The sequence below is a fragment of the Microcoleus sp. PH2017_34_RAT_O_A genome, assembly GCF_020737885.1.
GTDB lineage: Bacteria > Cyanobacteriota > Cyanobacteriia > Cyanobacteriales > Microcoleaceae > Microcoleus.
Map to the genome: position 1 here is coordinate 1 of NZ_JAEQDD010000032.1, position 42,762 is coordinate 42,762.

Genomic DNA, 42,762 nt, shown 5'->3' on the forward strand with positions numbered 1-42,762 from the left:
AGTGGATAGGTTTTTATTTTTCACCCTCATTCTCTCCTTAACGGTGGCTCTAGTTCTTCTTGGGCCACCGTTCTCATCTTTAGTTAGTCTAAACTACAGAACATAACTTACTCTCGTTTATCCGCAAAACTCAAACAAGCCAAAATATCCTGTTGCGTGAGATAGGGAAAATCATCTAGGATTTCTTCATAACTCATCCCAGATGCAAGATATTCCAACACGTCATAAACCGTAATTCTCATGCCCCGAATACAGGGCTTACCACCACGCTTTCCCGGTTCGATCGTAATGATCTTAGCGATGTCTTGTTCTGACATGGCACTTTTCCTTTACCTTATTTTCTCAATTCTAGCTTAACAAAGGGATAAAGCGCTCCTAACGTTTGGTAGTTTCCAGCATTTTATTAGTTCCTTTAGTTTCCTAATTCACTTTAACTCAATCCCCCCACAGCCAGCACTCGCATCAAGTCCCATCAGGGCCGTACCCGGAGTCTTTTTGAGTATCTTTTCGCCGATCGCCCCCCGCCATGCAATAATGAGATAACTTGCACAAAAACTCTATCAGTAGTGTCAGCCTTGCCGCCTTACTACTACAGATAGCGTCTTCAATCTCAATTCGTGCAAATTCCCAATTAAACCGGCTGTCGCTCTACACAAATTTCTCCTAATGGCTGAAGTCCCCCAATCTCCCACAGAACTCGCCGAAGCCCTCAGAGGCTTGACAGATATCAATTTCCAATTACCAGATCCCGAAGACGAACAAATACCAGACTTCGATTTTGACAATCAGGTTGACAATGCCTGGAAAGTGTGCGATCGTTTCGACTTACAAACCGACATCTGGCGCGGACAAATTCTCCGCACAGTCAGAGATAGAGAAAAAAAAGGCGGCGACGGACGCGGTACCGGCTTCTTGAATTGGCTAAAAGAAAGAGAAATCAGCAAAAGTCAAGCCTATTCTTTAATCGAATTAGCTAAAAGTGCCGATACTCTCATCGAACAAGGAGATTTAGACCCAGAATCCATTAGAAACTTCAGCAAAAGAGCCTTTGTCGAAACTGCCAAAGCATCTCCAGAAGTACAGCAAATGGTAACAGATGCTGCCGGAAAGGGCGATCGTATTACCCGCCGCGAAGTCAAACAACTATCCGACGAATGGATGGCAATGAACTCCGATTTATTGCCAGAAGAAGTCAAAGAAAAAGCATCTAGCGGTTCTCTTCCTTCCCGCTATCTGGCTCCTTTAGTCAAGGAAATGGAGAAACTCTCCCCATCTCACCAAAGCGAAATTCAAAAAGAAGTAGCAGAAAATCCAGATGTAGATACAGTCAAACAGCTAACTTCTGACGCCAAGAATTTATCGAAATATCTCGATGCGGCCGCCCAAGTCCAAGCTCTGAACCAGTCTCACCTAGACATGGAAATGGCTTTGGAAGAATCTTTGCGAGTCGGCTGTTTGGGAACTACCGCCGATGTTGTCAAACAAGCCGCCTTGCTAGAACAAACTGTAGTCAAACTCTACACTGTTTGGAAGCGTTTAGGAAGTTTGGCAGATAGATTGTACGTGGATACAGGAGCAAGCACACCAAATTTGCGCTTACTTTTGGGATGCTTGGACAGTCTTTCCGGAGAAAAGATTGAAGTGGATTTTGGAGACGGAGAGCGCTCTATTCGCTTGCAAATTATCAGCGAATAGCTCAACCTTGACCTGGGTTCGTAGTGAGGACTTTAGTCCTCTCCAAATGCGGACTAAAGTCCTCACTACGAACCAAGTCTGCGTCAATCCCTGTTTATCTGCGGTGAAAATTTCTGATTTTGTTCCAAAGATAGCGGGGATTCAAATAACGCCGATATTTCGTAACTACTTCTTTTCCCAAAATTACCACGCTCAGCCAAAAACACACTTCGGCTAGCACAGCTAAAACAACATCTATTTGCGTTTTTTCGGCGATGCTCAGTGGTAGGAATGGTACAATAAACAAGATTGCCAGCCAGGGCAAAAAAGATGCAATAAATAAAAACCAACCCAGCTTTTGCAAATTCTGCATAGATTTCATTTATTGGATAATTATAGATCGGGCCGCGGTTAAAACCGCGCATACACAAAGGAAGTCCGAGCGAGGGTGTAAAGAAAATAACGTAATTTTAATTGCTCACTCTTCAACCCACGGAGGTGGGTTTTGTTTGTATAGACGCGGTTTCAACCGCCCGGTCTTCTTCGGCCCACCAACTCAATTCTTAATCCCCGTCGCCGCAATCCCGCGAATAAACTGCCGCTGGCCCGCCAAAAACAGCAACACCACCGGCACAGTCCCAATTACCACCGCCGCCATCAACAACGGCCAACTGCTAGTAAACTGTTCCTGAAACTGGGTTAAAACCAACTGCACAGTCCGCAACTCTGGTCGCGTTGTAAACACCAGCGGTTTAAACAAATCATTCCACTCGCCGATAAAGGTAAACAAAAACAGCGTCACCAAAGCAGGGCGCGCTAAAGGCAGCATCACCTGCCACAACACCTGCCAGCGGTTAGCCCCATCTAGCATTGCCGCCTCCTCCAACTCCACCGGAATTGTCAGAAAATACTGGCGCAGCAGAAAAATTCCGAAACCGTTAACCGCCGTCGGCAAAATCAGCGCCCCGTAAGTATTCAGCAAATGGCCCCACTTCAAAACCATGAATATTGGAATCACCAAAAGCTGAAACGGAATCACTAGCGTCGCCAAAACCACCAAAACTAGGGCCTGTCGCCCGCGAAACTTCAGCCTGGCCAAAGCATAACCCGCTAAAGCAGAAGTCACTACCTGAAAAGCAGTAACTGCGATCGCCACTAGAGTAGAATTAAGAAATGCCAACAAAAAATTCCCCCGTCGCCAAGCCTCCTGATAGTTTGCAAAAGTCAGGTCTGTCGCCTTGACACCGACACCAGATGGTGATAAAGAAACCCAAAAAACAGCAGCCAGCGGCAGCAGCACCAGCGCAGCCCCCGCCAGCAACAAAATAAAACTCAGCAGTTCCAGCGCTTGAGACCTGTCAAAGGATTTACCCATAAACTTGTGAATTAACCTAAAATAATAAGCTTGTGAGGCTCTCAAACCCGATCGCCTTCCAGATTCCCACACAACCGTAAATTTTTAGTCAAAAATAGGTAAAGTGTAGTGCACGTGACCCCAAAATTCAAAGGGGTTTCCAAACATCCTACAAGGTTATATAAGGAGACGACATATCTATGCCCCAGCTTGAGGCCAGCCCAACAATTGACTTTCAAACCGAAACTTACAAAGATGCTTACAGCCGCATCAACGCCATTGTGATTGAAGGCGAACAAGAAGCTCATGACAATTACCTGCAACTGGCAGAAATGTTGGCTGACAAAAAAAGTGAGTTAATTGGCTTGTCCAAGATGGAGAACCGCCACATGAAAGGCTTCCAAGCTTGTGGCAAGAATCTCAAAGTCACGCCTGACATGGTATTTGCCAAGGAGTTCTTTTCGGATTTGCACAGCAACTTCCAAACGGCATCCGCCGAAGGTAAGGTTGTAACTTGCTTGCTGATTCAATCACTCATTATCGAGTGTTTTGCGATCGCAGCCTACAACATCTACATTCCCGTCGCCGATGACTTTGCACGCAAAATCACCGAAGGCGTCGTCAAAGAAGAATACAGCCACCTCAACTTTGGGGAAGTCTGGCTGCAAGCTCACTTTGAAGAATCCAAAGCTGAACTCGAAGCCGCCAACCGCCAAAACCTGCCCATCATCTGGAGGCTGCTAAACGCTGTCGCAGACGATGCTAGCGTTTTGGGAATGGAAAAAGATGCTTTAATTGAAGACTTCATGATTGCCTACGGCGAAGCCCTGGGTAACATAGGGTTTAACAACCGCGACATCATGCGGATGTCAGCACAAGGCCTCGCAGCCTAATCAATTTGGAAATAAGGAATGGGATAAAAATTAAAAATTAAAACCTTTTAATTTTCCCTTCTTCCTTCTGCATTACAAGGTCTTGTACCCCAATCAAGTTGGAAATAAAGAACGGGAACTAAATTAAAAAAAATTAATTTTCCCTTCTGACTTCTGACAACTGATAACTGATAACTGACAACTAACAACTGTCAACTGTCAACTGTCAACTGACATCTTTCTTCTTCCTTCATTTGACAACTTAATGTTTGGTCTAATCGGTCACTTAACCAGCTTAGAACACGCCCAATCAGTAGCTAACGAGCTGGGCTATCCAGAATATGCCGATCAAGGGCTCGATTTTTGGTGCAGCGCACCGCCCCAGATAGTCGATCATATCACTGTCACTAGCATTACCGGGCAAAAAATAGAAGGCCGCTATGTGGAGTCGTGTTTTCTACCAGAAATGCTAGCCACTCGCCGGATCAAAGCAGCCACTCGCAAAATCATTAACGCGATGGCACACGCTCAAAAAAACGGGATTAATATCACTGCTTTAGGCGGCTTTTCTTCGATCATTTTTGAAACCTTCAACTTGCAGCAAATTAAGCAAATCCGCAATCTAAAGTTGGAGTTTGAACGCTTCACCACTGGTAACACCCACACGGCTTACATCCTCTGCCGCCAAGTAGAAGAAGCAGCCCCCAAATTGGGGATTGAACTTTCAAAAGCTACTGTGGCGGTTTGTGGTGCTACTGGAGATATTGGCAGTGCTGTCTGCCGCTGGCTGAATGTTAAAACTAATGTAGCAGAATTGTTGCTCATTGCCCGCGACAAAGAACGATTGCAAGATTTGCAATCGGAATTGGGACGAGGCAAAATCATGGATTTGGAAGAAGCTCTCCCCCAAGCGGATATTGTAGTCTGGGTAGCCAGTATGCCAAAGGGAGTAGAAATTGACCCGAAGACATTGAAGCAACCCTGTTTGTTGATTGACGGTGGTTATCCGAAAAATCTGGCAACTCAGGTTCAGCATCCCGAAATTTACGTACTCAATGGCGGGATTGTGGAGCATTCCCTCGATATTGAGTGGAAGATTATGAAGATTGTGAATATGGATGTGCCGGGCCGGCAGTTATTTGCCTGTTTTGCCGAATCCATGCTGCTGGAATTTGAAAAGTTGTACACCAATTTTTCTTGGGGACGGAATCAAATTACGGTAGAAAAGATGGAGCAAATCGGAGAAATTTCCGTCAAGCACGGTTTCCGACCTTTGATGTCATTTTGATGTGATTGATTAAGGGTTATTGGTTATTGAGGAAATTTTTTCTGATAATAACCAGTAACTTTTTTTTTGAGGGAGTTAAGAGTTGAGATTGTGTTCGATCGCACGACTCGAAGAAAAGTTTTTGGCAGTCAGGACAAAGAGTGCGGATCGGTCAAAAATATACAGCTAACGGTTATTTAACCAGACATGATATAGTGGTCTATCGCTCAACTTATTCAAGAGATTGAGCTGAGATCAAATTGTCCCCGCAGTTTTTGATGGTCATGACTTCGATGATTTTTTTGCCCATTGTCTCGGAGATGTCGAGAGCTTGGGAAAGTTCAACTAAGAAATCTTTTTCCTCGGTTGTGAAAACTCCATCTACCAAGACCAAATCTGTGGCAATTGCAAAAGCTGTTTCTCGAAGCTGAGCATTCAATGCGTTTTTAGCTGCGGCAAATACTTCGGCCGGAGTGTACAGACTGCTCAATTTCAGAACTTTCTTAAATAGTTCTTGGAAGTGTTCGCCAGAATAAGAGCCGAACAAGCGAATGTGATTGGCGGCAAGGGTTTGTCTTTCGGCTTCGGATATTTCACCGTCGGCGGCAACAGCTAAGACTGAAATAGCTGTCAAAGCTTCCGACGGACTGAGTTCGATCGCACTTGTATCGCTTTTTGCGCTTTGGAACAATTCAGCAGGGTTAGGTCTTTTGTGGCTGTGGGCAGGCATAGGGGGGGTGGTTCAGTTGACAGTTGACAGTTGACAGTTGACAGTTAACAGCTACCTGGAAGCAAGAGGATTGGATTAATGAATAGTCTGATTTTAATTTCTCCCTACAAGGGTTTCGGCTTTAAACCAATTCTTTCTGGTAAAACTCTGGGATTAAGCAAAAATAGTGTAACAAAAAACGAGGCTCAAGCCTCAGGTTTTCAACTCTGGCTACGAAGAAAAACATAATTCAAAATTCAAAACTTCCCAAGAACCCTCTTTTTCAGTGTCAACTGACAAGGTAGGATCGGGAAACAGTCGATCGACTTTCACCTTAAAAACCCTATAGAAATTATCAGCGTGGCAAACCCCGACCGCAAACCATTACTCCTAGATTTTGAAAAGCCTCTGGCCGAACTCGAAACCCGAATTCACCAGATTCGCGAACTCGCCGCAGAAAACAGCGTCGATGTCACCGACGAAATTCGCAAACTCGAAGCTCGTTCCGCCCAACTGCGACAAGAAATTTTCAGCAGCTTGTCCCCTATGCAGCGGCTGCAACTCGCCCGTCACCCGCGCCGCCCCAGCACCCTCGACTACATTCAGGCAATTAGCGACGAGTGGATCGAGCTCCACGGCGATCGGCGCGGGGGAGACGACCCCGCCCTCGTCGGCGGAATTGCCCGCATAGACGGGCGCCCTACAGTCATCATCGGCCATCAAAAAGGACGCGACACCAAAGACAATATCGCCCGCAACTTCGGGATGGCAGCTCCCGGCGGCTACCGCAAAGCCCTGCGGTTGATGGAACACGCCGATCGCTTCGGTATGCCAATTTTCACCTTTATCGATACTCCGGGGGCTTGGGCTGGCTTAGAAGCCGAACAGCTCGGACAGGGAGAGGCGATCGCCTGCAACCTCCGAGAAATGTTTCGCCTCGACGTTCCAATTATTTGCACTGTCATCGGCGAAGGCGGTTCCGGCGGCGCATTAGGTATCGGCGTCGGCGAGCGGCTGTTAATGTTAGAACATTCCGTGTATACCGTAGCCACCCCCGAAGCTTGTGCGGCCATCCTCTGGAAAGACTCCGGTAAAGCCAACTTAGCCGCCGAAGCCCTCAAAATTACTTCCTGGGATTTGAAAAACCTCGGCGTTCTCGATCAGATAGTACCCGAACCCGTTGGTGGCGCGCACTCCAATCCCCTGAAAGCTGCGGCTATGCTCAAAGGAGCTTTGTTGGAAAACTTAGCAGAACTGACACAGCTCACCGGCCAGCAGCGACGCGATCTCCGGTATCAAAAATTCCGCGACATCGGTGTGTTCACTGAAAAGGTTGCTTGAGCCGACGAATTCATAGTTATTAGTTATGAGTTAAAAATCTCTTAACTTCAAACTCATAACTCACAACTCACCATTCTGCGAATCTGTCAGCAGTGTTATAATTTTTCAGATGACATCGGCTTAACAGTTCTTAATGTTAATTTCATAATTAACTGTGTTCACCCGTGGCAAACAGCTTTCTAATTTGCCGAAGAAGGCTGTAACGCTTGAGAGAGTTGCCGAGCGAAAGTATCAGGAAATTTAATGAACGATCGAACAACAAAGCAGGCTCTGATTACCGGAGCCAGCAGCGGTATTGGCAAAGCAACTGCTCTAGGGTTCGCTGCCGTTGGCATAAATCTGGCCTTAGTTAGCCGAGAGTCAGAAAACCTAGAAGCCGTTGCCACAGCAGCCCGAGAATTCGGAGTGAAAGCAGAAGCTTATCCCTTAGACTTGGCAAAAATTGAGCAAGTGCAAAGCGGCATCAGCGAGATCGCAGCTCAATTCGGCCCCGTAGATATCCTGGTCAACAGCGCTGGCATGGGCTACACCGGCTCATTGACCGAAACGCCCCTAGCCGACTGGCAGAACGTTCTAGACCTGAATCTTACTAGCGTTTGGCAGTGTATTTTAGGAATTTTGCCGGGAATGCGCGATCGGCGATCGGGAATCATCATCAACGTTTCCTCGATCGCAGGCACCCAAACCTTCCCCAACTGGGGAGCCTACTGCGTCAGCAAATTCGGTCTCATGGCTTTATCCAAGACATTAGCCGCAGAAGAACGGGCTGGCGGAATTCGCGTCACAGCCATCTGTCCGGGTTCTGTCAACACTCCCATGTGGGACACAGAGAGCGTCCAAGCCGATTTCGATCGCAGCGCGATGTTAACTCCAGAAATCGTCGCCCAATCAATCCTGCACGCAGTTCAGTTACCGACAAGTGCAGTCATTGAAGAAATCACGCTCATGTCCAACGCCGGAGTTTTGTGAACTTGAGATTGTAGAAAGCTGGATTTTTATCGAATTCAACAATCTTTAAATCTCTCGTTCTATCCCTCAATCGAAAATCGAAAATCGATAGGTATATGCCGAATCGAAAATCGAAAATCGAAAATAGATTCATCCTCACACCAACTTTTTATGACAATTGCATCGAATAACGGTACGAACGGCTCAAACTCAATCTCAACTGACACCATGAAACAGCCCGCAACCGCCGATAACAACTTGCCCCGCATCGCCACTCGACCCGATCGCAATTCCTCCCACGGTCAAGAATCCAACGTTCCGGTAACCTCAGAAATAGGTCAGGAAGAAATGATGGAAGCCGTTCGGACGATGCTGCTGGGAATAGGAGAAGATCCCGAACGCGAAGGATTGCTCAAAACCCCGAAGCGGGTAGCAGAAGCAATGCGGTTTCTCACCAGCGGTTACAGTCAATCCCTCGAAGAACTCCTCAACGGCGCTATCTTTGACGAAGGTCACAACGAAATGGTACTGGTGCGAGATATCAGCGCCTTCAGTATGTGCGAACACCATATGCTGCCATTTATGGGTCGAGTTCACGTCGCTTACATTCCCAACCAAAAAGTAGTGGGACTGAGCAAACTAGCGAGAATTGTCGAAATGTACAGCCGACGATTGCAGGTACAAGAACGTTTGACGCGCCAAATTGCCGAAGCAGTTCAGACAATATTGGAACCACAGGGAGTGGCTGTAGTAATGGAAGCCAGCCATATGTGCATGACGATGCGGGGCGTGCAAAAACCCGGTGCTTGGACAGTGACGAGTGCGATGTTGGGCGTGTTTCAGGAGGAACAAAAAACTCGCGAAGAATTCCTGAATTTGATCCGCCACCAACCGGCATTCTTTTAGTCAGTTGACAGTTGACAGTTGACAGTTGACAGTTGACAGTTGACAGTTGACAGTTGTCGGTTGACAGTTGTCAGTTGTCGGTTGACAGTTGACAGTTGACAGTTGTCGGTTGACAGTTGTCAGTTGTCAACTGTCGGTTGTCGGTTGTCAGTTGTCGGTTGATGACTGCTTACTGCTGACTAATGATGACTTTTAAGCAGCCCCAAAACCGGTACCGTGCCAGGTACACTCGTTAAAAGGAGCTCCCCAAATTTTAGAGTCTTGTTCAAGCTGCCAGATTCAAGGCTGCAAGAAAATCTAAAATCTAAAATCTAAAATCTAAAATAGACTGACGATCGCCAAATAAGCTCATAAAATAGACGAGTGACTTATGGCTTGTGACTAAACGATGAATCCTATTAAATTCGGTACAGATGGCTGGCGCGGCATCATTGCTGACGATTTTACCTTCGATCGCGTAGCGTTGGTAGCTCCCCTAGCAGCACAAGTTCTCGCACAAACCGGCGGCAATAATGCCAGTAGCGGCACTGTAATTGTCGGTTACGATCGCCGATTTCTGGCTGAAGATTTTGCCCTCGCAGCAGCTAAGGCAGTCCAAAACGCCGGATTTGACGTGCTCCTCAGCGAATCCTACGCCCCAACTCCGGCTTTTAGTTTAGCTGCCAAACAATTAAATGCTTTAGGTGCGATCGTCCTGACAGCCAGCCACAATCCCGGTGCATATTTAGGATTAAAAGTCAAGGGCGGATTTGGCGGTTCAGTTTCGCCCGAAGTTACGCAACAGATAGAAGCAAAACTCGAAAATCCGGCGGCACTTTCAGCAACTCCCGGAAAATTGGAAAGTTTCAATCCTTGGCCGGCTTACTGCAAAACCTTGCGGGAAATGGTGGATATTGAAGCGATTAAGGGGGCGATCGCATCCGGGAAAATCACAGTATTTGTAGATGTAATGCACGGCGCAGCGGCGGGCGGATTAGCTCAAATATTAGAAGAAACAGTGCAGGAAGTCAACAGCGATCGCGATCCGCTGTTTGGTGGCGGTGCACCGGAACCTTTGCCGCGCTACCTGTCGCAGTTGTTCCGCGTCATGCGGACTCACCAGCGAAAAGCATCTGGTTTGTCGATCGGATTTGTATTTGACGGAGATAGCGATCGAATTGCTGCGGTTGACTCTAGCGGAAACTTCCTCAGTTCGCAAATCCTAGTTCCTATATTAATCGAACACTTAGCCAAACGGCGCGGCTTCACCGGAGAAGTCATCAAAACCGTCAGCGGTTCCGACATCATGCCCAAAATTGCCGAACTTTACGGCTTACCATTGTTTGAAACGCCGATCGGTTACAAGTATATTGCCGATCGAATGTTAACCACCCAAGTCCTAGTCGGCGGCGAAGAATCCGGCGGAATCGGCTACGGTACCCACATACCCGAAAGAGACGCGTTGCTATCGGCGCTGTACTTGCTAGAAGCCGTTGTCAAATCCGGGGAAGATTTGAGCGACATCTATCGCCGACTGCAAACAGAAACTAATTTTACTTCAGCTTACGATCGCATTGACTTGCATCTAGCAAGCATGGCAGAAAGAGCGCGTTTGCTGTCGCTGCTGCAAAATCAACCTCTCACAGAAATAGCGGGGAAAGCAGTTGTAGATTGCAACAAAGTTGACGGATATAAATTCCGTTTGGCTGACGGAAGTTGGCTGTTAATTCGGTTTAGCGGTACTGAACCAGTGTTGCGGTTGTATTCGGAAGCTGCGACCTTGAAAGAGGTGATGCAAAACTTGAATTGGGCGAAGAGTTGGGCACAGAATTGAGAAGAGTTTGCCACCGCAGATAAACGCAGATAAACGCGGATGAATTAATATGAAACCTCTCTTTCTCTGTGTTCTCTGCGGCCTCTGTGGTTCAAAAAAATCTTTCTTATTCATAAATCAAAAGTATTGCAGGATGTGCCGCCATTAAAAATCTCTAAATTAGACAAACAATCTTAAAGCAGCGCACCTGACAAAGCTTGATACACAATAATTGTTCGTGCTTGTTTATTCAACAATTGTGTAAGGTGCGTCGCCACTCGAACAGTTGATTTTTATGCAGAGATTTTTAAGAGATCCACACCCTACGGAAGAATGTTGTAAGAGTTTTTAATAATTGGTATAAAAGCAAATGGCATACAGCGATTTCAGCCTTGCGAGAGTCAAAAAAGATTTTGGATTAACTTTAGATGAAACGCGCAATTTATTTGCAGACACAGAACCTGTTACACCATCAGAAATATTAACAACAATTCTCATCGATTATGTGCCACTCGCAACTTTCATATCAACTCAAAAAGCTCGATCGGAATTTTTAATTGCTCCGATTTTGGCAGAAGTTAGGCGAATGTTAAACAAACGAGTTTCTCTTTTCTCAGGTAAAGATTTTATAGTCGATCCAGAAAGAGGTTTGCAAGGGTTTTGCGATTATATCATGAGCGGTTCTCCAGAACAATTATTCATCAGCGCTCCGGTTGTAACAATTTTTGAGGCAAAAAAAGAAGATATTATGGGCGGGTTGGGTCAATGTGTTGCAGCAATGGTGGCGGCTCAATCTTTTAATCAAAATCAAGACACTGAGATCGATCGCATTTACGGCGCGGTGACAACGGGTACTAACTGGAAATTCTTGATTTTGGAGGAAACTACTGTTTATATCGATCAGATCGAATATTATATTCAAGACGTTGATAAGATTTTGGGAATTTTGTTGCAGCCGTTTCACCAATCTTTTGTTAAGATAGATCCGTAATTTTTAACAGAAATAATGACAAATAATAAATTGCTAGTTGTGGCTACGGGCAATCCTGGCAAAGTTAAGGAAATGCAGGTTTATCTTCAGGATTTGGGATGGGAGTTGCAACTGAAGCCGGCAGAGTTGGAAATAGAAGAAACTGGCGAGACTTTTATCGCTAATGCTTGTTTGAAAGCTTCGGAAATTGCCAAAGCGATCGGTGAATGGTCGATCGCCGATGATTCTGGTTTAATGGTAGATGCACTCGACGGTCAACCTGGGATTTACTCGGCGCGCTACGGAAAAACCGATGCTGACAGGATATCTCGGCTTCTCAAAGAATTGGGAACCGAACAGAACCGGGGTGCACAATTTGTGTGTGCGATCGCGATCGCCCGTCCCGACGGTACAATTGCCCTGCAAGTAGAAGGAATTTGCCGCGGCGAAATCCTGCACACTCCTCGCGGTACGGGAGGTTTCGGGTACGATCCGATTTTCTACGTACCCGCACAGCAACAGAGTTTTGCCGAAATGACACCGGAAATTAAGCGATCGCACTCCCATCGCGGTCAAGCATTCCAGGCTTTATTACCACAAATGAAGTCATTAGTCAAGTAATTTCGGAGGGAAAAAGGAAGAAGGAAGAAGTCAGTTGTTATGGGTTATTAGTTATTGGTTATTTGTGATTGATTACCAATGCCCAATGCCCAATGCCCAATGCCCAATGCCCAATGCCCCATTCCCAATTCCCCATTCCCAATTCCCCAGTATCCTAGATTGCCTCCAGGTTCTTTTCTCCCGTCCGAATGCGGATAATTTGTTCTACGGTGGAGATGAAAATCTTGCCGTCGCCAATCTCGCCCGTGCGGGAAGCAGCGATAATTTTATCAACCACCATGTCAACCTGATCGTTTTCGACAACAATCTCGACCTTGAGCTTTTGCAAGAACTCAACAGTGTACTCAGAACCGCGATAGCGTTCTGTCATGCCCTTCTGACGGCCAAAACCTCTAACTTCAGAAACAGTCATCCCCACAATCCCAGCATTGACGAGTGCGATTTTCACTTCGTCAAGTTTAAACGGGCGAATAATAGCTTCAACCTTTTTCAAGTTTCTCACTCCTAACATTACTGCTTTCGTTATATTACTTAATCGGCGTGACATCTTTTAAGATCACTGCCAACAGCAACTATTTTGTCAAATATATTACCTTATGTTGTACTCCCGATGAAATAATGCAGGTCAACATTTAACAACATTCCCTGATTTTCCGGCGGTGGTGGCCGTGTGGAGCCGATCGCGGTAAAGTGAAAAAGACCCAAGCCCAGAGTCGCCGATCTGCTAAAACAGAAAAAGAACACAGGAGACAGGATTTTTCGCCCGTTTCCGCTTTGCACAAGTCAGATTTGCACGTATTGCTGAAAACTATAATTGCCAGAAGCGGTCAGTTAAACTATTCCTATGCACCCAGCTAGCCCTCCCCCTGACCGCAGCGGGCTTGATGCCCTACTGAGAAATCGCCCCTTCCTCACCTTGTGGACTGGCCAGTTGTTGGCCCAAGTGGCGGATAAAATCTTTTACGTATTGCTGATTATTCTGCTGAAAACAGGCGACTACCGACCCTGGCCCGTTTCTTGGCAGCATTCGGAAAATTCGATGCTGTCAGCGGTGATGATCGCCTACACGCTGCCGGCGATCTTCTTTGGTTCGGCGGCCGGTATCGTGGTAGACCGCTTTTCCAAAAAGCAAATGCTGATCGGCTGCAACGCGATCCGAGCGGTGTTGATTGGATCTTTGCCGTTTTTGCCCAAAACTTTTGTGGTGTTGTTGGTACTCACGTTTTTAGTGTCTACCGTAACGCAATTTTTTGCTCCCGCAGAGGCGGCGGCAATCCCGCTGGCTGTGGGGCGAGAGGGACTGATGTCGGCAAATGCTCTGTTCGCCTCGTCCACAATGGGCGGGATAATTGTCGGAATGACGATCGGCGAACCGATATTTACTTGGCTCAAACACAGCTACGGGCCAGCTTCTCAAGAGTTTTTCCTGGGCGGGTTGTACCTGATTTCAGCAGGTTTGCTCTACTTGATGCACATTAAAGAAAATCGCGGCGGTAGCAGTGGCAAAAATGTTCATCCTTGGCAAGACTTCAAAGAAGGTTTGCGGTATTTGAAGCACAATCGCCTGGTTAGCAACGCGATGTTGCAGTTGACGATTTTGTATTCGGTGTTTGCGGCGCTGCAAGTTCTGGCGATCGCACTTTCGGGCAAAATAGGTCTCAAAGAAACTCAATTTGGGTTTTTGCTGGCTGCTGCGGGCATCGGAATGGTCTTCGGCGCGGCGTTTTTGGGTCACTGGGGCGATCGAATGCACAACAAACCTTTGCCATTAATTGGTTTCGTAATGATGGGTTTTGTGTTGGGAATGTTTGCCTTTGTCAGACAGCTTTGGCTGGGATTCGGATTGAGTGCTCTGTTCGGTTTTGGCGCTTCCTTAATTAACGGCCCGATGCAAGCTTTGATTCAAGAAAAAACTCCCGAATCCATGCGGGGAAAAGTCTTTGGCTTGGAGAACAATGCGATTAATATTGCTCTCAGCTTGCCTTTAGCACTGACCGGCCCGCTGACGGATGCTGTCAGCAAAGCCGTGGGATCGGATGACCTCGGCTTGCGGATCGTGCTGCTGAGTTTGGGCTTTTTAGTTCCAGTGATGGGCATGGCAGCTTGGTACCATACCCGCAAAGCCTTAAAGGCGTGACATACCCGACACTCATTTTGTAAACAAATAGAGTGCGGGCTTCCTCTTTCAACGGGAGAGCCTCGACGCGAGCCATCTCTAAGCTGGTCTTATCCTCCCTCCGTAGGTTTCACTCACCCGAAGGTGGTCCTAACTAGCAAGATAATCACTTATCTTTTCCGGCAGACTCCCTGTGTCCCAAGGAGTAGAATTGTTGATTTTTTCACCCATCCATCAGCTCTTTTACGGCAAGAAAGGGATTTTGGGGCTACCAGTCTGAAACTGATAGGTGGTGTCTAGCCTTTATACAACGGAAAGTTCGCCCACCACGGCTACTCTTATCATCCCCGCTTATTTCGATCCTATCATGGATTCGCTATCGCTCAATTTGTTTGCTGCTCGTTTTCATCCCGTCACTCATCCTGTAAGCGGATAGAGTGCCGGACTTCCCACTCGTATTAGTTAAAAGTTTGACTGATCCCTCTGCCTAAAGGCGAGGGGATTTTAAACGGATACTACGTTGAGGGGCTGAAGCCACACTTCGCACTAGCAATATTTCCCGACGATCGCACATCGCTCGCGAAACTTTTTGTAAAATATTAGCAGTTAAATTTTCAGAGTTTGATTATTGAGATTAAAGTGTTATAAAAGCTTTCATTAAAAAACATAATTAGTTTGAGGAAAGAAATTCTGTGCAACTAAAAACTAAAGTCGCCGTTAAACGTGCAACTGGTGGATTTGCTCTGATTGACAGCTTGATCCGCCACGGTGTCAAGCATATTTTTGGTTATCCCGGCGGCGCAATTCTGCCGCTTTACGACGAACTCTACCGCGCTGAAGAAAGTGGCGGGATCAAACACATTCTGGTGCGGCACGAACAAGGAGCAGCCCACGCAGCCGATGGGTATGCCCGCGCTACCGGACAAGTTGGGGTTTGTTTCGCGACTTCCGGGCCGGGTGCAACTAATTTGGTGACGGGGATTGCGACGGCGCACATGGATTCTATCCCAATGGTAATTATTACCGGTCAAGTGCCCCGTCCGGCGATCGGCACTGATGCGTTTCAGGAAACTGATATTTACGGCATTACTTTGCCAATTGTCAAGCATTCCTATGTAGTGCGCGATCCGAGAGATATGGCGCGAATTGTCGCTGAAGCTTTCCACATCGCGAGTACGGGACGCCCGGGCCCGGTGTTGATTGATGTTCCCAAGGATGTTGGTTTAGAAGAGTTTGACTATCTCCCCGTGACACCCGGATCGGTGAGAATTCCTGGCTATCGCCCGACAGTCAAGGGAAATCCTCGGCAGATTAATCAAGCGATTGAGTTGCTGAAGGAAGCGAAGCGTCCTTTGCTGTATGTGGGCGGCGGGGCGATCGCAGCCGGGGCCCACGAGGAAATTAAGGAACTCGCCGAGATGTTCCAATTACCTGTCACGACAACGCTGATGGGCAAAGGTGCATTTGATGAAAACCATCCTCTGTCTGTGAAAATGCTGGGGATGCACGGCACTGCTTATGCTAATTTTGCCGTTACCGAGTGCGATTTGTTGATTGCTGTCGGAGCTCGGTTTGACGATCGAGTAACGGGAAAACTAGACGAGTTTGCCGCGCGGGCGAAGGTGATTCACATCGATATCGATCCGGCGGAAGTCGGCAAAAATCGCGGCCCAGACGTGCCGATTGTCGGAGATGTCCGGCAAGTTTTGATGGATATGCTGCGCCGCTGTCGGGAAACTGGTGTTTCGGGAACTGCCGGACAAACTGGGGAATGGCTGCACAGGATCGATCGCTGGAAACAGGATTATCCGTTAGTTGTGCCTCACTACCCCGATATTTTGTCTCCCCAGCAGGTGATTTCGGAGTTGGCGACTCAAGCGCCGGATGCTTACTACACAACGGATGTCGGTCAACATCAAATGTGGTCGGCTCAATTCTTAAACAACGGGCCGCGCCGCTGGATTTCCAGCGCTGGTTTGGGAACAATGGGTTTCGGGCTGCCGGCGGCGATGGGCGCGAAAATGGCGCTACCCAACGAGCAAGTGATTTGTATTGCTGGCGACGCTAGCATCCAAATGAATATTCAAGAGCTGGGAACACTAGCACAATACGGCATTAATGTCAAGGTTGTAATTGTAAATAACGGCTGGCAGGGGATGGTGCGGCAGTGGCAACAGGCGTTCTACGGCGAGCGTTATTCATCGTCGAACATGACTGTAGGGATGCCGGATTTTGTGATGCTGGCTGAGGCTTACGGCGTGAAGGGGATGCTGGTTTCAGGGCCGGATGAGTTGGAGGGTGCGATCGGGCAAATGCTCGCTCACAACGGCCCTGTGTTGATGAACGTGAAGGTGACGAGGGACGAAAACTGCTATCCGATGGTAGTTCCAGGTAAGAGTAATGCTCAAATGGTTGGTTTACCGGAACGGAGTAAATTGGAATCTGCGGAGTTGATTTATTGTCCGAGTTGCGGCGCGAAGAATGTTTCGAGTAATAAGTTTTGTCCTGAGTGCGGGACAAAAGTTTAAGGAGTTTTGAGTGGGGGCTTAGGCTGTGCCTATTAGTCTCAACTTAAGGTCAAACGTAGTCATAGACTGCTGTTTATCGTCGAGGCCAGATCCCCCCTTAGCTTGCCCCCTACTCCCCCTTAAGAAGGGGGGAACCGGAGCGATCTCAAAGTCCCCCTTCTTAAGGGGGATTTAGGGGGATCGGGCCTCGGATAAAAGCGAGAGATACAAAGGTTTTGGGGTTAAGTTGACACATATCGGCAATGCTGTGTCCTTACCCGGCTCTGCTATTTGACATTTAACACCATGTCCGCTGGCATCGCATCGAGAGCTTTAATCTGTAATCTCTAAGCATATTTTATGAGCCAGTGTCTAAACCCTGATTGCCTATTCCAAAACCCGTCTGGCTATACAAATTAAAATACATACAGCTTAGATATGCCCTATAAAATAGAGTTTACAACCGAATCTTTGCAAGACCTAAAACGTCTCAGATAAACCGATCGCAGTAAAGTAATCGATGCAATTGAAACCCATCTCCTACACAATCCCAGCCAAGAAAGCAAAAGCAGAATTAAACGCTTGCGGGAGATGGATAAACCGCAATATCGCCTGAGAGTTGATGAAATTCGTATTTTCTATGACGTTCGGTACAATATTGTATAAATTATCGTAATTGTTCCTAGATCACAAGCGGCCCAATGGCTGTTGCGTGAAGGAAAAACTACTGAACCAACGGAGGAATAGATAATCAAAACAGTCACTTTGACCGACTTACAAACAGATGTCTCAAAATACCTGAAACTTGCCGAAGCAGAAGACATTATCATCTTGAAAGAAGGAAAGGCGATCGGTGTATTGCGGGGGTTTTTCTGATGAAGATGATGCCTTTGATTACGATTTAGAAAATCATCCCCTATTTAAAGAAAGAGTTAGGAAGTCTCGCCAGCAATTTCGAGAAGGAAAAGGCATTAGCCTAGAGGATGTCAAAGCTCAACTTCTCAAAGATAATCTACTCTAAAGTCGAGGCTGAATAATGCGTTATGCCATTCTGATCGAAAAAACACCGAATAACTATTCAGCTTACGCGCCCGATTTACCCGGATGTGCAGCCACAGGCGCAACCCTTGCAGAAGTACAGCAGCAAATTAAAGAAGCGATCGAATTTCACTTAGAAGGATTGCGAGAGGAAGGTTTACCCATTCCCGAACCAACTACGCTATGTGAATATGTCGAAGCACGATAATCTGGTGAAACCAGGTTTCTTGCTATATTTATCGTCACTCAACACAAAAGTCGTAGAAACCGGGTTTCTCGCCCCCATACCTAAGCCTTGAAATGATAATAAACCTATGCTATAATTAAGTTGACATTTTTAACCTCAGATTCAAATATATGCCAACTTTAACTGATATTGGCACTCTGATAATTTCCACACCAGAAACCTGTGGAAATCGCCCCCGCATCGCAGGAACTAGAATCACCGTTCAGCGAATCGCCGTTTGGTACAAGATGGGGATGAGTCCAGAAGAAATTATTGCTGAAATTTCTCACTTAAATTTAGCCCAAGTTCATGGATCACTCGCTTACTACTACGCAAATCAAGAGCAGATAAATGTTGATATTGCGGCGGAAGAAGCTGAGTACGATCGCTTAGCTAATGGATGCAAAGGGGAGAGTTAATCTTGAGCCAAATTCGTTTATATTTAGATGATTTAGAAAAAGTTTGGCTACAAAAGAATTGTTTGGTTTGCTTAGTTTACGTCTAGGCACAGGTGCGTCGCTCGCTCGATTGTCGATTTGTGTTGGGGGATTTTCAAGGGCGACGCACCCTACAACTACTTTACGTCTATGCACAGGTGCGTCGCTCGCTCGATTGTCGATTTGTGTTGAGGGATTTTCAATGGCGACACACCCTACAACAACTGTCAACTGTCAACTGTCAACTGTCAACTGCTATAAATGAATCTTTATTTGGGAATAGATTTCGGTACTACGGGCGCTCGATCGACAATCATCGACTCCCAGGGTACAATCCATTGTGAAACAGAATACACTTTTGCCGACGCACAACAGCCGGAATTGCCCTCGGTGTGGCAAAATGCACTCTCGGCTGTAATTGAGCAAATCCCCGCAACCATCCGCAATCAGGTAAGCGCGATCGCCCTTGATGGCACATCCTCCACAGTCATGCTGTGCGATACGCAAGGTATACCCGTATGTGAGCCGATTTTATACAACGATGGGCGCGGTGCAGCGGTGACAGAGAGGTTACGGGCGATCGCACCAGCCAACCACACAGTCTTAAGCGCCACATCCAGCCTCGCCAAACTCCTCTGGTGGCAGGAGGGCGGGCTAGAAGCCCACCCCACAACACAATTCAGTCTTTGTGGAACAGGCATCTTGCCTGTTATTGAGAAGCTTTATTTCCTGCATCAAGCCGATTGGTTGGCGTTTTTGCTGCACGGAAAATTGGGAATTAGCGACTATCACAATGCTTTAAAACTCGGTTTCGATGTTGATACTTTGTGCTATCCCGATTGGCTGATCGAGGGAATTGCGGGCGCTGCAACTCCTGAATTGCCGGAAGTTGTCGCACCGGGTACGCCTGTAGGGGAAATTAAAGTCGAATTGGGCGATCGCTTCGGATTTCCCCGTCATTGTACAGTTTATGCTGGGACAACCGATAGCATTGCAGCATTTTTAGCAAGCGGTGTCAATTCACCGGGGGAAGCAGTAACTTCTCTCGGTTCAACTTTAGCTGTGAAACTGTTAAGTCATACCCGCGTAGATGATTCTAGATACGGGATTTACAGTCACAGATTCTCTAATATATTCTCCCCCCCTTTTGAAGGGGGGGCGGGGGGGGATCTGTGGTTAGTTGGAGGCGCTTCTAATACGGGTGGTGCGGTGCTGCGACACTTTTTTACAGATGCTGAATTGGATAATTATAGCACACAAATCGATCCAGAGCAAGAGAGTTTGCTGGATTATTACCCGTTGTTGAAAAATGGCGATCGCTTTCCAATTAATGACCCGAATTTGCCGCCGAAACTCGAACCGCGTCCGACTGATTCAGTGGAATTCCTGCACGGTTTGCTAGAAAGTATCGCGCGGATTGAAGCGCGGGGATATCAATTATTGCAGGAGTTGGGTGCGACTCCTTTGACAAAAGTTTATACTGCTGGCGGCGGCGCCAAAAATGCAGTTTGGAGTGCAATTCGTCATCGTTATTTGAAAGTGCCTGTGGAAACGCCCGTTCATACTGCTGCTGCCTATGGAAGTGCATTATTGGCGAAGCAGGGAAGTGAATCAATTTTAGATATTAGATTTTAGGATTGAAGAAAGCGACCTCACGGATCGATGCTATAGATTGTAACCTGGATGCTTTTAGTTAGGTTAAAAGGTGGTAAATTAGGAGTGCGATCGCTCTTGATTAAAAATGAAATGGGAGCAAGCAAAGATTCTGATATATTGTGTTAAGTTGTTATCCCTAAAAATCAAGGACAATGGCAAAGCTACCTGATGACATCCTGAACACAATTTTCAGTTTACAGCGACGGCTAGTGGAACTCCTCAACGAGACAACTGCCACAGAATATATTTTAATGCAGCAGTTTGGCGAGACAGAAGCGACACTCCCCGAACTTGAATCCCTGGATAATGTTAAAGAAAGGTTGAGAAACCCTTACAATCGTTTGTACAGGCTTTTGCAGCAAGTGGCAGAATCTCAACCCGCTGCGACTGCGGATACGTTAAACTTTCTGTATAGAACGATAGAACAAACAGAGGCGACTGTCGATGCCTCAGAAGCAACTATCCGAGAAATTAAAATCGATTGGAATTTGCCATGAATCAACAACCTAGAATCCCCGATGCTGAAACCAGAAAGCGACACGTTGACAAGATGCGTGAAGTCTGCCAACAGTTGGACGCTTTGACTCTAAACCTGGATGAATTAATCGCTATATTTGAAGCTGACAACCGCCGCCAGCGTCGAGAACGTTTGGCGGGTAAATACAGGCGTGTGGAATCTCAGGTAGTCGAATAAGATATGAGATGTTGCATCATTGATTCTTAATAAGTTTTTTATGAACAGTCAAGATGCCTGTTCCACAAAGAGTAAATTTTATTGTGGAACAGGCATCTTGACTGTTAAGCCAGAAGGTTTCCTACGCGATAGCTTTGAATTATTTCTTTTGAGTCCCCTTCTGTTCGGACTTTGGTTGTTTAGTAATGGTTGAAATTGCCGACTCCGATCGCAGATTTTCAACACAGATTTGATATGATGCTAATTTTGGCGTACCATCCACACTAAAAATCCCAATATTCGATCGACGGGAGGTAGCGGATAGTCGGTAAGATCGATCGTCACTATTTGCCCTTCCAGCTTGAGAAATCGCCAAGCTGTGCCGCTGGAAACGCTGCCGTAGATGGCTAAAATCGATCGCCCTTTCGCTTCATTAAACCTCTGGGCCGCCACCATTTCCGCAATACACTGCCCCAAACCTACTTTCAAATCTCCTTTTTTAGCTTCTACCATCACAATGGCTGGGGCTTCAATGTCTAATTGTTCGGGGGAACGACTGATCAGAAAATCGCAGACTCCTGTAAGTCCAACAGCAGCATCGACATTGAATTCCTCACCCGAAAACACGCTGATTTGTTGGTTGAGAATCCTGCGAACTTCCAGCAAGACAGGGTTGATAATGGCTTCAGAACGGGCTTTTTCGGTGCTGGTGGCGATCGCCCAAGGCAAATTTGTCTCCAGCATGGTCTGCAAGGCTGTTGCAGGTGCGATCGGCTCAATTTCCGGCAAAAATCTGATTCCTTCCACTACTGTGAGATTGAAGGCTTCTTTAACTTTGCCGATCGTTGTAAATTGACTGTAAGACATAAGAGTTTATGTTTTGATTTCTGCTTTTTACTTAGAAAATCCGGCGGTTGAAACCGCGTCTACACAAACGATGTCCGCCTCCGCGGACTGAAGACAAAAACGTAATTTTTATCGCATTTTTACCGTCCATTCTTCAACCCGCGGAGGCGGGTTTTGCCTGTATAGACGCGGTTTCAACCGCCGGGTCTTCTTCAACCCGCCGACACGAATTTTCTATCACACTCGCTGCAACTTCGCCGTCCTCGGATCGATGATTTTACGGCCCAAACCTGTAAACTTAATTGCCAGATTAGTTTTATCGCCTACTCCCAAAACGTGAGTAATTTCTCCAACTCCAAAAGCATGATGAAAAACTCGTTCCCCAGCTTTCCACTCTGATGGAGAACTCCCAGAATGGGCTGCTGAATTATTAGTTTTTCCCTGGGATGCAGCCGTTTTAGCTGTCTTAGTTTTCTTCGTACTTCCAGCCAACAAATGTGTTGGCAATTCTCCCAAAAATAGCGAAGGCGTGCAGTGTTCGCGGTATCCTCCCCAGAGGCGGCGTTCGCGAGTGTGAGTGAGAAATAGCAATTCCTGGGCGCGAGTGATGCCGACGTAGCACAAACGGCGTTCTTCTTCGATCGCCTTTGGGTCATCTAAACTGCGGAAATTGGGAAATAAACCCTGTTCCATTCCGACGAGAAAGACTACGGGAAATTCTAACCCTTTGGCTGAGTGCAGCGTCATCAGCGATACGCGGGAATCGTCTTCTTTCAAGTCATCTAAATCGGATGCTAAAGATGCTTTTGCTAAAAATGATGTGAGGGTCGGTTCTTCGTTTTGTTCTTCAAATTGGATCACCGCATTGTACAATTCTCGAACGTTTTCGATCCGATTTTCGGCTTCTTCGGTTCCTTGGTTTTTCAAATCGTCAATGTAACCGGAATCTTCGATAATTCCTTGGACAATTTGTGACGCGGACGTAGTTTCAAGTTTTTGTTGCCAATTACCGATCATTTGGGCAAACTTAACGATCGCTTTTGCCGATCGCCCTGCGAGAGTATTTACAGAAGACTCATCGCTGAGAATTTCCCACAACGGAATCCCCAACTGAGTTGCAGCCTCTTCGATTTTACCAAATGTGGTGTCGCCAATGCCGCGGCGGGGAGTGTTGATGATGCGTTTGAGGCTGACGCTATCGTCGGGATTGGCGATCGTTCGCAGGTATGCTAAGATATCTTTGATTTCTTTGCGATCGTAAAACTTCAGCCCGCCGACAATATTGTAGGGAATATCTAAGTACATTAACGCTTCTTCAAAGGAGCGAGATTGAGCGTTTGTGCGGTAGAGAATTGCAAAGTTGCTACCGTGTTCGTATTCGGAGTTTTGGCGCTTCAGCGTTTGAATTTGACCAGCTACAAATTGCGCTTCATCTATTTCGTTGTCAGCGCGCCACACCACAACCGGAGCTCCGGGTTCGCGAGTCGGGCGCAGAACCTTATCAATGCGTTCGGTATTGTGTTCTATCAAGTGGTTGGCGAGTTCGAGGATGTTTTCGCGCGATCGATAATTCTCCTCTAATTTTACCATTGTCTGAGTCTTCTCGTCCGACAAACCATCGCCGAAATCCTCTTGAAATTCCAGCAAGATAGTATAATCTGCCATCCGAAAACTGTAAATTGATTGATCGACATCGCCCACGACAAAAATCGAGCGATTTTGCCATTTATCAAACTGTTTCGGGTCAACGTTATTCGTGACTAACATCCGAATCAAATCGTATTGAGTGCGGTTAGTATCTTGATATTCGTCTACTAAAATATGGCAAAACTTTCTATGCCAATAATTTAAAACTTGCTCATTTTGGGATAATAGTTTAACTGGAACGAGAATTAAATCGTCAAAATCTAAGCCGTTGTTAGCTGCTAAAGCATCTTGGTAGCGACTGTAAACATCGGCAATTACGCGCCCTCTATAATCCGGTTCGGCGGCGAGGAATTCTTGAGGCGACCAACCTTTATTTTTAGCGTTGCTGATGACATATCTGACTTTGCGCGGGTCAAATTTCTTATCATCGAGGTTGAGGACTTTGGTAACGATTTGTTTGACGAGAGTTTGAGCATCTGACTCGTCAAAAATCGAAAAATTCTTCTTCCACTGGCGGCCTTTTTCGTCTTGATATTTCTCAATGTCGTAGCGGAGAATCCGGCCGCACAGAGAGTGGAAAGTTCCCATCCAAATCTGTTTGGTAATTCTGTGGTAAATTTGCGATCGCAATTTCGTCTGTATTTCCGGCGCTAAATCTGCCAAAGGTTTGCCATATTCCGCTTCAGCTTGCTGAGTCGCCAGCAATTTCTCAATTCTTTCTTTCATCTCCCTAGCGGCTTTGTTGGTAAATGTCACCGCCAGAATATTTTCAGGATCGACTCGGTTGGTGCGAACTAAGTTAGCTACGCGGTAAGTTAGAGCTCGGGTTTTCCCGGAACCGGCGCCTGCTACTACTAACAGCGGCCCGTTGTAATGGACGACTGCTTGGCGCTGGGATGGGTTGAGGTGGCTGAGGTGATCGGTAGTTTGAGTCATAGTTGGATAGTTAGTTGTTGGATTTTTTTAAGGGATAAATAATAGTTGGTATGCGATACTGCGAGTTTTTTTGGCGAGTTTTTTTTAAGGTCAGGCGCGATCGCCCTACAATATAATATCATGAATATCGGACGCACGGTTGAAACCGATCCTATACAAACGATGTCCGCCATAAGACGGCGGTTGAAACCGCGTCTACACAAACCATGTCCGCCTCCGCGGACTAATAAAATAAGATAATTTTCACTGCTTATTCTTCAACCCCTCTGAGCTCGGGTTTTGTCTGTATAGCCGCGGTTTCAACCGCCGGGTATTCTAACGTTTCAATATTTGTTTCAGCAAAATTGCAGCTAATATTCCCAAGCTAATCCAGATGGCAATAATTACAGCAGTGGCTGTCCGATTTATCGGTTTTCCTCGCTCTATTTCCGCGGCTGCTTTTTCCCGACACTCAGCTAAAACCTGTGGCGGAATCATCTTCAGTACCAACCAAATTCCTAATGGTACAATTATTAAATCGTCCAAGTAGCCGAGAATTGGGATGAAGTCGGGAATTAAGTCGATCGGGCTAAAAGCATACGCAACTGTAACACCTGCTAAAACTCTGGCGTACCAAGGTACTCTTTGGTCTGTACTGGCTAAATAAACAGCGTAAGTCTCTTTTTTGAGTTGGCGGGCAGCTTGTTTTAAGGATTGCATATAAAAAATAATGACTGATGACTAATAACCAATGATTAATGACTAATGACCAAGGGTGCATCTGGGTTTTGAAGAGGGCGAAGCATGACCGCATATAAGTTATTAGTTATAATTTCATATTCACTGCGGTCATGCTTCGCCCCTACAGATATATTTGCCAAACCCAGATGCACCAATGACTAATGACTAATGACTAATGACTAAAATTTTTAGTTGCTAAAAACGTAACAGGCTGAATCTTTAGCAATTCCAGTGCGAAGGTCAAGTATATCATCTGTTGTATGTGAGGAGCATCGAGTTTATGAATTCAAATTTGCAACGCAATACTAGAATCAATTTCCGCAGTCTGCTAACAGCGTTATGTTTAACCTTAACTCTCGTTAGTTTTGTGAGATTAGATCCGGTACAGGCTCAAGAACAGCGGATCAGAACGCTAACGGTTACTGGGCGAGGTGTGGAAGCGATTCCGACAACTCAAACTTTCGTGTATTTGGGGGTTGAGGTGCAAGGGAAAACGGCGGCCGAGGTGCAGCAGGAAGCGGCAAAGCGATCGTCCGCTGTGGTAGAATTGCTGCGATCGCGCCAAGTGGAAAAACTCGAAACCGCCGGTATCACCCTCAACCCGAATTACAGCTACGAAAACAACCAACAGCGCTTATTAATAGGGTATACTGCTACAAATACCGTCAGTTTTCGTATCAATACTCAATCTGCTGGCACTTTGCTAGACGATGCAGTGAGCGCCGGAGCAACCCGAATTCAAGGTGTGAGTTTTGTAGCTACTGAAAGTGCGATCGCCCAAGCTCAAAAACAAGCACTCAAAAAAGCAACTCAAGACGCTCAATCGCAAGCAGATGCAGTCTTAAACGCGCTCAACTTCAAGCGGGGAGAAATTCTCAGCATTCAAGTCAACGGTGCTTCCGCACCGCCTCCTGTGTACCAGAATTTTGGTGGTGTTCGTGCTGCTGGTGATATTGCTCTTCCAACACCGGTGATAGGAGGGGAACAGCAGGTAAATGCTTCTGTGACTTTGCAAATTAGCTATTGATGTTGTGCAGTGCGAGCGTCCCCGCTCGCGTTCAGAATAACCCCCCGCTCGCGTTCAGAATAACCCCCCGCTCGCGTTCAGAATAATCCCTCGTAAGGGTTCAGAATAATTGCTCGCACTCTCGCGATCGATCGCGATTGGGAACGCTCGCACTCGGCTATAATTCCGATATCATCGGCTTTGATTTCAAGCCGACACAGTTAGGAAGTTATTAATAGCTGAAACCATTGCTTTCCTTCTTCCTTCTTCCTTCTTCCTTCTTCCTTCTTCTATAAAATTAAATAGGAAGTTCGATCGCAAATTCAGTACCTTTCCCGGCGATAGACTTGCAGAACAATTGACCGCCGTGCTTATCACTCACAATCTGCTTAGCGATCGACAATCCCAGCCCCGTGCCCTTACCAACCGCTTTCGTGGTAAACAAAGGTTCAAACAAATGTTGTTGAATCTCCTCCGTCATTCCCAACCCGTTATCCGCAATTCTGACGATCGCACTTTCGCGCAAAACTTCCGTGCTAATGGTAATATTCAGAGGACGCTGGTCTTTTTCCCAAGCCTCTTCCACAGCATCAATCGCATTTGCTAGCAAATTCATAAACACTTGGTTCATCGGGCCGGGATAGCATTTAATTAGGGGCAATTCACCGTAGTTTTGGATAACTTCAATAGCCGGGCGACATCCTTGATCCTTGAGTCGGTGTTTTAACAGCAACAGCGTACTATCTAGAGTTTGGTGCAGCTCAATCGCGCTCACAGTATCTCCATCCGAACGAGCAAAGTTTCGCAGCGACAGCGAAATATCTTTAATGCGCTCAGTGCCTACTTCCATGGAATCTAACAAGTGAGAAAAATCCTCGATCACAAACTCCAAATCTATGTCTTCAATCTTGCTAGCGATATCTGATGGAGGTTCAGGATAATATTTTTGATAAAGGCTAAGAAGTTCTGTAATCTCAGTAAGATATTCCTTTGCAGGCGCAATGTTGCTGACCATAAAACTCAGCGGGTTGTTAATTTCATGGGCGACTCCCGCCACGAGTTGTCCCAGGGCGGACAGTTTTTCTTGCTGCACTACCTTGACTTGGGCTTTTTGTAAAGCGCAAGTGCGTTCTGTAACTTGCTGTTCCAGATTGTCGGTCAACTCTTTGAGCCGCCAGTGAATGTTAACTCTCGCAATTACTTCGTCTTGTTCAAAAGGTTTTGTGATGTAATCCACCGCACCTAATGACAATCCTTTCATCTTACTTTCGGCATCTGCTAAAGCAGTCATAAAAATGACTGGAATTGCCTTTGTTAGCTGGTTCTCTTTAATTCGGCGACAGGTTTCAAAGCCGTCGATTCCCGGCATTTGCACATCTAGCAAAATTAGTTCTGGAAAAAAGTTTTTTGCCGGATTGACCGGACATTTTTCTAGCATAACGAGCGCCGATTCTCCGTCCACGGCTACCCGCACTTTGTAGCCTGCTGTTTTTAAGGCTTGCGACAGCACAGACAAATTGGTGGCACTGTCATCTACTATCAAAATAAATTTTTTATCAGACTCAAGCATGATTTTTCCCCTTAAACTTTTGATAAATGTTCTTGAATCAATGCCCGCAGCTCTTTGACTTGAAAACCTTCTGCCAAAACGAGTATTTTTTGGGCAAAAAGCGCGTGTTCTGGATTCGCTGTTTGGATTTCCTCCGCAATCTCGATTACCGCATCTAAATCGCCAGATTGAGCTTGTTCATCTAATAACTGTAAAATCTCGATCGCCGGAATCTGCATTTCATTTGGCATCGCATTTTGCGCTTTTTTACGCGCAGTTACTGTGTCGTCATATACCCAGTCCAATTGCAAATATTTTTGAAGTAAGCCTAGCAATACATCTGCTTGTACTGGTTTTGGCAAAAAATCATTTCCGCCTGCATCCAGGCTCTTTTGGCGATCGATCTCAAACACGCTTGCAGACGACACTAGCACGATCGCATCTCGCAGTTGAGGATGAGTGCGGATTTGGTGCAAAAACTCGAATCCGTCCATCACCGGCATCGCTAAATCGGTGAGGATTAAATCGGGTTTGGTGGCTAAAGCGATATCGAGTCCTTCCTTACCATCAGCCGCTTCAATCATCTTAAAGCCGATCGGTTCTAGCAAGTTCACCAGCACAGCCCGATTTTCCCACCTGTCATCCACCACCAGAATTTTGCGTTTTTCACCCAAGTAACCCAAAACAGCGCCCTGTTCGACGATTCTCGAACTATCAGCCCAATTTTGCGCCTCTGGGAGTGACACTTCAAAGGAAAAAATACTGCCAACTCCTGCACGACTGTCGATCGCAATTTCACTCTGCATTAAGCCTACAATCTTTTGACTGATCCCAAGTCCCAATCCAGTACCTTCCGATTGTTTTTTCACATCACCTACTTGCTCAAAAGGTAAAAATATTTTCTTAACTTGTACTGCGGTCATTCCCGGGCCTGTATCTTCAACTGTAAAGCGAATTTTATATATTTTTTGATTTAAATTTAACTGAGAACTTGAATCGGAAAACTCAGCATCTTTAATCACATCAACCTGAAAAACCACTCCGCCTTTTTCCGTAAACTTAGTTGCATTTCCCAGCAAATTTAGCAGCACTTGGCGCAAACGTTTTTCATCACCGCAAACCCCAGTCGGGAGTTGCGAATCAATCTGCAAATCAAAGGTAATTGCCTTTTCCTGGGCGCGAATCATGCAGATTTCCGCAACACCTTGGATGAATGAAGGTAGGTGAAAAGCTGTGGGATGCAATTCGAGTTTCCGGGCTTCAATTTTCGACAAATCCAAGACATCATTAATCAGCGTTAGCAGGTGCGAACCGCACTGATAAATGATATCAACACCGCTGCGTCCTTTTTGCGTCATCGGTTCGCTGCGCTGGAGAATTTGTGCGTAGCCTAAAATGCCGTTGAGGGGAGTTCGCAATTCGTGGCTCATGTTAGCCAAAAATTCGCTTTTGGCGCGGTTGGCGCCGTCTGCCATTTCTTTGGCAATTTTGAGTTCTACGGTGCGTTCTTCGACGCGCTGTTCGAGTTCGAGGTTGGTATTTTCTAGGGCTGTAAAAGAGTCGCGCAGTTGCTGCGCCATGTCGTTGAAGGATTCCGAAAGCACGCCCAGTTCATTCTTACCGGAGACTTCCACAGTGCGATCGAACTTCCCAGAGGCGAAATCCTGTGATGCTTGGCTCAAAAGTGCGATCGGCCCAGCAATCAGGCGGGAAGTGTAAAAACCCACAACCGTAGCCACAATTAAGGCGCCGATACAAAATAGAATCGTAGTGCGAGTATTAGCATTAATTTGCCCCATGAAATCCGATTCAGGAACCGCCACAACTACCAACCAATCCAATCCCCACTCATCTTTCCAGGGTAAAATTTGGACAAACTGGTGTTCTTTATTCAGCAAGAAATCAAGCTGTTGATTATCTTTAATCTTGTTGAGATCGCCAAAATGCTTAACTAAATATTGAGATGTCGATCGGATCAGCACATCGCTACTTTCTGATGCGTTTAACCGTTTAGGCTTGCCATCAATCAATTTAAAAGGTTGCTCGGTGCTGGAACTCGCAACAATTAGCCCGCTGCGTTCCAAAATAAACGTTTTGCCCGATTTACTGACTTTCAATTTACGCAAAAAATCGCTAATTTCCGAAAGACGCTGGTCGATGACTATGACACCAATTAGTTGATTGTTCTTGTCATAAATCGGTCTGTTTGCAGAAACAGACAGAGGATAAGGCGTGGTTGTCCACTGATATAAAACCCATGTCTGTTTTCCAGCTTTAACCGTGTTTGAGTACCACGGTTCTTTCTCGAACTCAAAATTTTTAAATATCTCAGCAAGCTTAGTGGGATTGCCCTGACTATCTGTATTGTAAAAGTAATGATCTCGATTGCCACGTTGCTTTGGATTGCTGATGCCAGAAATAATATTTTGATCTGTTTGATATCCAGCACCCGCATACTCGCCTCCTGGAGCGCCAAAGCTGATGTAGCCGACATTAAACAATTGCATCTGTTTCCAGAAAAAACGAGCCATATTATCTAAATCTTTGGGATCGAGCAATCCCACATCGAAGGCATCACCATTAACTTGAGCAAGGTGGCGTGCTGTGTCGAGTTGGCTGTCCAGATGCTGGTCAATGCGGCTGCTGACTTCAGTCCGCAGTTGAGATGCCAAATCGTTGACTGCTTTCTGTCCGTTGCGAAAAGATAAGTAGCCAACAATGCCGACCGCCCCCATGATTTGTAACACGAAGGGGACAATCAAAACAGCTCGCAGCGGGGCGCTACCTATGAGTTTGTTAAAGATTGAAGCCTGGGATGATGGCATATGACAATTCGCTATTGCAGCGATGCGGATATTCTTTTTGCTCGACTACACTTAGGCAAGCTGTTTTTTTATAGACATCGATCGGGCGATCGCCTTTATTTGAGTATCACCTAATTTGTGGTTATGTATCGATATTAACCCAAAAATGGTTTAAGCTAATATTTTTCACAATGAATTTAATACCTCGCCCGCACAGCAGCACTTCTAGAAGTTTCTCTAAGTTCCTCGGAGAAACGAGGTTAATGAGGTAAGGGCGTTGTTGAGGTGTTGTTCGCACTGTCCTGGTAAATAAATATCAGGGAATTCTCGTAGGAGTTGTGCCGAATTCATACTTGAAGTTTGGTGGCAAATACTTAAGTACATAGAATCGGATAAGTGCGATCGAGAGTTGTTTGGGCGATCGCATATTTAAAGTAAAATAAAAGAGAAAGTCCGTGCAGAGTGCCTCCTCTTTTTGAGCGCCACACCTAGGGATTAGGACATCTGAGTTTCAAAAAGTCTGCTTTGATCCAACCTTTGTACTCACTTGCTCTCAATCTTGTCGTCAAATACCAGACATTTCCTTCACTATCTTTGCGACTGAGTGGAGATACGACAGCACTTTTATTTTGGTCATCATTAGCGACAATGACTAGATTTCCTACCGATACAGTGCCTACAACGCTAAAAATGCTTCCAGCACCCGATCTGATATTAACTTGTGAGCCAATATCTTCACCTACAATATCGGCGACGCAGCTTTTGTCTGTGATGGATTGAGCGATCGCACTCTTAGTGAGTTGTGGAGCGAAGATAGCTATAGTGGCGATTTCTAGAAGCATGAAAACGCAAATTTTTAATCTAATTTTCGTCATAATGCGCCTTTTTTCCGATTTTGAGCAGTTATCAATTGTTGGTACAGAAGTGGACTTTTTTGTCTCAAAGACTGTTGCAATTCCTTAAATTCTGCTTCACCTTCTTCTAAGTACGCATCAACGATTTCTCGGTTGGCAAGATAAAAGGCGATCGCACCATAAACCTGTTCTAGCGAAAGAAGTGGAAAATTTTGGGCAATGCTTTCGGGTGCTTCTCCATTCAAGAAGGAATAAACGACTGAATCGAAGGAAATGCGAGTTCCTTGAATCCAATACCCTCCGTTGCGTTGTTCGATATACTGCTTGGTTGGAGTGATGGCTAGTGTCATAGGGATCGTGGCTGCTTTTTATCTAAATTTTAAACGAATTAGATGAGATAGTTAGAAGGGCGATCGCCTTTCTTAAGCGATCGCAAACTCTGTATATTGCCGTAAATGCGGTGGATGAAACGCCAAAACAATCTCTTCCCGCGAAACCCCAGCCTGCAAAAAATCTGTCACCACCCCATCTTCTGTCCAATCCTCCTCAATCCAAATTTTGCCATCCCGCAATCGCACGTGAATAGTATTGACCTTAATCCGTTCTTCCCCCTGCCAACCCATTACCATCAATAAATAATTGTCGTGTTCCTCGTCAAAAACCAGCACATTTTCTAGCTTTGAATTGGTCGATTTTGACCCCAATTCGTAATATTCAGTTAAAACTTTCCGAATCAAATGACGATAATACTCTAATTTATCCATCGCTCAATTACCTCCTCTTCAGTGTCAAAAGTTAGCAATTTCACCCGATTAGTTTCAACAATTAATTGGGCGAGTTTCTTTTGAAAACCATCCTTATAAACCCTAGTTGCGACCGCTAAATACAATTCGTACTCAGATTTTTGGGCTTGTAAAACATTACGATAAATGATATATTGACCAACTGCATTTTCTAGATCGTTGATGAAAGAGCGGCCTAAAAAACTCTTCACCTCAACAATAATTTTTCGTCCTTGCTGTTCTGCTGCTATCGACTTTTCGGCGGCAATATCAGGATAAAGTTTATCACCACCATATTCCAGCATATAGTTTTCGGCTACAATCAACCAGCCATCTTTAATCAGCGCTTGCTTGACGGCATCATGGTAGATATCTTTAGCTGGCATCGCGAATTCAGTAATTTGATATTTCAAATCTTAACTCAACCGATCGCACATCCCATCCCCACAGCCCGCCAACATCCAAACCGCTGACAGCAAAATTTACTAACTGGCATCCCCCCAGCAAACCCAGCAAATGCAATTACTGCCGGATCGGATCTCGAAGTACCCGAGATCGACTACAGTAAACACAAAATATTATTGGCGGTGATTTGAGTGATTGAGACTTTAGCAACAGGAATCGCAGCAGCCGGTTCGCTGCTGGCATTGGGCGGATTGGGCCTAGAGTTGAACTATCGCCGGACTGGGAGTGCAAATAAACTAGAACTTACAGCCGGAGAATGGCACTTAGCCATAAACGAACCCAACCGCTATCTGTTGGTTGGCGAAATGGAATTCCGCAATCTGACACAGCGGTTCGAGATTATGTTGCCAGATGTGCGGGCACAGGTGAAACTGCTGTCAGACGGAAGTTTAGACGGCGTGACTTCCCAGACAAAAGTCATTCCTGGTCACGAAGACGCAGAAGCAAGAGCAGACGATTACTGGTTCGGCTATATTGTTAAAGCCCAAAAAAACACGAAAATTAAAGTTTCCGTAGACATTCAAGGGCAAGATTTAAACAAATTGCAGTCAGCTTGGGTGCAAATACATTTCATCACCTACGGCCCAAGCGGGCGCATCCCCAGAGTCCGCAACGTAGTAGTCCCGCTGCAATTTCCCAACTCGGACACCGTACCCACAGCCCGCAATGTCGGCGTTGCAGAAGTCTTCCCAATTCGCACCCACATCCTCGCCGAACTCGACAATCCCGTCGAAATTGTCAAGCGTTACGTGTTACCGCGCGCCAACAAAGGTGATATTGTCGCCCTCGCCGAAACTCCCTTAGCCTTGATGCAGGGACGCTACCGCCATCCCAGTGAAGTCAAACCCGGATGGGTAGCCAAGCGAGTCTGCTTGTTTTTCTTGCCGATGTCGAGTTTGGCCACCGCTTGCGGAATGCAGACATTGGTTGATGTAGTTGGGCCTTGGCGTGTAGTGGCCGCATTTGCGATCGGCTCTATAGCTAAAATATTCGGTAAACCGGGAGTCTTTTACCAACTTGCAGGGGAACAAGCCAGGCTAATCGACGATGTTACGGGAACTTTGCCTCCCTTCGACCAATTTATCGTGCTTGGCCCGGACAATCCCCAGCAAGTTGTAGAGGAAATTCAACGAGAAACTGGACTTGCGGCGGCGATCGTAGACGCTAATGACTTAAAAGCAGTTAAGATATTAGCAGCGACCTCCGATTTATCGGTAACATTTTTAGAGCAAGCGTTACGCAGCAACCCCGCCGGGAATGCTGACGAGCGAACACCGGTTGTGTTAATTCGACCTCTACCACAGAAATCTTGAGTTGAAGACTGAAAATTAAAAAATCAAACTAATGATTTGAAATTTTTAATTTTAGATCGATCGAGAAAGGTGAAGAATTAAAAGTTATAAGTTGAGAACTCAAAACTTCCGTAACTCTTCCCCTTTCTTAAAGACATTTGATTTTTTAATTTTCTTGTCCAGTTTCGTGCTATTAGGGTTCTCAACTTTCGTGAGGCACTAGAAAAAAATACCAATAACCAATAACCAATGACAATAACCAATAATTAATAACCAATGACAATAATTAATAACCACTAACCAATGACAAATAACAAATAACAAATAACAAATAACAACTAACCACTTGAGAATTTCTATATGACTTCATTTCCCTCCCAAAACCAAAACCAGGTTGTGATTCGCCCGTTTCAGTACCGCGACATCGAGGCGATGGAACAATTGTGCGCGGAAACAGCCGAACAACCAGAAAAACGCAAGGGCGCAAGCTGCGACTTGGTACTAGGTAAAAAGTTTCAGCAGATTCGTCGCTGGTACGGGCTGCTAAAGCTGTTTAGCTTGTTTCCCAACCCTGGTCAGTCGCTGTTTCGAGCCCATGTTGCCGAAGAAGAGGGGACAGTTAAGGGCATAATTCAGATTTCTCCTTTCAACCGCACCCGCAGCACTTGGCGGATCGATCGCGTCGGGGTAGATCCAGAAGCCCGCAGCAAAGGCATTGGTTCGATGCTGATGCGGTACTGCTTCGAGGCAGTCTGGGAGGCGCGGACGTGGCTGCTGGAGGTGAATGTTGGCGATAAAAGTTCCCTGGCTTTGTACCGCCAGAACGGATTTCAGCCGTTGGCCCAGATGACTTATTGGTCGATCGCCCCGGAACGCCTCCAAGAAATGGCCTCCGCGACGCCAGATTTGCCCAACCTGCTGCCCGTAAGCAACGCCGACGCTCAATTCCTATATCAACTCGATACCGCGTCTATGCCGCCATTAGTACGTCAAGTATTCGATCGGCACATTCAAGACTTCAAAACCAGTTTCTTCGGCGCCTTATTTGAAGGTGTCAAACAGTGGCTGAGCAAAACAGAGGTAGTCAGCGCCTACGTATTTGAACCGCAGCGCAAAGCTGCGATCGGCTATTTTCAGATACAGCTATCCCGCAACGGCCAACAGCCGCACGTCGCCCAGTTGACAGTGCACCCGGCCTACACTTGGCTGTACCCCGAACTGCTATCCCAAATGGCGCGCCTCGTTCAAGATTTCCCAGTCCAAAGCCTGCAACTGGCTTCCGCCGACTATCAGCCGGAACGGGAAGCTTATTTAGAGCAATTTGGAGCCGTGCGTTTGGAACACAGCTTGCTGATGTCGCGATCGGTGTGGCACAAATTGCGCGAGTCCAAGTTAGTCTCCCTCGAAGGACTCCAGCTATCAGAAATGCTGCAAAGCTTCCAGCCAACTCGCAAACCCGTACCGGGTAGGATGTCCTGGCTCGGCCCGATGGCTGGAGAAGCCACAACAGGGCCCGCGTCGTCTGAGATTAAGCCCTTTTTGTTGGACTCCGGAAAAAATCAAGCTAATCAAGTTAACCCTTTGAACTGCCAGAATCCTGAATCTGGAGCAACAGATGCTAGCAGCATTTTGCCTCTGAATTTGCCGGAATTGCCTCAAGAGGGCGACGCCCAAGAATAGAACTTAATTTCTGATATAATGTCGGCTAAATTAAGGGTTTGTAGTGAGGACTTTAGTCCTCTTATTTATGCGGACTAAAGTCCTCACTACAAACCGAAAAAACCCAACTTCTTCCCTTCTTCCTTCGCGTTATTCGCGTCTTCGCGGTTCGTAAAAAAATATCCGGCTCAGAAACAAATAAATCTAAAATCTAAAATCTAAAATCTAAAATTGATTGATGTTCAACGAAAAATTATGGATTTCAGCCCTCGGATTAGATATCGGCAGCAAACGAGTCGGCATCGCCGGATGTGACGGCACTGGTTTAATCGCTACGGGGATTACTACTCTGGTACGATCGTCCTTCGATCGAGATGTAGCTTGTCTCAGAGAACTCGTGGAAGAGCGAAGAGTGCAAATTTTGGTGGCTGGCCTGCCCTACTCCCTCAACGGAGAAGTGGGCACTCAAGCCCGAAAAGTCCAGAAATACGCCACTCGCATCGCCACCGCCTTAGAACTCCCCCTAGAATACGCCGACGAGCGCCTGACTTCTGTGGGCGCCGAGGAACTGATCCAAGCCCAAGGGATGTCCCCGTCGCGCCATAAGGGTTTGATCGATCGCAAAGCAGCGGCCTTGATTTTGCAGCAGTGGCTAGACGAGCGCAGACAAAAGCAAAAGCGCAATTCCCAATCCTCATAGGTAGTAACAGAGGCGTGATATCCTAGTTGTGCAAGTTTGCTACGCACACCTGTAAGCGTTGACACATGGGAGAAAAATCCCCAGAACCTCGGTACTGAAGCAGCACATAACTGTGATTTGTCCTCAGTGTCGCTCTGGACTCGGCTGAGATTTAAACGCTGCACTCCTCGCCTGTGGAAAATGCCGCGAGTCTCGCGGTTTAAGTTTGTGGACTGGCGATCGCCCGAAGAGGCCCAATATCGCCACGAAAATCCCCAATTGTCAAGCAAAGATTACTGAATTATTGACGGAAAATTAAGATACACGCGATGTCCTCATCCCCATACCGCAAAGAGAATGGTAATTCCCACGAAACGTCCGTCACCCTGACGGATGAATTTGGGCGATCGCTAACTTGCAACATAGAATATTCGATGAACCTAGAAGGTCAAGAATACGCCTTGCTGTTGCCGATCGACTCTCCTGTAGAAATTTTTACTTGGCACGGAGACGATACCGACGAAGCAGCAATTCCTGTAGAAGACGAGACCGAAATAGACACAATTTTTGATACTGCTAAAGTTGTCCTGCAAGAGCAGAACTTGACACTCCGGCGCACGGCGGTGACACTGACTGTAGTTGGTGAATTGCCGGAATTTCCTGACGAGGATTTGGAGCCTAATGCCGATCCCGATGAGGAGTCAGAGTTCGAGGAACTAATGTGGTTGACCAGCTTCTATCACGAAGAGCAGGAATATGCCATTTATACACCTCTAGACCCGTTTTTTATCTTGGCTCGAATGAATGATGACGGCAAGCCTGAATTGCTCTCGGAAGAAGAGTTCCAAAGGCTGGAACCGATGTTGCCGATGCTAGAAGATCAGTTCTTTGATGAGCTTGATTAGATATTGAGTTCAGTTTTGCTGGGCTTGTGAAGTGCAAAGAAACTGGTTTAGAGTAGGGGCGGTGTCAAGAGTGGCCGCCCGCTTCGGGTTGATGATGTATACTCGATCGACCTGCAATCTCTAATTGCAGAAGGCATGAGGGCAAAAAGCAGAATATTTGACTATTTTAGACAAAAGTCAACTGCTAGGTCGATCGAACTTTTTCCCTGATTCCGCCTTCCTGTCAGCTCGGGCTATAGAATTGGGCAGCGTGAAGGGCATATTTTCAAGGGCTGGTATCCGTAACTTTTCGGTCATCAATCGCAGGTCATCACTCATTAGTCGCTACTTAATCGCCGCTTATCGAGGACAACGGATTATGAGTAAAGAACAACTGACCAAAGGCAGCGCGCGCGAGGGCCAAAAAAAATCCCCGAAAGTCTCTAAATGGTTGTTTTATCTGGCGTTGCTGCCTGCAATTTGGGGAGTTGGCGCTTGGCAGGGCTGGGCTTGGTGGAGCTGGGCTTCTGCCCCTCCTAAAACAGCCGCCGAGTCAACTCCCCCGTCCAAGGATGCTGCTGTTTCGATTCAAATCCCCCCCGGTACTTCCAGTCAAAAAATCGGGCAGGATTTGGAAGCGGCGGGCTTAATTCGATCGGCAGGAGCATGGAATATGTGGGCCCGCTGGCTGACTATGCAAAACCGCGACGGAGGTTTTAAAGCCGGAACTTACCAACTCTCACCGACTCAGCCTCTGAGTGCGGTTGCTGAAAAAATTTGGAAAGGTGAAGTCGTACAGCAGAGTTTCACGATTCCCGAAGGGTGGTCATTGCAACAAATGAGCACTTATTTTGAAGCCCAAGGTTTTTTTCCGGCTAAGGATTTTATGGCGGCGGCGAGTCAAGTTCCCTACGCTGATTACCCTTGGCTACCCAGTGGCTTGCCTCATTTGGAAGGGTTTTTGTACCCGGATACCTATCAGTTAGACGGCGATGCAGTCAGCCCGGAAGCTGTGATCAAACAAATGCTCGGCCGTTTCGAGCGGATAGCTTTACCGGTCTTTCAAAAAAATCAGAACAATACTAAGCTTTCTTTGAAAGAATGGGTGACGCTGGCGAGTATTGTAGAAAAAGAAGCTGTGGTTGCTTCCGAACGCCATCGCATTTCTGGGGTATTTACCAGTCGCTTGAATAAGGGCATGAAATTGGGTTCCGATCCGACGGTGGAATACGCCCTCGGCATCAGACAAACCAAGGAGAAACCTCTGACTTTTAAGCAGGTGGAAACGCCTTCTCCCTACAATACCTATATGAATGTAGGGCTGCCGCCAACTCCTATCGCAGCTCCGGGAATCGCAAGTCTGGAAGCGACTCTGGCTCCTGAAAATACAGAATACCTGTATTTTATGGCTCGATACGACGGCACTCACATTTTCAGCCGCACTCAGGCGGAACACGATGCTGCTGTGGCTCAAGTTGACCAGAAAGTGCGATCGGGTCAATAGATGGCCAAGGACTAATACATATAGCCTTTCGAGCTTTCATATGAGGTACTCATGGGCATAGGGCATAGGGCATAGGGCATAGGGCATAGGGCAGCCTCCGTGGGCATACCTCACCACGCTTGAGAACCGCTAAAAGTAAAAAGTCAAAAGTTATATTGGATTCGGCTACATCGGAATTATACCGAGCGTTTGAGGCTTCTCATGAGCAAGCGGGACAGCACTACACTCCGAAAATGCTGATTCGGATGCAAACGAAAACGATATTACAAAGCAAAAGCCATAATTATTGACTTTTTACTTTTGACTTTTTGAATGTTTAACTTCCCGCTTCTTATTTCTCAATCTAAAATCTAAAATCTAAAATCTAAAATCATTATGACTTGGGGAAAACTACTACAGCCAGACTTAGTTCTAGGCAATTCGGTCGTAAATTTAACGGCTGATATTCTTGAGAAATATCATATTAAAGGATTAGTGTTGGATGTGGATGAAACTCTCGTTCCCATTACAGCAATGAATGCTTCTGAGGAACTCAGCCTGTGGGTGGCAGAAATTAAACCTATAGTATCGCTGTGGTTGGCGAGCAATAATTTAAGTCAGACTCGGATCGGTCGAATTGCTGAGTCTTTGAATCTACCTTACATCACTGGTGCGGCTAAGCCGTCGCGGCGCAAGTTGCGAAAAGCGGTGACGGCGATGAATTTGCCGGTGGAACAGGTGGCGATGGTGGGCGATCGACTTTTTACTGATGTTTTGGCCGGCAATCGTTTGGGTATGTTTACTATTTTAGTTGAGCCAATGGTTGATGCTGGGTATGCGCTTCGCAAGTATCCGGTGCGTTCTTTTGAAGTTTGGGTGTCTCAAGCTTTGGGTGCTTCTCTTGATAGCAGAAAGTAGTCAGTTGACAGTTGACAGTTGACAGTTGACAGTTGACAGTTGGCAGTTGGCAATTGGCAGTTGGCAGTTGGCAGTTGACAGTTGACAGTTGGCATTAGTGCTGTCCCCGCTCCGCAATTATACAATGATCGGCAATTATACAACGATCGCCAATTATACAACGATCGCGATCGCAAACAGCACTACAAATGCAAAACTGAGATGCTTCCTATGAAGACTTGCATTTTTCACTACAAATCAATTTGATTGCGGGCGTGCGATCGCAGATAATATAACTAATAACTAATAACTAATAACTAATAACTAATAACCGATGACTCAAACTATTGTTGTTAAAATAGGAACTTCGACACTTACTCGATCGACTACCGGGAACTTAGCTCTCTCAACTATTGCTACATTAGTCGAGATTTTGGCCGGTTTGCAGCAACAAGGCCATCGAGTAGTGTTGGTTTCTTCCGGTGCGGTGGGAGTGGGCTGCGCGCGCTTGGGCTTGACGGAACGCCCACGAAATATCGCTCTGAAGCAGGCTGTGGCCGCCGTCGGACAAGGGCGGCTGATGCGCGTTTACGATGACTTGTTCACTACTCTACAACAGCCGATCGCCCAAGTATTGCTCACCAGAGGCGATTTAGTACAGCGCAACGGGTATGTTAATGCCTACAATACGTTTCAGCAACTGCTCAAATTGGGCGTAATTCCGATCGTCAATGAGAACGATACTGTAGCGGTAGACGAACTCAAATTTGGCGATAACGACACGCTTTCGGCGCTAGTAGCGAGTTTGGTAGAAGCAGATTGGTTGTTTGTGCTCACGGATGTCGATCGGCTGTATTCAGCAGATCCGCGCAGCAATCCCGACGCACAGCCGATCGCCCTAGTAGAAAGCATGGCACAACTCACAGCATTGGACGTACAAACAGGAGATTCCCGCAGCGGTTGGGGAACCGGCGGAATGGTGACAAAAATTGAAGCCGCCAGAATCGCCACAGCATCAGGAGTACGCACAGTCATCACCAACGGCTGCTTTCCTGGTAATATTGAGAAAATATTGAACGGCGAGGCGATCGGCACTCAATTCGAGCCGCAACCGCGCCCAGTCAACGCTAGAAAACACTGGATAGCCAACGTCCTAATTCCAGCCGGAAAACTCTATTTAGATGCGGGTGCTGTCAAGGCAATTTCCCACGGCGGAAAATCGCTGTTAGCTGCGGGAATTGCTCGAGTAGAAGGAGAATTTCAAGCTGATGATTCCGTGCAGTTGTGCGACGGAGAAGGCAAACAAATTGCGAGGGGACTTGTCAATTATAGCAGCTTAGAGTTGAGACAAATCAAAGGGTGCAAATCAGATAAAATTGCTGAGATTTTAGGCTATGCAGGGGTTGAAACCGCAGTACACCGAGATAACTTAGTGATTGTTTAATCATTAAAATAAGACGTACGAATGGAATTCGCATCTACACAAACGATGTCCGCCTCCGCGGACTGAAGAAGGTAACATAATTTTAACTGCCGGCTCTTCAACCCGCGGAGGCGGGTTTTCTTTGTGTAGGCGCGAATTCCATTCGCCCAGGCGCGAATTCCATTCGCGAGCGTCTTCTCTCGTGGGGTGAGTGCTTGTATAGACGCGGTTTCAACGGTCTTCTTAACAAACGTCTAAACAGTCAAGAGTGCGATCGAACGCAGAAATCGAGGATACTTGCAGCACAGTTTTGCAAGAATTTGTTGTACTGTGTCCAAATAGCTCGTGCATCGCTTCTGTAAATAGTTCAAATACATTTTGTGCTAATTCTAAAGCTGCTTGGCGTTCCGCATCAGAAAGTTCTATCTCTGCTAAAACTTGCAACATCTCCGGTGTATTTAAAATTTGATGATTTTCCAAACCAACATAACTTCCTCCCAAATAAATATATTCTTTTTTATTGATTTTCTCTAATTCCACGATCACTGCTAGCGCCGCCTCACAAAAAACTGTGGCGGTTCCTTCCAAGGCTTCGGCTAACACCAGTTTCTGAATGGGAGAGGCTTTCCAAGCGTAGCGTTCCAGCACCGAACAGAGCGATCGAGTTTTTTTAGTTTCTTCACCCCAAAGCAGCCTGAAGTCCCCGTAACTCATTAATTTGTTGAAACCCAATGTCTCTAGATGTTGCAGATACCCGTACCAGTAGTAGTTTTCTTTGTAAGTATATTTGTTAATCAGTTCCTGAACCTTGTTATTGCTGGAAGAGTCTCGGAGGACGTACTTGTTTAAATCACTCAAGCCCATAGCCAAAGGATCGAGTACAGGTGCAAAAATTAGTCGTTGATTCGGGTGAATGTGTTTATTAGCTAGAAATTCAAATAACGGCAATTTTGCAAACTCATCTTTTTTTTGTGCAATGAATGCCATAATCTCTTTCATAGCTTTTTCCTCGGAGTGGCTGTTCTCAAGATAATCTCGATCCCTGCATTAATTATCTATGTTTGTGAGTCTAAGTAATTGTGTTTCTTGTCATACATATGTGTATTTTAGATCGTATACTTAGCGTGTTTGCCGTCACAAAATAATGTGATTTGCATCATATTATGGAAAATTACCAGAAAGAATTAGTTGAAAGCCTCTCCCTGCTCGGGAGAAATTAAAATCAGACTATTCATTACTCCAATCCTCGGACTTCTAGGTAGAGGTGGCTCTCAAACTGTCAACTGTCAACTGTCAACTGTCAACTGTTGAAAAGATGTCATTGCGAACGTAAGGCATTGAAGTGAAGCATAAGCCCTAGCCCTTTCAGGGCGGCTTCGCCAACGGGCAGGCACGCGGCTACGCAGGGGTCTGAGACTACTTTTCTCTGCTGTGATAACCGTAGCCCAGGTAAGTATTTAGACGGACACGATCTAAGTCAGGACTTAAGCAGAACCGATGAAAAATAGATCCTGCAATTAAACACACAGATTTTGCGATCGCAAGGGGTAGCTGGCCATGACAGAAATACCTAATTAATGCGTGAGTCCTGTAAGTCTACAAATAACAATTTGCTCTTCCCAGAATTGCCTTTAGAGGCCTCCACAAAAAGAATGATCCAATAGCTATGTGGGTTTAGCGAAAATTTCCACAAACCATTTGTGAAGATTGGGCAGACGATTTATCTGGG

The 42,762-nt window shown here is 46.2% G+C and carries 41 protein-coding genes; 26 read left to right on the plus strand and 15 right to left on the minus strand.

The window, feature by feature from the left end; translation table 11 throughout:
- Positions 1-107 precede the first annotated feature (107 nt).
- A complete protein-coding gene (locus tag JGK11_RS13050; protein WP_293211963.1) occupies positions 108-317 on the minus strand; it encodes a DUF433 domain-containing protein in 210 nt (69 codons plus the stop codon).
- Between the two features lie 349 nt (positions 318-666).
- Here JGK11_RS13050 and JGK11_RS13055 point away from each other — a divergent pair, with 349 nt between their 5' ends.
- A complete protein-coding gene (locus JGK11_RS13055) occupies positions 667-1,695 on the plus strand; it encodes a hypothetical protein (protein ID WP_293142578.1) in 1,029 nt (342 codons plus the stop codon).
- Between the two features lie 94 nt (positions 1,696-1,789).
- Here JGK11_RS13055 and JGK11_RS13060 read toward each other — a convergent pair whose 3' ends face one another.
- Together JGK11_RS13060 and JGK11_RS13065 are read right to left on the minus strand one after the other, a co-directional pair.
- Positions 1,790-2,047, minus strand: coding sequence for a transporter suffix domain-containing protein (locus JGK11_RS13060; RefSeq protein ID WP_293182132.1), 258 nt, complete (start codon positions 2,045-2,047; stop codon positions 1,790-1,792).
- Between the two features lie 183 nt (positions 2,048-2,230).
- Positions 2,231-3,049 carry a carbohydrate ABC transporter permease gene (locus JGK11_RS13065; RefSeq protein WP_293211989.1) on the minus strand — a complete coding sequence of 273 codons (819 nt, stop codon included), beginning with the start codon at positions 3,047-3,049 and terminating at the stop codon, positions 2,231-2,233.
- A 179-nt stretch (positions 3,050-3,228) separates the two neighbouring features.
- On the opposite strand from JGK11_RS13065, the gene JGK11_RS13070 reads away from it, so the two are divergent.
- Together JGK11_RS13070 and JGK11_RS13075 are read left to right on the plus strand one after the other, a co-directional pair.
- Entirely contained in the window at positions 3,229-3,921 is a 693-nt protein-coding gene (locus JGK11_RS13070; RefSeq protein WP_293182134.1) for an aldehyde oxygenase (deformylating), read from the plus strand.
- 244 nt (positions 3,922-4,165) lie between these two features.
- Positions 4,166-5,188, plus strand: a complete 1,023-nt coding sequence (locus JGK11_RS13075) for a long-chain acyl-[acyl-carrier-protein] reductase (RefSeq protein WP_293132515.1) — start codon at positions 4,166-4,168, stop codon at positions 5,186-5,188.
- Positions 5,189-5,399: 211 nt separating this feature from the next.
- Here the strand turns inward: JGK11_RS13075 and JGK11_RS13080 are convergent, their stop codons facing one another.
- Entirely contained in the window at positions 5,400-5,897 is a 498-nt protein-coding gene (locus JGK11_RS13080) for a tellurite resistance TerB family protein (protein WP_293182135.1), read from the minus strand.
- Positions 5,898-6,236: 339 nt separating this feature from the next.
- Between JGK11_RS13080 and accA the strand changes: the two genes are divergently transcribed.
- From accA to rdgB, 6 genes are all read left to right on the plus strand, one after another.
- Positions 6,237-7,217, plus strand: a complete 981-nt coding sequence (gene accA, locus JGK11_RS13085; protein ID WP_293182137.1) for an acetyl-CoA carboxylase carboxyl transferase subunit alpha — start codon at positions 6,237-6,239, stop codon at positions 7,215-7,217.
- A gap of 243 nt (positions 7,218-7,460) precedes the next feature.
- A complete protein-coding gene (locus JGK11_RS13090; RefSeq protein ID WP_293182139.1) occupies positions 7,461-8,186 on the plus strand; it encodes an SDR family oxidoreductase in 726 nt (241 codons plus the stop codon).
- Positions 8,187-8,336: 150 nt separating this feature from the next.
- Positions 8,337-9,071: a GTP cyclohydrolase I FolE gene (gene folE / locus JGK11_RS13095; protein ID WP_293182141.1), complete on the plus strand. Its 735-nt coding sequence runs from the start codon at positions 8,337-8,339 to the stop codon at positions 9,069-9,071.
- Between the two features lie 388 nt (positions 9,072-9,459).
- The gene (locus tag JGK11_RS13100; RefSeq protein ID WP_293182143.1) at positions 9,460-10,884 is read left to right on the plus strand and encodes a phosphoglucomutase/phosphomannomutase family protein; all 1,425 of its coding nucleotides are present in this window, start codon (positions 9,460-9,462) and stop codon (positions 10,882-10,884) included.
- A 349-nt stretch (positions 10,885-11,233) separates the two neighbouring features.
- On the plus strand, positions 11,234-11,854 hold the full coding sequence (locus JGK11_RS13105; RefSeq protein ID WP_293182144.1) for a hypothetical protein: 621 nt from the start codon (positions 11,234-11,236) through the stop codon (positions 11,852-11,854).
- 15 nt (positions 11,855-11,869) lie between these two features.
- A complete protein-coding gene (rdgB, locus tag JGK11_RS13110; RefSeq protein ID WP_293211965.1) occupies positions 11,870-12,454 on the plus strand; it encodes an RdgB/HAM1 family non-canonical purine NTP pyrophosphatase in 585 nt (194 codons plus the stop codon).
- A gap of 154 nt (positions 12,455-12,608) precedes the next feature.
- Here the strand turns inward: rdgB and JGK11_RS13115 are convergent, their stop codons facing one another.
- Positions 12,609-12,947 carry a P-II family nitrogen regulator gene (locus JGK11_RS13115; protein ID WP_293182221.1) on the minus strand — a complete coding sequence of 113 codons (339 nt, stop codon included), beginning with the start codon at positions 12,945-12,947 and terminating at the stop codon, positions 12,609-12,611.
- Positions 12,948-13,298: 351 nt separating this feature from the next.
- On the opposite strand from JGK11_RS13115, the gene JGK11_RS13120 reads away from it, so the two are divergent.
- From JGK11_RS13120 to JGK11_RS13155, 8 genes are all read left to right on the plus strand, one after another.
- Positions 13,299-14,591, plus strand: a complete 1,293-nt coding sequence (locus JGK11_RS13120) for an MFS transporter (protein WP_293211967.1) — start codon at positions 13,299-13,301, stop codon at positions 14,589-14,591.
- 671 nt (positions 14,592-15,262) lie between these two features.
- Positions 15,263-17,098, plus strand: a complete 1,836-nt coding sequence (gene ilvB / locus JGK11_RS13125; protein WP_293211969.1) for a biosynthetic-type acetolactate synthase large subunit — start codon at positions 15,263-15,265, stop codon at positions 17,096-17,098.
- An 832-nt stretch (positions 17,099-17,930) separates the two neighbouring features.
- Positions 17,931-18,098 (plus strand): hypothetical protein, encoded by a 168-nt coding sequence (locus tag JGK11_RS13130; protein WP_293211971.1) that lies wholly within the window; start codon positions 17,931-17,933, stop codon positions 18,096-18,098.
- 15 nt (positions 18,099-18,113) lie between these two features.
- Positions 18,114-18,323 carry a type II toxin-antitoxin system HicB family antitoxin gene (locus tag JGK11_RS13135; protein ID WP_293182156.1) on the plus strand — a complete coding sequence of 70 codons (210 nt, stop codon included), beginning with the start codon at positions 18,114-18,116 and terminating at the stop codon, positions 18,321-18,323.
- A gap of 149 nt (positions 18,324-18,472) precedes the next feature.
- The gene (locus JGK11_RS13140; protein WP_293182158.1) at positions 18,473-18,760 is read left to right on the plus strand and encodes a DUF433 domain-containing protein; all 288 of its coding nucleotides are present in this window, start codon (positions 18,473-18,475) and stop codon (positions 18,758-18,760) included.
- 279 nt (positions 18,761-19,039) lie between these two features.
- A complete protein-coding gene (locus tag JGK11_RS13145; protein ID WP_293211973.1) occupies positions 19,040-20,413 on the plus strand; it encodes an FGGY-family carbohydrate kinase in 1,374 nt (457 codons plus the stop codon).
- Positions 20,414-20,586: 173 nt separating this feature from the next.
- A complete protein-coding gene (locus JGK11_RS13150; protein WP_293211975.1) occupies positions 20,587-20,931 on the plus strand; it encodes a hypothetical protein in 345 nt (114 codons plus the stop codon).
- Positions 20,928-21,128: a hypothetical protein gene (locus JGK11_RS13155; protein WP_265234579.1), complete on the plus strand. Its 201-nt coding sequence runs from the start codon at positions 20,928-20,930 to the stop codon at positions 21,126-21,128. The genes JGK11_RS13150 and JGK11_RS13155 overlap by 4 nt, the downstream gene beginning before the upstream one ends.
- 240 nt (positions 21,129-21,368) lie before the next feature.
- On the opposite strand, the gene JGK11_RS13160 is transcribed toward JGK11_RS13155, so the two are convergent.
- From JGK11_RS13160 to JGK11_RS13170, 3 genes are all read right to left on the minus strand, one after another.
- Positions 21,369-21,974: a hypothetical protein gene (locus JGK11_RS13160; RefSeq protein ID WP_293211977.1), complete on the minus strand. Its 606-nt coding sequence runs from the start codon at positions 21,972-21,974 to the stop codon at positions 21,369-21,371.
- Between the two features lie 216 nt (positions 21,975-22,190).
- Complete coding sequence (gene pcrA, locus JGK11_RS13165) at positions 22,191-24,536, minus strand: DNA helicase PcrA (RefSeq protein WP_293182168.1); 2,346 nt, start codon at positions 24,534-24,536, stop codon at positions 22,191-22,193.
- Between the two features lie 315 nt (positions 24,537-24,851).
- The gene (locus JGK11_RS13170) at positions 24,852-25,235 is read right to left on the minus strand and encodes a YkvA family protein (RefSeq protein ID WP_293207855.1); all 384 of its coding nucleotides are present in this window, start codon (positions 25,233-25,235) and stop codon (positions 24,852-24,854) included.
- A 301-nt stretch (positions 25,236-25,536) separates the two neighbouring features.
- On the opposite strand from JGK11_RS13170, the gene JGK11_RS13175 reads away from it, so the two are divergent.
- Positions 25,537-26,283, plus strand: a complete 747-nt coding sequence (locus JGK11_RS13175; RefSeq protein WP_293211979.1) for an SIMPL domain-containing protein — start codon at positions 25,537-25,539, stop codon at positions 26,281-26,283.
- A 277-nt stretch (positions 26,284-26,560) separates the two neighbouring features.
- On the opposite strand, the gene JGK11_RS13180 is transcribed toward JGK11_RS13175, so the two are convergent.
- The 6 genes from JGK11_RS13180 to JGK11_RS13205 all read right to left on the minus strand — a co-directional run bounded on the left by JGK11_RS13180 (position 26,561) and on the right by JGK11_RS13205 (position 32,637).
- Entirely contained in the window at positions 26,561-27,832 is a 1,272-nt protein-coding gene (locus tag JGK11_RS13180; RefSeq protein ID WP_293182174.1) for a response regulator, read from the minus strand.
- Between the two features lie 11 nt (positions 27,833-27,843).
- Positions 27,844-30,636 carry a hybrid sensor histidine kinase/response regulator gene (locus JGK11_RS13185; RefSeq protein WP_293211981.1) on the minus strand — a complete coding sequence of 931 codons (2,793 nt, stop codon included), beginning with the start codon at positions 30,634-30,636 and terminating at the stop codon, positions 27,844-27,846.
- Positions 30,637-31,103: 467 nt separating this feature from the next.
- Positions 31,104-31,490, minus strand: coding sequence for an SH3 domain-containing protein (locus tag JGK11_RS13190; protein ID WP_293182178.1), 387 nt, complete (start codon positions 31,488-31,490; stop codon positions 31,104-31,106).
- Positions 31,487-31,819 (minus strand): DUF433 domain-containing protein, encoded by a 333-nt coding sequence (locus tag JGK11_RS13195; protein WP_293182180.1) that lies wholly within the window; start codon positions 31,817-31,819, stop codon positions 31,487-31,489. Before JGK11_RS13195 ends, JGK11_RS13190 begins: the two co-directional genes overlap by 4 nt.
- 72 nt (positions 31,820-31,891) lie before the next feature.
- Positions 31,892-32,233 carry a XisI protein gene (locus JGK11_RS13200; protein WP_293193205.1) on the minus strand — a complete coding sequence of 114 codons (342 nt, stop codon included), beginning with the start codon at positions 32,231-32,233 and terminating at the stop codon, positions 31,892-31,894.
- Positions 32,221-32,637, minus strand: a complete 417-nt coding sequence (locus JGK11_RS13205; RefSeq protein WP_293182184.1) for a XisH family protein — start codon at positions 32,635-32,637, stop codon at positions 32,221-32,223. The genes JGK11_RS13200 and JGK11_RS13205 overlap by 13 nt, the downstream gene beginning before the upstream one ends.
- A 210-nt stretch (positions 32,638-32,847) precedes the next feature.
- On the opposite strand from JGK11_RS13205, the gene JGK11_RS13210 reads away from it, so the two are divergent.
- From JGK11_RS13210 to proB, 8 genes are all read left to right on the plus strand, one after another.
- On the plus strand, positions 32,848-34,029 hold the full coding sequence (locus tag JGK11_RS13210; protein WP_293182186.1) for a F420-0:Gamma-glutamyl ligase: 1,182 nt from the start codon (positions 32,848-32,850) through the stop codon (positions 34,027-34,029).
- 339 nt (positions 34,030-34,368) lie between these two features.
- Positions 34,369-35,688, plus strand: a complete 1,320-nt coding sequence (locus tag JGK11_RS13215) for a GNAT family N-acetyltransferase (protein WP_293211983.1) — start codon at positions 34,369-34,371, stop codon at positions 35,686-35,688.
- 217 nt (positions 35,689-35,905) lie between these two features.
- Positions 35,906-36,367: a Holliday junction resolvase RuvX gene (gene ruvX, locus JGK11_RS13220; RefSeq protein ID WP_293182189.1), complete on the plus strand. Its 462-nt coding sequence runs from the start codon at positions 35,906-35,908 to the stop codon at positions 36,365-36,367.
- Positions 36,368-36,403: 36 nt separating this feature from the next.
- Positions 36,404-36,646, plus strand: a complete 243-nt coding sequence (locus JGK11_RS13225) for a hypothetical protein (RefSeq protein ID WP_293198981.1) — start codon at positions 36,404-36,406, stop codon at positions 36,644-36,646.
- Between the two features lie 29 nt (positions 36,647-36,675).
- Positions 36,676-37,251, plus strand: coding sequence for a DUF3727 domain-containing protein (locus JGK11_RS13230; protein ID WP_293182193.1), 576 nt, complete (start codon positions 36,676-36,678; stop codon positions 37,249-37,251).
- Between the two features lie 358 nt (positions 37,252-37,609).
- Positions 37,610-38,734, plus strand: a complete 1,125-nt coding sequence (mltG, locus tag JGK11_RS13235) for an endolytic transglycosylase MltG (RefSeq protein ID WP_293182195.1) — start codon at positions 37,610-37,612, stop codon at positions 38,732-38,734.
- A gap of 375 nt (positions 38,735-39,109) precedes the next feature.
- Entirely contained in the window at positions 39,110-39,631 is a 522-nt protein-coding gene (locus tag JGK11_RS13240) for a YqeG family HAD IIIA-type phosphatase (protein ID WP_293182197.1), read from the plus strand.
- Positions 39,632-39,944: 313 nt separating this feature from the next.
- Positions 39,945-41,054 (plus strand): glutamate 5-kinase, encoded by a 1,110-nt coding sequence (proB, locus tag JGK11_RS13245; protein ID WP_293211985.1) that lies wholly within the window; start codon positions 39,945-39,947, stop codon positions 41,052-41,054.
- A gap of 222 nt (positions 41,055-41,276) precedes the next feature.
- On the opposite strand, the gene JGK11_RS13250 is transcribed toward proB, so the two are convergent.
- The gene (locus JGK11_RS13250; protein WP_293211987.1) at positions 41,277-42,020 is read right to left on the minus strand and encodes a hypothetical protein; all 744 of its coding nucleotides are present in this window, start codon (positions 42,018-42,020) and stop codon (positions 41,277-41,279) included.
- Positions 42,021-42,762: the final 742 nt, after the last annotated feature.

Coding starts and splice junctions, on each gene's coding strand:
- JGK11_RS13050 (WP_293211963.1), bottom strand. CDS start 317: ATGTCAGAACAAGACATCGCTAAGATCATTACGATCGAACCGGGAAAG.
- JGK11_RS13055 (WP_293142578.1), top strand. CDS start 667: ATGGCTGAAGTCCCCCAATCTCCCACAGAACTCGCCGAAGCCCTCAGA.
- JGK11_RS13060 (WP_293182132.1), bottom strand. CDS start 2,047: ATGCAGAATTTGCAAAAGCTGGGTTGGTTTTTATTTATTGCATCTTTT.
- JGK11_RS13065 (WP_293211989.1), bottom strand. CDS start 3,049: ATGGGTAAATCCTTTGACAGGTCTCAAGCGCTGGAACTGCTGAGTTTT.
- JGK11_RS13070 (WP_293182134.1), top strand. CDS start 3,229: ATGCCCCAGCTTGAGGCCAGCCCAACAATTGACTTTCAAACCGAAACT.
- JGK11_RS13075 (WP_293132515.1), top strand. CDS start 4,166: ATGTTTGGTCTAATCGGTCACTTAACCAGCTTAGAACACGCCCAATCA.
- JGK11_RS13080 (WP_293182135.1), bottom strand. CDS start 5,897: ATGCCTGCCCACAGCCACAAAAGACCTAACCCTGCTGAATTGTTCCAA.
- JGK11_RS13090 (WP_293182139.1), top strand. CDS start 7,461: ATGAACGATCGAACAACAAAGCAGGCTCTGATTACCGGAGCCAGCAGC.
- folE (WP_293182141.1), top strand. CDS start 8,337: ATGACAATTGCATCGAATAACGGTACGAACGGCTCAAACTCAATCTCA.
- JGK11_RS13100 (WP_293182143.1), top strand. CDS start 9,460: ATGAATCCTATTAAATTCGGTACAGATGGCTGGCGCGGCATCATTGCT.
- JGK11_RS13105 (WP_293182144.1), top strand. CDS start 11,234: ATGGCATACAGCGATTTCAGCCTTGCGAGAGTCAAAAAAGATTTTGGA.
- rdgB (WP_293211965.1), top strand. CDS start 11,870: ATGACAAATAATAAATTGCTAGTTGTGGCTACGGGCAATCCTGGCAAA.
- JGK11_RS13120 (WP_293211967.1), top strand. CDS start 13,299: ATGCACCCAGCTAGCCCTCCCCCTGACCGCAGCGGGCTTGATGCCCTA.
- JGK11_RS13135 (WP_293182156.1), top strand. CDS start 18,114: ATGCGTTATGCCATTCTGATCGAAAAAACACCGAATAACTATTCAGCT.
- JGK11_RS13140 (WP_293182158.1), top strand. CDS start 18,473: ATGCCAACTTTAACTGATATTGGCACTCTGATAATTTCCACACCAGAA.
- JGK11_RS13145 (WP_293211973.1), top strand. CDS start 19,040: ATGAATCTTTATTTGGGAATAGATTTCGGTACTACGGGCGCTCGATCG.
- JGK11_RS13150 (WP_293211975.1), top strand. CDS start 20,587: ATGGCAAAGCTACCTGATGACATCCTGAACACAATTTTCAGTTTACAG.
- JGK11_RS13155 (WP_265234579.1), top strand. CDS start 20,928: ATGAATCAACAACCTAGAATCCCCGATGCTGAAACCAGAAAGCGACAC.
- JGK11_RS13160 (WP_293211977.1), bottom strand. CDS start 21,974: ATGTCTTACAGTCAATTTACAACGATCGGCAAAGTTAAAGAAGCCTTC.
- pcrA (WP_293182168.1), bottom strand. CDS start 24,536: ATGACTCAAACTACCGATCACCTCAGCCACCTCAACCCATCCCAGCGC.
- JGK11_RS13170 (WP_293207855.1), bottom strand. CDS start 25,235: ATGCAATCCTTAAAACAAGCTGCCCGCCAACTCAAAAAAGAGACTTAC.
- JGK11_RS13175 (WP_293211979.1), top strand. CDS start 25,537: ATGAATTCAAATTTGCAACGCAATACTAGAATCAATTTCCGCAGTCTG.
- JGK11_RS13180 (WP_293182174.1), bottom strand. CDS start 27,832: ATGCTTGAGTCTGATAAAAAATTTATTTTGATAGTAGATGACAGTGCC.
- JGK11_RS13185 (WP_293211981.1), bottom strand. CDS start 30,636: ATGCCATCATCCCAGGCTTCAATCTTTAACAAACTCATAGGTAGCGCC.
- JGK11_RS13190 (WP_293182178.1), bottom strand. CDS start 31,490: ATGACGAAAATTAGATTAAAAATTTGCGTTTTCATGCTTCTAGAAATC.
- JGK11_RS13195 (WP_293182180.1), bottom strand. CDS start 31,819: ATGACACTAGCCATCACTCCAACCAAGCAGTATATCGAACAACGCAAC.
- JGK11_RS13200 (WP_293193205.1), bottom strand. CDS start 32,233: ATGGATAAATTAGAGTATTATCGTCATTTGATTCGGAAAGTTTTAACT.
- JGK11_RS13205 (WP_293182184.1), bottom strand. CDS start 32,637: ATGCCAGCTAAAGATATCTACCATGATGCCGTCAAGCAAGCGCTGATT.
- JGK11_RS13215 (WP_293211983.1), top strand. CDS start 34,369: ATGACTTCATTTCCCTCCCAAAACCAAAACCAGGTTGTGATTCGCCCG.
- ruvX (WP_293182189.1), top strand. CDS start 35,906: ATGTTCAACGAAAAATTATGGATTTCAGCCCTCGGATTAGATATCGGC.
- JGK11_RS13230 (WP_293182193.1), top strand. CDS start 36,676: ATGTCCTCATCCCCATACCGCAAAGAGAATGGTAATTCCCACGAAACG.
- mltG (WP_293182195.1), top strand. CDS start 37,610: ATGAGTAAAGAACAACTGACCAAAGGCAGCGCGCGCGAGGGCCAAAAA.
- JGK11_RS13240 (WP_293182197.1), top strand. CDS start 39,110: ATGACTTGGGGAAAACTACTACAGCCAGACTTAGTTCTAGGCAATTCG.
- proB (WP_293211985.1), top strand. CDS start 39,945: ATGACTCAAACTATTGTTGTTAAAATAGGAACTTCGACACTTACTCGA.
- JGK11_RS13250 (WP_293211987.1), bottom strand. CDS start 42,020: ATGGCATTCATTGCACAAAAAAAAGATGAGTTTGCAAAATTGCCGTTA.